The following is a 51,264-nucleotide window of genomic DNA, read 5'->3' on the forward strand; positions in this document are numbered from 1 at the left end:
ATATTGTCCGATTAACTGACAACCCTCGGGTGGTAAACTGCTGATATAATACTGCTTATCTATGCGAGTCTCTCCCTCTAAACTACTAATCTCACGCTCCACTTGAGAATTAAACTTCTCAAGCCTTGCCATTGACGATATTCCCCCTCCTCAAACACCTCTGAAGCCGGTAATGTGGTATAAGTCCTCTTTTCGATACGACCATGATCTTTCTGCAAGGTCTCATAACGATGACACCTGTATTGTCCTGTGAAGCCATCCTGAACATCCTCATACAAGTGTTTTTGGTTGCCTTTGAGGCTTAGAATGTAGTCGGCTTCCGATTGGATGATCTGCTCTGCAATGTTGGTTTGAGTCCCCATGGCATCTATGCTGACGACTGCTCCCGACAAATCAAGGCTATCCAAAACTTCCGGAATGGCTTGTAACTCATTGCGTTTCTCGGCAACAGTCTCTTGAGCAAGGCTTAAACCTACTTCATCAACCCAAGCTGAGAGAATATGCGTACTGCCGGTTTTCTTCTTCGAGCCTCTGAGGCGTTTGCCGTCAATGGCGATATGTTTACCTTCCAAGTCGCTAATCAGCTCTTTTCCATAAACTTCAAGACAAGCATAGAGAGACTGAGGCTCAATACGTTGGAGCACTCTTTCGAAAGTGTCTACGCTCGGACAACCATTAGGCAACTCAACCAGTGGATGAAGCGATTCTCCACGCTCTAAGCAAAGCTCATGCATGGACTCATAATCCTCGCCTCCACACAGATAACTCGCCAGTGCTATAACCAGAATATCGCTTAACTTATGCTTGCAACGACCCACTACACGTGGATCTTCTACCTTAGAAAAATAGCCTTGTACATCCATAACCCGAAGATAGCTCTATTTTGATGCGGGTGCCCTGTATCTCAGAGTGGAACGCTCATGAGCAATTTCGATTCCCTGAGAATGAATGATCTTGTTATATTTGCCACCGGTAAAGCTCAGGGCAGAAAGCCGAATGCATTTCCCGACTGTCTTTACCCGCTTAATACGAATACATTGGATAAACTGCTAATTGCTGCCCGACATGTACACCGAGTTCTCGCATCCCTTTCATCTGCCGATACGGCTGCTACAGTCGCACCCTCTTTGTCTATATCCCATCAACGCCATAGAAAATAAAGAGCATATATTCTACTTTTCCTAGGGGCGAAATACCTTTTCGGTAATCCTCGCAAGAGACCGGGCACCCACTGAGTTTGCTATTAAACTCGGTGGGTGCCTTTGTTTTATCACCTCCCAAATCGGCCTTTTTCAGTCTGCGATTTATATATAAATCATTTACGATCTATATATTTATTGAAATCGTTTTATATATAAATAGAAAACGATCTGTATATAAATTGAAAATGCTTTATATATAAATCGTTATACGAACACATCAAAATCGAAAATCGACCTGTGAAAGTCCGTTTTCTCATCTTTTTTGCCTCGCTTGCCTTTCTTTTTCGGGTGCTTATTTAGAATCATTCCAAACTCCGCTTCGTTGTTGAAAACTTTTTTGGGTGCATATTTTCCCGTGGCATGAATCTCTTTTCATCATACTCCGCATTCACGTTATGGAGCGTTTTTCGTTCTTATCCATCATACTTTCCAAGTATTCAGCCGATTGTCATGTATCACACCCTCAGAGCAATTCTCCGAAAAAGATGCCTCTCCGGTAAAAAATGACTAACTTGCCGCCCATTAGAACATAACAGGAAAAACTAACTTCAAAATCACAGTTACAATCCTATGGAATTACCTTTTTCAGAATCCTACCGCATTAAAATGGTAGAGCCTATCCGTAAGAGTACGCGTGAAGAGCGTGAACAATGGATCAAGGACGCTCATTACAATCTCTTCCTGCTCAAGAGCGACTATGTGTTTATCGATTTGCTTACCGACTCAGGTACAGGTGCTATGAGCGACCGCCAATGGTCTGCTATGATGCTCGGGGATGAGAGTTATGCCGGTGCACGTTCATACTATAATATGAAGAATGCCATTCACGACATTCTGGGCTTTAACTACTTTCTCCCCACGCACCAAGGTCGTGCTGCCGAAAATGTGCTTTTCTCCACCATCGTGAAAGAAGGTGATGTACTGCCCGGCAACTCTCACTTCGACACGACTAAAGGGCATATCGAATACCGTCGCGCTTTTGCCCCTGACTGCACCATCGACGAGGCTGCCGATACGCAGATCGAACTTCCCTTCAAGGGCAATATGGATCTGAACAAGTTAGAGAAAATACTGAAAGAGACTCCTAAGGAAAAGATCCCCTGCGTAGTGCTTACGATTACGAACAACACAGCCGGAGGACAGCCCGTTTCTATGAAGAATATCCGCGAAGTAAGCGAGCTGACGCACCGCTATGGTCTCCGTTTGCTGATCGACTCTGCACGCTTTGCTGAAAACGCCTACTTCATCAAGACGCGCGAAGCCGGTTATGAAAATAAGAGTATCAAGGAGATCGTGAAGGAAATCTACTCGTATGCCGATATGATGACCATGTCCAGCAAGAAAGACGCTATCGTAAATATGGGTGGTTTCGTGGCATTCAAGGATGAAGAGCTCTTCAAGCGTTGCCAGATGTTCTGTATCATGAACGAGGGCTTTATCACATACGGTGGCATGAGTGGTCGTGATATGAATGCTCTGGCACAAGGTCTGGACGAAGGTACCGACTTCGATACACTTGAGACCCGCATCAAACAGGTGGAATATCTGGGCAAAAAGTTGGATGAATATGGTATTCCCTATCAGCGTCCTGCCGGTGGCCATGCCATTTTCCTCGATGCTAAGAAGATCCTTACGAATGTGCCGAAAGAAGAGTTCATCGCTCAGACTCTGGGTATTGAGCTGTATCTGGAGGCCGGTATTCGTGGGGTTGAGATCGGTTCTATCCTTGCAGACCGTGATCCTGTGACAAAGGAGAACCGCTATCCGCGTCTCGAACTCCTGCGTCTGGCTATTCCGCGTCGTACCTACACGAACAACCACATGGACGTTATCGCTGCTGCGGTAAAGAATGTGTACGACCGTCGCGAGAGCATTACACGCGGCTATGTGATTACGTATGAAAATCCGATCATGCGTCACTTCACCGTTGAGCTGGAAAAAGCCAAGTAAGCGGTAAGGACTATACGTAGAAATCAACAAATAATTAAGAGGTGTGTCAAAATGAAAAGATTTGACACATCTCTTTTTCATACCAACAGTGAGCTTTAAGTCTCATGATAATGGAGGTTGGTTTTATCTTTTTATCTCAATAGATGATTTGTAATGCGTTAATTAATACATTTGTGGTATAGTATTCATTTTATAAAAAAACGAAATCGTATGGAAGACAAAGAGAGACAAGATCAAATAACCAAAATTGTATTGAGTAGAAGTGACAATGCGGCAGATTTCAGACGCGAAGGGCTGATACATTGGCGAAATATTGAAACTGTTTTAGAGTGGATTGATGCTGATCTGAAGCAAAAATCTGATAAGGAAAGGACGAGATTCAACCATGCTATATCTATAATTGGGGATAGAGGTAGTGGTAAGACTACTTTCCTTAGAACATTAAAAGGAGAGATATACAGAAAGAGAGAGAATCTTTATCCACTTGAAATAATCGACCCTACTCTCATAGAAGAGAAAGCTCATCCTTTTCTACTCGTTCTTTCCTTGATTAAGGATGCTTTTTACAATAGGGAGGAAAGTAGAGAATGTATAGATAGGTATAATTATATGAGGCAGCACTGGGAATCTCTTTTGGAAGAACTTGCTGCCGGACTTCCTTCGATAGAAAATCTATCGAATACTTTCCGAGAGGACCCCAGCTGGCAAGATCCCAATTTCATTATGAGAAAGGGCCTTAATGCTGTTAAGTCAGCCTGCTCTATTCAACAGAAATTCAGGGAATTGGTCAAGTGTACCTTGACGGTGTTAGAAAAAGATGCCTTTGTAATTTTTTTGGATGATATAGATATTGATTTCAAAAAAGGTTGGCCGGTACTCGAGATGATTCGGAAATATTTGGATATACCTGAGATTTTTACAATTATTAGTGGGGAGCTGCATTTATTCTCAAAAGCGGTTAGAAAGCAACAGTGGATGAACTTCGGAAAAGCTCTTCTAAAGAATGAAGTAGATAGATGGGATAAATCGGATCGCAGATCCGAACAAGAATATGAACGGCTTGTAACTAATATGGAGCAGCAATATATGAGGAAGGTTTTGCGTCCTGACCGGATGATTATATTGCCCTATCTTAGCGAATGGAATGATTGGAGTATCAATAAGTTGAATACTATACATGTTCAATTTGTAGAGCAAGATCTTCCTAAGCCAATCCTTGACTGCTATAATGAAATACTCGATCATTACGGGATATTTGATTTTCAACAAAAGAAAGTTTTTATTTCTAGTGTTTTATCCCTTACAATAAGGACTCAAATGCAATTTTTAAAAGGATATTATGAGACAAAAGATAAGTCTACAGCAAAGTTTATATTGGAAACATTTATGAACGAGTTTCTAAGTTCCGAGGTTGACGTTTTTTTTATGCGAAATCGATCTGATTATTTTGTTCCTGCTATCCTCGAATTTTTACTTAGAGAAGATATACTAAAAGATTTTTATCAATTGCGACCAATTACTGGAAGGAAAGAAATTGATATAATCTTATTCGCTTTTACACTCTCTTTCTCAAGAAGAGTCCCTAAAAAAAGAGAGATGATTTTTGATTATTGGATAAGGATCTGCTATCTTAGAAATCTTTTTCCATTAAAAAATTTCCCTAAGAGTAAAGATTGGAATGGGCTTACTTCAAATGCTTCAATGCATGCCATTGTGGGCTCAATAATTTCAAGAAATAGCTCTTCTCAAAAACTGGCTTTAGCATCTCTTAGAGTAAATGATGTAAGTTCTATGAAAGGATCGATTGATTTAAATCCTCGTTTGGCTGCTATTCCTTTTTCTCGAATTGTTTTTCAAGGGAAAGGTGCTTCTGTATACGTATGCTCTATTATGTTTATTATAGCAGTGATTTACGATGTCCTATTGAGTCGAAAAAAAGTAGATAGTGGGGATTATAATCAAGACGTTAAAAAAGAAAATGAAAATATAATAGCAAAAAAAATAAAGGACTATATAAAAATAAGGGAGTATGTAGATGATATGCCTATTGGGCAGGGGCAGCCTGATCAAACGGAACAATATGATGAAGAAGATGATTTTGATGAAGAGTTTTCTCTATTCAAAAGTGAACAACCTTCTTCGAATTTAGATGAAATATCCTTGATCGCCTGTCTATTAGAAGATTGGTGTGAGTCATCCTTTTTTAAACATATACCTCCTTATTTGCTGGGGAGGATGTTTACAAACTTCTCGTTTTCTGCAAAAAAAATAGTATCTCAATATCCTAAAAGTAATGTGGGGGATTTTTTACATAAAAAAATAATTGCTTTTATGAATTCCGTTTTATATGAAGAAGTCCGAGAAAGACTTGAAAATGTAAGTTTGTCTGAAAAACAGCCCTTGAGAGATTCTGCTGCTTTTAGAGATAATATTGTCGAATTAAAAAAATGTATTGTTTATGAAAATGAAAGCAATTTGCTCTTTTCAAAATGGATTTTATCTTGTCCCTTATTCCTTTGCTTCTTAAACATGAAAGATCCGTATTTGAAAAATGATTTGGATTATTTTAAGGGTTGTTTGGGTTTTGATGAAGACAAAATAAATGCACTTGAAAAAGTGAATCAATATGATTTTTTGAATAAGATCCAAGTGCTCCCACCACTTAATGCTAACGATAAAACATTTCGCAGAATAAAAAATATGAGAATTACTCCTGAATTATTTAAATATGCAATTTCCTATGATAAATCTAACGTAGGAGAAAAAAGACTTCATAATTCTGTTATGAAAAAATTGACTCGTAATTTCGGCAAAGATTCTTTGTCAGAATTGAAATTAAAAGATTTTCATGTTTATTATTCTGTTTTTTGCGATAAAATTGAAGGTTAAATGGAGATTATAAGAGGACTTTTTCAAGATATAGAATCTTTGCATGATTACCTTTTGGGCCTATCAGAAGAAATTGCAATTGATGTTTTGGAAAGGAGGCTCAGATTAATTGAGAGAGAAAGAAGGAAGGAATTGTCAGATCATTATTATATATTTCAAACAAAAAGAGAAATAGAACAAATAAAAAATGAGAGTCGAAATATAGGAGAATTTATTTTGAAAAGTGTTTCTGCGCTGGCAATGGAATATTTAGAAGAACGAAGAGGTGTTATATTTGTACGGCAGGAAAAATTTCTTGAATGGCAAGAATTAGTTTGCTATTTTTCTCCTTTGTTCCTTATGGCTACTTTTATATACAAAAAATATGGCCCTTGTATAGATTCAAATCTGGAGTCCTATATAGCGAGATATATTGCTCCTAATGTGATTTTTTCAGCTCTCCCTTCTGCTTATATACCAGAACTAAATCACCTTTTGAAAGAAAAGGAAGGATTTTATGATCTGCATATTCACTTGAATGGAACCATGGAGAGTGACTGGGTGTGGGCTGATATGATTACTAACCCCTCTGATTCTCTGAAAGAAGTACATAGGAATTTTACCAGCGATGAGTTAGTAAAGGAACATTTTGCTCAGATTGACCCCAGAATGAATCCTACAGAGCTTTATTCTGTATTAGAAAAGGCACAGAAATATCGAAAAGAATTTATTTCTCATTTTATGATGGACGATTTCGATAAATTGCCTTTGGATTTGAGGAAAATAATATTAGAAGAAAAACCTAGTTTGGTGTTGGAAATGTTGATCTATATAAAATTCTTCAGCTATATTGGAAGTGATTCTTCTCCAATGCCTCTAAGTTCTCTTAGTGTTGGAAAATTTCATTTCTATCTTTTGGCGAAGGGGTTGGTGAATATGCTTCTTGTCCACCAACCTTCCCAGTTTGGATTTCGTCAATTCCAAAAAATCACAAGTAATGATCTTAGATGGTATAGTGAAAAATCATTCAATCGTCGTTTTTTTCAGCTTTCAGGTAATTCTTTGCAGAATATATCTGTTCTTGAAGGAAGATTTTCTCCTAAAAAGACAGAAGCGGATACTATTCGTCTTATTCAAAACATTAATAAGGGATGGAAGGGTTTTATAGAAGAGTGGAGCAGAAAAAATAAGGACTCAAATAAAAAGCCCAAATTGTACTTAGTGGCACATTTTATTAAGAAACAAGAGAAAATAAAAGAAGATCGATATCGTTATGAAACACTGAGGTCCGAATTGTCTACTATTGCCGATTCTCTTTGTAGAATGAAGAAAAATCAAAATCCATGCATAAACGATGTCGTTGGAATAGATGCAGCTGCCAGTGAATTTGATACTCCACCGGAAGTGTTTGCTCCAATATATCATCAGTTAAGAGGTAATGGATTCAATCATTTTACCTATCATGCAGGAGAGGATTTTATTCATATAGTATCTGGTTTGAGAGCTATATTCGAAGCTATCTATTTTTTGGGATTGGAACGTGGAGATAGGATCGGACACTGTGCCGCTTCCGGTTCTGATGCTGCCTTATGGCTTAAAAGATTGAGGGGAGAGATTTATATTTCCCAGGGTGATTATCTAAGCGATTGCCTTTTCGTTTATTACTTGATTACTCAGCAGAAAGATCCTATTAAGGAATTATATTATTTAATACCAAATTTGACTCTTCGTATTGAGGAACTTTCGGAGAATATATATAATGAAATTTATACAGTCGATAGTCTTGTAAAAGCATGGATTTGTCGTAGATGGTGTCCGAAAATTGTTAATAAGATTGTCTGTGAAAATAAAGACCTTTTCGATGATGAGACTCAAGGAATAAAAAAAGAATTGGATAAGTTACCTGTAAGTGTTCGCAAAATACTAAATTTATACAATGCAAATAATCAAAATAGTATACCTCATTATAATGATATAATTTCTATTGATCCTGCTGAATTATTTGATGATAAAGTTATAACAGCACTGCAAAAAGAAATTTTAAGATATATGCATAGAAAAGAAATTGTCATAGAGACATTACCGACAAGTAATTTAAGAATAGGATTTTATGATGATTTTTCTTCTTCACATCTATGGAATTGGCTAAAATGGAAATCGGAGGGATGTCCAATCCCTCCGATTGTAGTTGGCACTGATGATGCCGGTATTTTTGCGACCAACATTTATAACGAATATGCTAGTATTTATTGTTATTTAGTACATAAGAAAAGTGTATCTCATAAGGATGCCATGAGGTTGCTCCGAGAATTTGATGAGAATGCAGCTATTTATCATTTCCACTGATAATATCCGAACGATATAGCCAATCTCCGATCTACCGCCAGGGCAACCGCATCAAACTGTAAGTGCCTGATTATCAACCATAGTTTTGAATGCATTCTTTATCTTTGAGTATAATCTCCAAAATGCAATCACTTGAAAATTAGCAACTTGTATTTTCTCGAAATTTTTGATGCGGTTGCCCTGATCTACCGCAACTATCTGTCGGAAAAACCACTACCTTTGTAACCATTCCTATTTAACTACGTAGTAATACAAGCAGCAAATCGCGTGTGATGGAAAAGGTTATCCGTAGAGCTCTCATATCGGTCTATCATAAAGATGGTTTGGCCGAAATATTGGCCGAATTGAACAGACAAGGAGTGGAGTTCGTATCCACAGGAGGCACTCATGAATTTATCACTTCACTCGGTTATCCGTGTCGGGCTGTAGATGACCTGACGCACTATCCTTCGATGCTTGGTGGACGGGTGAAGACATTGCATCCGATGATTTTTGGCGGTATTTTGGCACGTCGTGGTCATGAAACCGATCTGCGCGAAGTAGGAGAATACGGATTGTCCCTTATCGACCTGGTGATTGTGGATCTATATCCATTCGAGGCCACCGTGGCATCGGGAGCATCGGAAGCAGATATCATAGAGAAGATAGATATAGGCGGTATCTCTCTCATTCGAGGAGCAGCCAAGAACTTCGAAGATGTCGTTATCATCTCGTCACGGGCTCAGTATGGCGGATTTTACAGACTGCTGAAAGAGCGGGGAGCCAAAACTACCATAGCCGAGCGCAGGCACTATGCCCGTGAGGCTTTTGCAGTGAGTTCGGCATACGACAGTGCTATCTTCCGTTACTTCGATGATGGAGAGCAGACGGCTTTCCGTATGTCGGCAGATAGCCCGAAAGTGCTTCGCTATGGGGAGAATCCTCATCAGCGAGGATTCTTTTTCGGCAACTTCGACCGCTATTTCGATAAGCTCCAAGGGAAAGAAATCTCCTACAACAATTTGCAGGACATCGAAGCTGCGGTATCGCTTATCAGTGAGTTTTCCGCCCCCACCTTTGCAATCCTCAAGCATACGAATGCCTGCGGCATAGCTTCGCGCGGTACGCTGATCGAAGCATGGCAGGCTGCTCTGGCAGGTGACCCCGTATCGGCTTTTGGCGGCATACTGGTGACGAATACTCCTATTGATAAGGAAACGGCTCAAGAGATCGACAAGATTTTCTTCGAGGTGATCATTGCTCCCGATTATGACAATGCCGCCATGGAATATCTGACACGAAAGACGAACAGGATCATCCTCTTACAGAAAGAACCTGTACGTGAGCAGTGGCAGTTCCGTTCCATGTTTGGCGGTGTGCTCATGCAGCAAACGGATAGTGTGACAGCGAAGGCTACGGACTTTAAGCCTGTAACACCGGTGGTGCCTACGGCAGACGAAACGGACGACCTCATCTTTGCCAATAAGGTGGTAAAGCATAGCAAGAGCAATGCTATTACTTTGGTAAAGGATAGCCAACTTTGTGCCAGTGGAGTGGGGCAAACTTCCAGAGTCGATGCTCTACGACAGGCCATAGAGAAAGCGCGGAGCTTCGGCTTCGACCTGAATGGGGCTGTCATGGCCAGCGATGCTTTCTTCCCCTTTGCCGATTGTGTGGAGATAGCTGCCGAAGCAGGTATTCGCGCTATCATCCAGCCCGGAGGTTCCATCAAGGACAACCTGAGCATCGAAGAGGCTACCAAGAGGGGCATTGCCATGGTGATGACGGGAGTAAGACATTTCAAACATTAACAAAAACATAGAAAATAGGCCTGTAGCAAAAGAATGGTCGGATATAGCACTCCCGTACCGTCACCAGCACAGGAAATACTTTTCTACAGATACAGAACAAGATGGGATTATTTTCTTTTCGACAGGAATTGGCCATTGACTTAGGTACGGCTAATACGATAATAATCAAAGATGGTAAGGTCGTCTTGGATGAGCCTTCCGTGGTAGCATTCGATCGCCGCACAGATGAAGTGATAGCGGTAGGGACAGCTGCTCGTGAGATGTACGAGAAAGGACACCAGCATATCAGGACGGTACGCCCTTTGCGAGACGGTGTGATAGCCGACTTCAAAGCTGCCGAGCAGATGATAAGCGGTATGATCCGTATGATCGGTAAGAAGCATCGTTGGATCCATCCATCGCTCCGCATGGTGATCGGCATCCCTTCGGGCAGTACGGAAGTCGAGATGCGTGCCGTACGCGACTCCAGCGAGCATGCCGGTGGGCGTGATGTATATATGATATACGAGCCTATGGCTGCTGCCGTTGGTATCGGTATCGATGTGCTGGCTCCGGAGGGGAATATGATCGTAGATATAGGTGGTGGTACCACAGAGATCGCCGTCATTTCACTCGGCGGTATCGTCATGGACCAGTCCATCCGTGTAGCCGGCGATGAACTGACCAATGATATTATGGACTATATGCGCCGCGAACACAATGTGAAGATCGGGGAGCGTACAGCCGAGCAGATCAAAATCAATGTAGGTGCTGCTTCGGAAGACTTGGCTTCACCGCCTGAGACCTACCTCGTCTGCGGTGCCGACCAGATGGATACCCTGCCGCGGAAGATACCCGTAAGTTATAAGGAGGTGGCACACTGTCTGGAGAAGTCCATCGTGAAGATCGAAGCTGCCATCCTCAAAGCATTGGAGGAAACTCCTCCCGAACTCTATGCCGACATCGTGAGGAACGGTGTATTCCTGACCGGTGGAGGAGCTATGCTGCGCGGCTTGGATAAGCGTCTGACCGATCGTTTCGGTATCACTTTCCAGGTAGCCGATGAACCTCTGTTGGCCGTAGCCAAGGGTACGGGGATTGCACTCAAATATGTGGACACATTCAATTTCCTGATCCGATAGAGATAATCCGAAAAACCTTCTTCCTGCATGCTCTAACATGCGTAAGCTCATTGAGTTTATAGTACGTCATCGGCATTGGCTACTGTTTCTTTTTCTGGAGACAGTAGCCTTTGTCGTACTCTTTAACGACAGCATCTACCATCGGGCACAAGGAATGGCGATAGCCAATGCCCTGACGGGGCGTATCAATAGCCTGACGGGCGAAGTGCGCAGTTATATGAATCTGCGCGAGAAAAACCGCATGCTTCTCGATGCCAATGCACGATTGGAGTTGGAGTATATTTCGCTCAAGAGAGCCGTTGATGCTGCGATAGCCGATTCTGTACACCCCCTGCTTTTTCGGCCGGATTCCCTCAATCCCCAACCGGTGGAGATGGACTACCTGAGAGCACAGGTGGTCAATGCCTCCTATAACAGGGTGGAGAATTTCATGACGATAGATAAGGGACGAGCCGATGGTGTACTGCCGGAGATGGGGGTCGTGTCAGCTACGGGGGTAGTCGGTGCCGTAACGGCTGCTTCAGACCATTATGCTATTGTGATCCCGATCATCAACCCGAAGTTCAAACTCAGTTGCCGACTCAAGGGAAGCGAATACGTAGGTTCCATTTTATGGGAGAAGCCCGGGAGCAATGTAGCCCAGCTGACTGATCTGCCCCGTCATGTGCAGCTAGCACAGGGCGATACGGTAGTAACGAGCGGGTATTCGTCCATCTTCCCTGCCAACCTGATGGTCGGGCGTGTAGGCAAGATAAAGGGCAAGGATACGCCTTTGGCCGAGAGGAACTCGTTCAGTGCCGTGCCGGTGATCCTGTCTGCCGACTTCGGCAGGCTGACGGATGTGTATGTGATCCTGAATAAGATCGACATAGAGAGACAGAAACTGGAGGAGGAAAACGACATACCCAAAACGGAGGCTTACTGATGATTCGCGAGATAAGGTTTTTCTCGGCAGCCGTGCTGCTCGTTCTGCTACAGGTATGGGTGTTCAACTACATATTTCTGTTCAAAGTAGCCACCCCTTTCGTCTATATATATGCTCTGCTGCTGCTGCCGCTGAACATGTCGGTTTCCGCTCTTCTGTGGCGAGCATTCATAATAGGTATGCTCCTTGATATTCTTAGCGGAGTACCCGGGCTGCATGCCGCATCATTGACGGCTACGGCTTTCGCCCGCAACGGACTGGCACGTCCTTTCTTGGACAAGGATTCGGACTTGGGGTATCCACCGTCGGCACGGAATCTGAAAGTCGGTGTATATGTGTTCGTGCTGGAGCTTACCGTCATACATCATCTGCTCCTTTTCATTCTGGATTCGTGGAGCCTGCTGAGTGTGCCGTATATGCTGCTTCGTACAGGGGCAAGCATCCTGCTGACTTATTTGCTATTGCTTATTATGAATTCGCTTTTTGGCAAGAGACTCAAAATGCCAGAAAATGAGTAAACGGCGGAAAGATCCCAACGAAAAACATCGTTTCCTACTGGTGATAACCACGATCTGTGTGGTGTTCATTTATGCGATACGCCTGTTCTATCTGCAGATCCTGAGTCCGAACTATAAGGCTCGCGCGGATAGCAATGCTTTCTATCAGAAGCCTGTATATCCTTCGCGAGGGGTGATATACGACCGCAACGGAGAGCTGCTCGTTTATAACGAACCGGCCTACGACCTCGTAGCCGTGACGAAAGAGGTGGGCGAATTCGATACCCTTGCTCTGTGTCAGACCTTGAATGTGGAGCCGGAGTATGTGCACAAGCGTTTTCAGGACATAAGGGATCGTCGTATCAATCCCGGCTACTCGCCTTATGTGCCCCAACTCCTGCTGGCTCAACTGAACCCTCGCGAAGCAGGACGTTTTCAGGAGCAGTTGTTCAAATTCCCGGGCTTTTCCATTCGTCCCCGTGCCATCCGTCAATATAAGTATCATGGAGCCGCACATGTGCTGGGCTATCTATCCGAAGCGAACACGCGGGACTTGGAGCGCGACAGCTCGCTTATTGCCGGCGACTATGTGGGCAGAAGCGGTGTGGAGCGTCAGTACGAGAAAACGCTCCGAGGAGAAAAAGGGATAGAAGTCCTGCTTCGTGATGCTCGCGGTCGTATCAAAGGACACTATTCCGATGGCAAATACGATTCGCCGGCCATCCCCGGGCGCGATCTGACCCTCTCGATCGACAGCAAGCTACAGACGCTGGGCGAACAGCTGATGCAGGGGAAGCGTGGGGCTATAGTGATGATCGAGCCGGAGACGGGGGAAGTACTCTGTCTCGTCTCTTCACCCTCTTACGACCCCTCGCTTCTTGCCGGTAAGGACAGGGGGAAAAATCATTTGGAGATGGAGCATGACCGGAACAAGCCCCTGTATGCCCGAGCCATTCAGGCCACCTATCCCCCGGGATCCACCTTCAAGCCGGCACAAGGGGCTATCTTCCTGCAGGAAGGGGTGATCAGGCCTACGGATGCCTTTAGCTGTTATCATGGCTTCCCTCCCTTGAACAACAGGCCGGCCTGTCATAGCCACGGCTCTCCACTCAGTCTGGTGCCGGCACTGGCTACCAGCTGCAATGCTTTCTTCTGCTGGGGGCTTCGTGCCATGCTGGACAGCAGGCGATTCTATCCTTCCGTTCAGGAGGCATTCGAGCATTGGAAGAACAGAATCGTCGGACTGGGGTTCGGCTACAGGCTTGGACTGGATCTGCCCGGGGAGAGGCGAGGCTATATCCCCAACAGCAAGGTGTACGACAAGGCTTATAGGGGGCGATGGAATTCCTCCACCATTATTTCCATCTCGATCGGTCAGGGTGAAATCTTGGCCACTCCGCTCCAAATAGCCAATCTGGGTGCCATCATTGCCAACAGAGGACGCTATCGCCGTCCGCATGTGGTGAAAGCCATTCAGGGGATCCCTCTCGATACGGCTTATACGAACTGGCAGAACAGCGGCATCAGTGCGGCGAATATGGAGTATATAGTAGAGGGAATGGCAAGAGCCGTAACGGGCGGAACCTGCCATGCGGCCAACTTCGCCCCAGGGGAAATAGAGGTATGCGGCAAGACGGGTACGGCCGAGAATCCTCATGGTAAAGACCATTCGGCTTTCCTTGGCTTTGCCCCTCGCAATAATCCGAAGGTGGTCGTATCCGTCTATGTAGAGAACGGCGGTTTCGGGGCCATGTACGGAGTTCCCATTGGACGGGTAATGATGGAGTATTATCTCCGCGAGGGCAATCTGTCTCCGGAGGGCGAAGCCGTAGCCACGAAGATGTCCAACACTGCAATTCACTACAGCAATGTCTTTTAAGAGAGACCGAGGCAATTATAAGGAACGGATCGATTGGTTTACCATCATTCTGTATCTGCTGCTCGTCGTGGCCGGTTGGTTTGCCGTCTGCGGAGCCAGCTACGACTTCGACATATCCCATCTTTTCGCCATGGGCGGTCGTCCGATGATGCAGCTCCTGTGGATCGGTCTTGCAGTGGTCATAGGCTTTATGGTTCTGCTCATGGAGACGGATATTTTCGAGTCGTTGGCTCCCGTCTTCTATGCCGCTATGCTGGGGCTTTTGGCTCTGACCATACTGATAGCACCGGATATAAAAGGCTCGCATTCGTGGCTGGTGATAGGGCCGTTGCGACTCCAACCGGCCGAATTTGCCAAGGTGACCACAGCCCTCTTCCTGGCGTGGAAGCTGAATCAGAACGACTTCGTCCTGCGAGGGATGAAAGCCTATGCCTACACTTTTGCCATTATCCTCATCCCCGTACTGCTTATCCTGATGCAGAACGAAACGGGGTCTGCCCTCGTCTATATAGCTTTTTTCCTTGCCCTCTATCGTGAGGGAATGTCCGGCGTATTCATCGGTATTGCCTTCTGTGCCGTCCTCTTTTTCGTCACGGCTTTGAAGCTGCAGGGCGATGTATGGTGGGGACATACGGATGCCGCCGAATGGTCTGTGGTCTCGATGGCTTTTGTGATAGGAGTCTTCCTCGTGCGGATCTATACCAAGGAGCGAGGACGCTTCTATGCCGTGGCGGCAGGGCTTACTGCTGCCACCTATGTCGTAGCCATAGTGCTGTCGTACTTCGTGTCGGTGGATTTTGTCCTCGTGGCATACGGCCTTTTGGCTGCATTGGTCGTATGGGCTTTGGCAATGGCCATCAAGCGGTATGTGCTGTCGTATGCGCTGATAGCCGTTTTCGCCCTGTGTTCGGTGGGCTACTTCTATTCGGTGGACTATGTGTTCAACAAAGTGATGCAGCCCCACCAGCAGATGCGTATCAGGGTTGCCTTGGGAATAGAGGACGATTTGCGGGGAGGAGGATACAATGTAGACCAGTCCAAGATCGCCATCGGCTCGGGCGGATTTATGGGCAAGGGGTTCCTGAAAGGGACGCAGACCAAACTGAAATATGTGCCCGAGCAGGATACCGACTTTATCTTTTGTACCGTGGGCGAGGAGCAGGGCTTCTTAGGCTCCGTGCTGCTGCTGATCGGCTATGCCACGCTGATCATACGGATCGTTGTACTGGCGGAGCGTCAGACCAAAGTCTTCTCGCGAGTCTATGGCCATAGTGTGGCGGCCATATTGCTCTTCCACCTCTCTATCAATGTCGGGATGGTGATCGGCCTCGTGCCCGTTATCGGTATTCCCCTTCCCTTTTTCAGCTATGGGGGGTCTTCTCTTTGGGGCTTTACCCTGCTGATCTTTATCTTTCTCCGGCTCGATGCCGACCGGGACTGCCGGTAGGAGGAGCCTAACCTCTCCGGTCGCCGTCAGAGATGCAGGCGCAGCAGAATGACCGAGAGGTTGTGTACTGTCTGCACGGCCGCAAGCAGGAAAACCGCCATATCCATCGGGCGGGAGGCTTTCCGAGGGATCGACCGGTAAATCCATCCCAACAACATAGGCCAGAGAAAGACCCAATGTCCTCCGAATATCACCGCTTCGTTCATCCCATATCCTCCGATCACATTGACCCCTACATCCACCGATAGATACAGGAGCAGCAGCCAAACGAGCTTTTCCCTCCGCTTCAGCAGGGGGGTGGCGACAACCGTCGTGAGGAAAAGCAGCGGCACGATATAGGACCAAGGCCGGCGATAGGGTGTAGGGCGCAGGGTGGTCTCTTCGTATCGGCGTGCCGGGGCCAGATCGCTGATCAGGAGCGGATGGCCGAAGTATTCGGCTACCGATTCGTCGGCTCCCTGCCGAAAGTCGAACATGCGGATGGCCAGCGCGCGCGGATCGTTCTCGGGTTGTCCCTGTTGGGCCGCCCGATAGGTGAAGAGCAGGCCGACCAGCAGGACGCAGAGCGAGAATGCTCCTGCCAAGGCAGCTCCTTTCCTGATTCGCGAGCCTATCGTCCCTTTTTCCAAAAGGAAAGCCAAGGCCGGTTTGGCCACGTTGGTCAGGGTGATTCCTCCCAGTAGAAAGGCAAACCAACGAATGGTGCCTCCGCCGAAGCTCCCACGCATCTTGTACCGAACTGACAGTACGGTGATGGAAAGGGGAAGGAGGAAGAACGAGATCGGATAGCTCTCGATGGTGAATGGCAGGGTAAGGGCTGTGAAGCTACCGGCCAAGAGGAGGGTGACGAGCAGGCTCCTCGTTCGTCCCTGATCCGCCACACGGCGGAGATAGGCGTAGGTGGCCGTTACGCCTGCTGCCGTGCACAACGTCATCAAGGCCAGACAAATGCCGAGGGCGAAGCTCTCTCCTCCGATCGTGACGAATCCGAACCGATTGAGGGCATAGAAGAGGTTCAGGAAGGGATGGCTTACGTCGAAGACACCTCCTGCCGTTTCGAAGCGATAGTAGTTGTCATAGCCCAGATAGGCTCCGATGAGTCCGTCGTGCGGCGTCAGCAGTCCGGTAGATGCTATGTACGTTGTCAGTGCTCCGTAGAGCAGGCTGAGTATGCAGCATAGAATGGCTTCCTCTCGGTACCGACCGAACAATCTTCCGATAGCTCCCTTTCGTATCATTTCAGGCGTTTCAATACTTTGTGTTGCAAATGTAGATATTATATAATGATAATAGGATACTATGGTCTCATACGAGAGAATACTATGGTCTCCTATGAGAGGATACTATGGTCTCGCATGAGAGGATACTATGGTCTCATATGAGAGGATACTATGGTCTCATACGAGAGGATACTATGGTCTCATATGAGAGGATACTATGGTCTCATATGAGAGGATACTATAGTCTCATGTGAGAGGATACTATGGTCTCATATAAGAGAATACTATGGTCTCATATGAGGGGATACTATTCTTTTATGGAAGATCCTATTTATAATGCCTATATTTGGAGCCTGATGAGCCGGTCGGGAGGCTCTTAGGAAGTTTTCACGGAAGTAAGACAGAACAAATGATACAGTACACAGTGAAGGAACGCCGAATGAAAGTCGGCAAGCATGCAGGCAAAACGATGTATTATGCCGAAGCTCAGAAATCGAAGGTAATCGACTTTGAAGAGGTAATTCGGGACGTTGCCGAGATGAGTTCGCTCACGACCGGCGATGTGCGCAATGCCGTGGATCGACTGGCCTATTACCTCAAGCGCGAGTTGGCAGAGGGCAATACCGTCAGGCTCGGACAGATCGGGACTTTTCGGCTTTATGCCCCCGGGCGGTTTATGGAGCATCCCGAAGAGGTCAATGCTACGACGATCAAGGGCGCGAAGATTCAGTTCATACAGAACAGGCATCTGCGCGAAGCCTCCTCTTTGATCAGGATAGCGGTGGACAATCCCTATCTGACCAAGAAGAAAGATCTTACCACCGGCGGTACGGAGTCTGCCGAGGGCGATGCTTCCGCAGGCTTGTAGTCCTTGGGGCCGATTCGGGTGCTATTTGGTGCTTTTTGTGTGCCCGATTATCTTTGCAAGCATAATGAAGAAGGAATTTATCAGTCGGACAGCCAAGTCGCTGAGTCTGGCTCTCGCCATTTTTTCGGGATGCATATTCGGTAATGTGCTGCCTGCAAGGTCGCAGGAGATAGTGGCGAGCGAACTGGAGCGTTGCTTCTTGGCCATGCCCGAATCCGTCCTGCCGATCGTAACCATGGAGGAGCGGAACGATTTGTGCCGGAGGGCAGGCCATCTCACCGGCTTTACCCATACGGCATCTCTGGAGTCTTCTCTGGGAGGTACCGTTACGTTCTTCCTCAATCGGAACTTTATCAGGATTCAGACCAGTACCGTCGGAGAAGTATTTATGCGCGTCCTACCCTTTTCGGACAGCAGCTCCGTCATCTGCGTGGTCACCACCGTCTCGCACCCCGTGGCGGATAGCCGGATCGATTTCTATACCACCGAATGGAAGCCGCTCGAGGCCGACCGCTTCTGGCAGCAACCTCGGATAGACGACTTTTTCCTCCCCGATACGGACAGGCAGTCGTATGCCTATCAGGCCATACATGCAAGTCTCAGTCCGTCCTACATGCAGGTGTCGCTCTCGGAAGAGTCGGACACCCTGTCGGTCCGTCAAACCGTGACAGAGACCTTGGCAGAGGAGGAGAAACCGCTTGCGGCAATTTTTCTTTCACCCGAACCGTTAGTCTACCGTTGGCAGTCCGGACGATTCGTTCGGCAGGTTCGATAAAGCAATACATATTATTAAGGTAATAGCAAGGAAACGATGGAAGTATCGAAGAAGAGGCTCGTCCTGATGGGGGCTGCCGTACTCGTTCTTATTGTGTCCATGGGGTTTTTCTTCAACTGGCGTGTGGCTCGCGAACGTGCTGCCCTGGAACAGGATCGTGAGAACTTTGCCAAGCTCGAAAAGGAGGCCATGCAGGACGAACTGGATCGTATATCCGAGGACTATACGCAGCAGTACAATAAGCTCTCCGGCTCTGCGGGAGAAATGAATATCCAATTGGCCAACGATTCCCTTCTGGCGCAGCTCTCCGCCGAGCGTGCCCGCGTCAATCGTTTGCAGGACGAATTGAAAACCGTCAAGACGACCAATGCACGCCGCATAAACGAGCTGAGAGGAGAGGTCAAGACCCTTCGTGCCATACTGAAGTCGTATGTCGTGCAGATCGACTCCCTCAATGCAGCCAATGCCCGCCTCCGAACGGAGAATCAGGAGGTGAAGCGCAACCTCTCCGAGGCCGTGGGCGAGGCCAGTCGTCTGAAAGTGGAGAAAGCCGAGCTGACCGGGAAGGTGGAGCTGGCATCGAAACTGGAGGCTACCGGCATATCGGTGGCTCTGCTCGACAAGAAAGGCCGTTCGACCAAGAAGGTGACGAAGATCAAGGACATTCAGATGAGCTTCATCATTCCCAAGAACATTACGGCTCCCGTCGGAGAGAAAGCCATCTACGCCCGTATCCTCACACCCAGTGACGACGTGCTCCAAAAATCCTCTGCTGACGTTTTCGCCTTCGAGGGCAAGCAGATCAGCTACTCCTGTCGCAAACAAATAGAATACACCGGAGAGCAGACCGATGTGATCCTCTACTGGAATGTGGGAGAAACCCTGATGCCCGGAGCTTATCGGGTCGATTTCTTTGCCGATGGGCATCTGATCGGACGCAAAGGCTTCAGCTTGGGCGAGTAAGTTTTTTGATTGCGAACGTATTCCCTTTGCCCGAAAATAGTAATTTAGTGCCTTGTTTGGACGGGACTTGTATCCCATTTGCCAACGGGAAACAATTAGGAAACAGGAATAATATAATGGTGGAAATATCCGCCTTCGGTTAATTGACCGGCCCGGCACTTTCACCATAGCATAATATAAGAAAATGACTGATCGAGAAGACAGAATTATTAACATCAGCATCGAGGAGGAAATGAAGACCGCCTACATCGACTATTCGATGTCGGTGATCGTCTCCAGAGCTTTGCCTGATGTCCGCGACGGATTCAAGCCGGTTCATCGCCGTGTGCTCTATGCCATGAACGAAACCGGCAATGTGTACACCAATCCTACTCGCAAATGCGCCAATGCCGTCGGCGAAGTGCTGGGACACTATCACCCGCATGGCGACTCTTCCGTTTATATGGCCTTGGTGCGTATGGCACAGCCGTGGAGTCTGCGCTATCCGTTGGTGGACGGTCAGGGCAACTTCGGTTCGGTGGATGGCGATTCGCCTGCCGCTATGCGTTATACCGAGTCGCGTCTCAGCCGGATTGCCGGTGAGATGCTTCAGGACATAGATAAGGAAACGGTAGATTTCCAGAACAATTTCGATGATACACGTCAGGAGCCTACGGTTCTGCCCACACGCATCCCCAATCTCCTCATCAACGGGGCTTCCGGTATTGCTGTCGGTATGGCTACCAACATGCCTCCCCACAATTTGTCCGAAGCCATTGACGGATGTGTGGCGTATATAGAAGCGGATGGCGACATAGACGTGGAGGGCTTGATGCAGTATGTCAAGGCTCCGGATTTCCCCACAGGAGGGTTCATATACGGTTATTCCGGAGTGAAGGAAGCCTTCGAGACGGGACGAGGCCGAGTCGTTATCAGAAGTCGTGCCGAGATCGAGCAGCACAATAACCATGAGCGGATCATCATCACGGAGATTCCCTATCTGGTCAATAAGGCCGAGCTTGTCTCCAACATTGCACAGCTGATCAACGAGAAGCGTCTGGATGGTATTTCCAATATATCGGACGAGTCGAACCGTAAGGGAATGCGGATCGTCGTAGAGATCAAGCGCGATGCCAATGCTTCGGTCGTGCTCAATAAGCTCTACAAGATGACGGCCTTGCAAAGCTCTTTCAGCGTAAACAATATCGCATTGGTCAAGGGACGTCCCCGCCTCCTCAATCTGAAAGATCTCATTGGAGAGTTCGTGGATCATCGTCAGGAGGTAGTGACGCGCCGTTGTCGTTTCGAATTGCGTAAGGCACGGGAGCGCGCTCATATCCTCGAAGGCTTGCTTATAGCCGTAGACAATATCGACGAAGTTATCTCTATCATCCGCTCCTCCAAAGATGCCGCAGAGGCAATGAGCCGCTTGATAGAGCGTTTCAACTTGTCGGATATTCAGGCACGTTCCATCGTCGATATGCGCCTGCGTGCCCTGACAGGACTGGAGCGCGACAAGCTGCGTGCAGAGTTCGAAGAGATCATGGCCTCCATCAATCATTTGGAGGCTCTTTTGGCTGATAGAGCATTGCTGATGGAGCTGGTCAAAAGCGAGCTGCTGGAGATAAAAGAGAAATATGGTGATACTCGCAAGAGCGAGATCATATATGCTTCGGAAGAATTCAACCCCGAAGATTTCTATGCCGACGATGATATGATCATCACCCTTTCGCACATGGGCTACATCAAGCGTACCCCTCTGAGCGAATTCAGAACGCAAGCTCGTGGCGGAGTCGGAGCCAAGGGATCGGATACTCGCGAAGAGGATTTCGTGGAGTATATCTACTCGGCCTCCATGCACGCCACCATTATGCTGTTCACGGCCAAAGGGCGCTGCTATTGGCTGAAGGTGTATGAGATCCCCGAAGGTGCCAAGAATGCCAAAGGACGAGCTATTCAGAATCTCCTTAATATCGATCCCGACGATAAGGTCAATGCCTTTATCCGTATCAAGAACCTGACGACGGACAAGGAGTTTGTCAATAGTCACTATCTCCTCTTCTGTACCAAGAAAGGAATCATCAAAAAGACATTGCTCGAAGCCTTCTCCCGTCCACGTGCCAATGGCGTGATCGCTATCGACCTGCGAGACAACGACGGCTTGGTAAGTGTCCGATTGACCAATGGTAAATGCGACATGGTTATTGCCAATCGCGGTGGACGTGCCATTCGTTTCCATGAATCCGTGGTTCGTCCCTCGGGTCGTACAGCCATGGGAGTAAAGGGAATGACGCTCGAGGATGACGGTCAGGATGAAGTAGTAGGAATGATCTCTATCAAGCATCCGGAAGAAGAGACCATCTTGGTCGTAAGCGAAAAAGGATACGGCAAACGTTCGAATATAGACGACTACCGTATTACCAATCGCGGTGGTAAAGGGGTGAAGACACTGAATATCACCGAAAAGACCGGAAAGCTGGTTGATATTCGTGCCGTTACCGATGCCAACGACCTTATGATCATCAATAAGAGCGGTGTCGCCATTCGGGTGAAAGTGGCCGATCTGAGCATTATCGGCCGAGCTACACAGGGTGTAAAGCTCATTGATCTATCCAAGCGTGGAGATGAGATTGCTTCCGTTTGTAGTGTAGTCTCCGAGGAAGAAGAGAACAAGGCGGAAGAGCATGCCGATCATACCCACGAAGTTTTGCCGCAAGACGACTCTTCCGCATCTGTAGAAAATGGTGATGTCAGTGATCTGACTGATACTAACGAACCAGAATAATTTTAGACGTTTAACTATTAACGCACAATCAGTATGAACAAGAAAAGTTTATTGGCAGCTGTCCTGTTTGCAGCAGTTATGCCGGTTTCCTTTGCACAAAAAGCCAATGTGAAAGGAGCAGAAAGCCTTTCCAGCGGTTCCAAACCGAACTTTGCCGAAGCTCGTACGCTGATCGGTGAAGCTATGAAGAACCCCGAAACGATGAACGATGCCAAGACTTGGTTTGTGGCCGGTCAGGTGGAAGAGAGACTCTTTACATCAGAGAATCTCAAGCAAACTGTCAATCAGGAGCCGGATCGTGCTGCAATGAACGATGCTTTGCTGCGCGTTTTGCCGTTTTACTTGAAAGCCGATCAGCTGGACAATACACCGGACGAAAAAGGTAAGGTAAAGCCCAAGTTCACCAAGAAGATCATGGAATCTCTCAAAGGGAATCATCTCTACTATATCAATGCCGGTGGTTATTACATGGAGAAGAAAGACTTTAAGAAAGCTCTTGAAGCTTTCGATCAGTTCATGCAAATCAAGGAACTGCCCATGTTTGCCGCTGTTCCTGAAATCTCTGCACAGGATTCCAACTCTATGATGGTAGGATTCTTTTCGGCTATCTGTGCCTATCAGGCCAACGACTTGGACAAAACGCTCGAAATCTGCAATAAGATCAAGGATGTTCCCTATCGTCAGAATGATGTATACCAGCTGATCGCCACAGTATATCAGGACAAAAAAGATACAGAGGGTTATATCCGCATGCTCGAAGAAGGTGTACAGAAGTTCCCGAAGGAAGCGTATTATCTGCTTAACCTCATCAACAAATACATCGAAACGGGTCGTACGGCAGAGGCTATTTCTTCGTTGGAAAGAGCTATCGCAGATGATCCTCAGAACGTACAGCTTTATGACGTGATGGCCAAGTTGTATGAGAATACGCAAGACTATGACAAAGCCGAGGAGTGGCTGAAGAAAGGTTTGGCTCTCGATCCGAACAATGCTTCCGTATGCTACGATTTGGGTCGCGTGTATTACAATCGAGCTGCCGATTTGAAGGGTGCCGATCAGGTAAATGCCGAGACAGAAGCCAAAGCCAAGGAATACTTGCAGAAGGCATTGCCCTTGCTCGAAAAGGCTTATTCGATCAATCCGGACGAATCATGGTATGTACTGCGTAATGTGTACTACAACTTGAAGATGAACGATAAGTACAAAGAACTGACAGAGCGTCACGAAGGAAAATAATTCACAATTCCCCTTTCAAACTTCAACTCATAAAAAAGCCGTGTCACACCTGAGGACACGGCTTTTTTATATCCTTTCAGAGGAAGAAGGGGGAAGTTACTTGCTTCCGTTAGCAGCAATGGCCGTATTGAGAGCGGAGCAAAAAGCATCAGCCTCTTGGAATGCAATGAATGAAACCCCTGTATTAGTCTTGAGCTCTACATTGTACTTACTGTTTCGGCCGAGTTCGGCACTCAAGTAATCCGATAGAGGTCGCCCTTTTGTCGTGTAGAATCCATATGCAATAACCTTGCGCAGGGTTTTCGTCTCTTCATCGATAAGGTAGGCTTCCGGCTGCAACCCCATAAAGATCGAGTATAATAAGAAGTATGTACCCAAGTAATAAACAGACAGGCTGGCAAGAGAGAAAATCCACAGGATAAGTGTAATGACCGTTACAACGATGTAAAATATCGAGATCCAAAATCTGGCTCCTCGCTTTTCGGAGAACCCTCGCACGTAGAATTTTTTCCGGTTTGTCATTTTTCAGTCTTGTTTATTGTTTTCGATAGCCCGATTCATTTCCTCACAGAAAACCTCCGGCTGGTAAAGCTCGACAAAAGTATGAGTTTTCTTGGTGAGTAGTTTTACTTTTCGTGTGTGGGTGTCATCGCATTCGGCTCGGACATACTCCGTCAGAGGTCTTCCTCCGGTGAGTATTCGTCCAAAGCCGACTATCCAACGCAGTCGCCCGTTTTCTTCATCAATGACTACTGCCACCGGCATACAAGCCCACAGGAGGAATGCAGGAATGTAAAAAGCAAATGCCTGTATCACGGGTTCTTCGTTGCGGATATAGGACGCTATGAGTGAAGCCACAAATAGCAAACCATAGAACAGGAGCACCCAATATGCCCATCCTTTGCGCCCTGCTATGCCATAGAGCGGAAATCTTTTCATATTCATCAGGGAAGAATATCAATCAGTTTATCAATACTTGCTGTGTCGAGTGCTGCCGTCAGTGAGAAGCGCAGGCGAGCCGTATGGAGCGGTACGGTCGGATGTCGTATCGGGAGAACGAAGAAACCATTGTCCTGAAGATGTTCGGCTAATGCAATGCAAGGAGTATTTTCGCCTACCATATAGGGAATGATATGGCTCGATGATGGCATTTCTATGCCTTTTGCCTTGATAGCATTACGCAAAAGCGTAGCAGATTCCTCCAGCCGCTTTCTCTCCATCACAAACTCAGGTAGCCGACGGAATACCAGTTCAGTCCATGCTATCGTAGCAGGTGGTAAAGCTGTGGAGAATATAAGCGAACGACTTCGATTGATCAGGTATTCTCGTACGGCATGGTCACACACTATATAGGCACCCATAGAGGCCATAGCTTTTCCGAATGTGCCCACCAGATAGTCTATTTTCTCGATGGTAGCAGTCTCTTCTGCCAGGCCTAAACCGGTCTTTCCCCTTACTCCTATGGCATGAGCTTCGTCCACGTATAATTCGACAGTCGGGTACAGCTCTTTGAGACGAACCAAGGAAGGAAGATTGGCCAAATCACCGTCCATGCTGTAAATGCTTTCCACTGCTACGATGATCCGGCTATATAGATCCTTGTTCTTGTGGAGGATCCGCTCCAAATGCTCCAAATCATTGTGCCGAAATCGCTCGAAAGGAGTTCCACAGAGTCGGATGCCGTCTATGATACTGGCATGAACCAATCTGTCTGCTACGATCAAGGTGCGTCCGTCCACAATGGCAGGTAGAACACCTGTGTTAAGGTGGTAGCCACTGTTGAATATCAGAGAAGACTCGCGTCCGAATCGTTCTGCTATCTGCCACTCCAATCTGTCATATACCGCACTATTGCCCGTAAGCAGACGGGAAGAACAGCTACCCGGCAGGCGATCCTCTCCGGAGATAGATGTGTAAAATTCATCTATGAGATCTTTTCGGGCTGTCAGCCCAAGATAATCGTTCGAGGAGAGGTTGAGAATTCGTCTTTCCCCCTCGATGATGTAACTGCCATCGTGTGTCAGATTCCGAACCTGCCTGAGATTCCCGCTTTCTTCCAGCTCTCGCAGTTCTGCCTTATATCTTTCGTTCATTCAGGTTTTTTGATTGTCTGTTCCGAGTTCTTTGAGTATTGTATCGGAACGATTATGCTGTGAGGAGATAATAAGATACAAATATAAACAAACGGGAAAGACCCGATTCATAGATTTATCGAGGATAAATCAGCCGGAAGCAAATTTTTCGAAAGGTATTGTTCGGAAAGTAATCGCATTGATGGATCCTGCTAACTCTTAAACGACATTGACAGGATGACCGGAAATGAATGCCCTAAGATTCTCCTTGATTGTCCGAGAAAGGCGCAATCGCGCTGCATCCGTATTCCAACCCATATGTGGCGTGATGTGACAATTACGTGCCTTGAGCAAAGGGTGATCCATGCGCGGAGGTTCTTCCGCAAGGACATCCAATCCTGCAGCATAGAGCCGTCCTTCATTTAGGGCAGAGGCTAATGCTTCTTCATCGATCAAACCTCCTCGGGACATATTCAGCAGGATAGCTGTCGGCTTCATCAGTGCGAGCCGATCAGCCGACACTATCTTATGGGTTTGCTGTGTCAGGGGGCAGTGCAAACTCAGCACATCAGCCCGCGAGAAAAGCTCCTCCATACTATCGGCCTTTTCTATATAAGAAGGCAACTCCATTGGGGATTTGGATGTATGTGCCAATATCTTCATGCCGAATCCACGTGCCATTTCCGCTACACGCGTACCTATTGCCCCAAGTCCCACGATAGCCATCGTCAGCCCGTTCAGTTCTATCTGATAAGTATCGCGAGCGATTTGTTCGTAATCGTTCTGCCAGCGACCATCTTTCACCTGTCGGGATAGTCCTCCGATCGGCATGGCTATGTGCAGCAGATGCGAGATCGCCATCTGGGCTACTGATTCTGTGCTATAGCGGGGGATGTTCGTTATGGTGATACCACGCCGGCGAGCAGCATCCATATCTATAAGATTAAGGCCTGTAATCATCAGTCCGATGCAACGTAGGTGGGGCATCCTTTCCATGTCGGTCGCAGTTACAGGTGTCTTGTTGGTCAGCAGTATTTCAGCATCGGCAGCACGCAGAGCCAAATCCTCCGGACGGGTGTATTCGTAAAACACGCATTCGCCCATTTCTTCGATACCGCTCCAATCCAAATCTCCGGGTAGGGCTGCATAGCTGTCTGCTATCACTATCTTCATCGGTATATCCTTTTAAGAATGAAACAGCATAGTGCTTTCGGTTGTTTGTGCTATCTAGTCATCCCTTAAATAGATTTTTAATCTCTGATATTCAGCAAATTAGTTTGCGAATATCTTTGCTAAATCCGCAAGTTTTCGTATCTTCATCGTACGAAACTTGCAGATTTTATGATTACAAAGCCTCATAGCACCCCATCATTCTTCAGCAGTCTCTCCGACATGCTGAACCCATCGCACCCGCTCTACAAACTAGCCGACAAAATAGATTGGGCAAAATTCGACACAGCCTTCGCTCCTCTGTATTGTCAGAATAATGGTCGTCCTGCCAAACCCATTCGCTTGATGTGTGGCTTGTTGATTCTCAAACACCTGCGTAATCTTTCAGACGAATCCGTTGTAGAGCAATGGAGTGAAAATGCTTATTACCAATACTTTTGTGGCATGCAAGAGTTCATCCCTAATGCCCCCTGTGCCTCTTCTGAATTGGTGCACTTTCGNTTCCAAGAAAGCATTCGTGTCAATAACGAAGATGATGACGAGCATCATCATGACACGGCTTTTATTGATTCGACCGTTCAAGAGAAGAATATCACCTACCCTACAGATGCCAAGTTGCATAAAAAGATTGTCCGCAAGGTTCTAGACATCGTCCATAAGCTGCAGCTACCGCTTCGCCAAAGCTATACCTTTGTTCTCAAGCGGATTTATCGCGACCAACGTTTTCGCCATCATCCCAAGAATCGCCAAAAGGCAGTCAGAGCGGATAGGAAATTGCGAACCATAGCCGGCCGATTAGTCCGAGAGCTCAAGCGTAATCCGGGAGAGCATTCTGCCTATAAGGAGTTGATAGAGNCGATTAGTCCGAGAGCTCAAGCGTAATCCGGGAGAGCATTCTGCCTATAAGGAGTTGATAGAGAGATTTGAGGCGATTCTTGCTCAACGACGTCATAGTCCGCAAAAGATTTATTCTATTCACGAGCCAGATGTGCAATGCATCAGCAAGGGCAAAGAGCATAAGAAGTACGAATTCGGCAATAAGGTCTCCATCATCCGCTCAGCTACGGGGCTTATTCTTGGCGCACAATCATTTCGTAATGAGTATGATGGACACACGATAGAAGCCTCGTTGGCACAAGTGGAACGCCTGACACAGAGAAAGATCAAGATACTGGCAGGAGATAGGGGTTATCGGGGTAAGAAAGAGGTTAATGGCACTCAGATTTTAATACCGGATGTTCCCAAGCCCTCAGATAGCAGGTATCAGAAGCGGAAGAAACACAAACTATTCTGCAAGCGAGCAGGCATAGAACCCACCATCGGACACTTGAAATCAGATTATCGTTTAGGCCGTAACTTTTACAAGGGATTGGCTGGGGATGCTGTGAACATACTACTGGCAGCAGCTGCTTACAACTTCAAAAGAGCCATGAGAGCTNTAGGCCGTAACTTTTACAAGGGATTGGCTGGGGATGCTGTGAACATACTACTGGCAGCAGCTGCTTACAACTTCAAAAGAGCCATGAGAGCTCTTTTGCACCTGCTCAAAATGATAAGCGAAAAGCTAAGCGAGAGACCATCGATGAATGACTTCTCACTTGCAAATGCTTTTTAAGGGATGACTATCTAATATATAATGCCCGGTGTGTAGTAGAGTAAGTCCTATTCCAAAAGAGAAAATTTGTCGCCCATTACAAAACTGAATATTAGATTGTACATTTTGCACATTCCTGTGTCAAGTGCTTACGGGGGAGACAATATTCATCGTTATCTCAATGTCAAATTCACGCTGAAATACCTTATAGAGGACTTTTCCAACCTTATTATTGTCGGCATTTTTCATGACGATCGCGTATCTCCAGTCTTGTATTCACAAGTGACTGAAAAAATTCACATTAAGCATTTTCACGAGCTTTTCATACAAATTTCTATTTCCTCGCTCTGAAAAACGTGGCGCGTAAACTTTTTCACTACGGCGCGGGAAGTAAAAATTTTACGCGCCGGAACGAAAAAAATCTCGCGCCACTATTGCAGGAAACACAGACCGGAATTGGAGCATTTTCGGTTCGTATTGCCATGAGCGCATAATGTAGAGATTGATTTTTGAGATTAGGAAAAGGCTAACCAAGAACATTCAACGACAAGAAAACCCCAAAACGCCCCCACTTTTACTCCGTCCAAATCAAAACACAAGCAGCAGCATACAAGGAAAGAAAGCAAACATACTCGTAGTTCACAGTGAAGGTCAAGCTCTAAGCATTACCCCCTTCTTTCCGAACAGGTTCCATTCCACAAATAATCTCTTCCCAACCTGTAACTTGGCCTAAAACAGGAAGAAAAACAGACCCTTACGGTGTGCATGAAAGAGACCCTCCATGAAATCCATATTTTTTTCTTCAATTTTCCGCACAAGTATAGATATAATGAATATCTTTGCCGTGTCAATGGTTTTCTAGGCCGGTCTTTCTGGTCTAGGATGAAAAGGGAATCCAGTGAAAATCTGGAGCTGTGCCCTCAGCTGTAAGTTCAGATATAAGGGTTTTGCGATGGGAAAGCCACTATACAAGATCGTATGGGAAGGCAGCAAAACCTTGAATAAGTCAGAAGACCTGCCATTGCAAGCGTTCTCTTTGGATCTCAGGGATTAGAGATAAAGAAGGGTCTGTGTTACATTTGATTGTTGTATTCACGTGAATTGTCGAAGGATATTGATTCTTTTCGACTTTTTTCGTGTTTTTTCGGCATATCAAAGTCTATTCAAGCACCGGACGTATCCTCTTTTAACCGCTCTATCACCTGTAAACCACCAAAAGAACCCAGCTCATGGCTATACAAGGAATCCAAAACTTTTCCTCGAGGAGCCTGAAACGCATTAGAATCGACTAAAACAGAAATAAAGCGAAAGTTTTATCACTTAAAGAGCAAAGAAACTATGATGACTAGCGAACAGTACGTAGAAAGTCTTCGGAAACTTAATCTGAAGGTCTATTTCATGGGTGAAAAGATCGATAATCCTGTAGATCACCCCATGATTCGTCCCTCAATGAATTCAGTAGCTATGACTTATAAGCTTGCTGAGATGGACGAATACAAGCATTTAATGACAGCAACTTCAAACTTGACTGGTAAGCAAGTGAATCGTTTCTGCCATCTACATCAGAACACAGAGGATCTGAAAAACAAAGTGAAAATGCAGCGTCTCTTGGGGCAAAAGACAGCGTCATGCTTCCAGCGCTGCGTAGGAATGGATGCTTTCAATGCCATCTATTCTACTACTTATGAAATGGACCAAGCTCTTGGCACCACTTATCACAAGCGTTTCATCGAGTACATGAAATATGTACAAGACAACGACTTGGTTGTAGACGGAGCCATGACAGACCCCAAAGGGGATCGCGGTCTATCGCCCTCGGAACAAGCCGATCCGGATCTTTATCTGCACATTGTTGAAGTTCGTGAAGATGGGATCGTCGTTTCGGGTGCAAAAGCACACCAGACCGGAGCAGTCAATTCGCACGAGCACCTCATTATGCCGACGATTGCTATGCGTGAAGCTGATGCTGATTATGCCGTTTCTTTTGCCGTTCCCAGTGATGCAGAAGGCGTTATCATGATCTACGGTCGCCAGTCATGTGACACTCGTAAAATGGAAGAAGGAGCCGACATCGACCTCGGTAACCCTGAATTCGGTGGTCACGAAGCTCTTGTTGTATTCGACCGCGTATTCGTACCCAACGACCGCGTATTCATGTGCAAAGAATACCAGTTTGCAGGTATGATGGTAGAACGTTTCGCAGGATACCACCGTCAGTCTTATGGAGGATGTAAAGTAGGTGTTGGTGACGTACTTATCGGTGCAGCCGCTCTTGCAGCTGACTACAACGGAGTACCCAAGGCATCTCACATTAAGGATAAACTCATTGAGATGATCCACCTGAATGAAACCCTGTATGCTTGCGGTATCGCATGCTCTTCAGAAGGAACTCAAATGAAAGCCGGCAACTATATGATCGATTTGTTGCTAGCCAATGTTTGTAAGCAAAATATCACCCGTCTTCCTTACGAAATAGCTCGTCTGGCAGAGGATATTGCAGGAGGTTTGATGGTAACCATGCCTTCCGAACAAGACTTCCGCCATCCGGAAATAGGCCCGATCGTAAAGAAATATCTTGCAGGTGCAACGGGCAAATCGACAGAAAACCGCATGCGTGTTCTGCGTTTGATTGAGAATATCACGTTGGGAACAGCTGCCGTCGGTTATCGAACCGAGTCTATGCACGGAGCCGGATCACCTCAAGCTCAGAGGATTATGATCGCTCGTCAGGGAGACCTCGAGGGCAAGAAAAAACTTGCACGAGCAATTGCTCATATCGACGAATCACTCGACAAGTAATCGGCTCTCGTTTACTTATCTGTTTGATGTATTTAGAAGACGGATTATAACGCAGCCGTGAAACCGGATACAATGACAGAAGAAATAGTCGAACTCGTACTGCGCGAGCGGATCAGTCCGCTACTGCGCAGTCACGGGGGCGACTTATCTTTATCTCAAATCAAGGACAATACCGTTTTCATACGGTTTTCCGGAGCATGCCGATTCTGTCCGGCAGCAAATGAGACAGTAGAAAAAATCGTTCAAGCCATGATACGCGAATACTTCAAGGATGACAACATCGATGTCATTCTCGAAAATAGTGTCAGCGATGATTTGCTGGAACAAGCCAAGAATATTTTGAGAAAACCCAAATAGCTTTTATGAAAGACGTATTGGCGGAATATGCCTCCCGAATTGTTTCGGCCGAAGAAGCCGTTAAACATATTAAAAATGGAGAACGGGTAGCTTTGTCACATGCTGCCGGAGTTCCTCAGAGTTGTGTAAATGCACTGGTACAACAGGCTGACCATTTCCGGAATGTCGAGATTTATCACATGCTTTGTCTCGGCGAAGGAAAATATATGGCACCTGAAATGGCCCCTCACTTCCGACACATAACCAATTTTGTGGGTGGCAACTCTCGTAAGGCAGTAGAGGAAAACCGAGCCGACTTCATTCCGGCATTCTTTTATGAAGTGCCATCGATGATTCGCAAAGACATCCTCCACATAGATGTCGCCATCGTTCAGCTTTCCATGCCTGACGAGAATGGTTACTGCAGCTTCGGAGTATCCTGCGATTATACCAAACCGGCAGCAGAAAGCGCTCATTTAGTTATAGGGGAAATCAACCGTCAAATGCCATATGTACACGGCGACAACTTGATTCATGTATCGAAGTTGGATTACATCGTGATGGCAGACTACCCGATCTATCCTCTGGCAAAGCCGAAAATCGGAGAAGTGGAAGAAGCCATCGGTCGCAATTGCGCCAAGCTCATCGAAGATGGTGCCACACTCCAACTCGGCATCGGAGCCATTCCCGATGCAGCTTTGTTGTTTCTCAAGGACAAAAAAGATCTGGGCATCCATACTGAGATGTTCTCGGATGGTGTTGTCGAATTGGTACGCAGTGGTGTTATTACAGGCAAGAAAAAGACACTCCACCCCGGAAAGATGGTCGCAACCTTCTTAATGGGAAGTGAAGATGTGTATCATTTCATCGACAAGAATCCCGACGTAGAACTTTATCCCGTAGATTACGTCAACGACCCCCGAGTAATTGCCCAAAACGACAATATGGTTAGTATCAATAGCTGTATTGAAATCGATCTTATGGGACAAGTCGTGTCCGAATGCATAGGAAGCAAGCAATTCAGCGGAACGGGAGGTCAAGTAGACTATGTTCGTGGAGCAGCATGGTCTAAAAACGGAAAAAGCATCATTGCAATTCCCTCAACGGCCAAAAACGGTACCGCTTCTCGAATTGTACCACTGATTACTGAGGGTGCTGCGGTAACCACTCTCCGTAATGAAGTCGATTATGTTGTAACCGAATACGGTATAGCACAACTCAAAGGACGGAGTTTGCGCCAGCGAGCAGAAGCTCTTATCTCCGTGGCTCATCCGGACTTCAGGGAAGAGCTGATGGAACATTTCCACAAACGTTTCGGATAAGACGAGAGGAAAAAGCTTAGGATTATTACAAAAACTCAATAATACTATTATGCAACTTTTCAAACTCAAGAGTGTAACACATCACTTTGACACTTTTGCAGAATTTGCCAAGGAATTCAACCTTGGAGAACGCGACTTGGTAATTACCAACGAGTTCATCTATGAACCGTATATGAAGGCATGCCAGCTCCCCTGCCATTTCGTTATGCAGGAGAAATACGGGCAAGGCGAGCCTTCTGACGAAATGATGAACAACATCTTGGCAGACATCCGTGATATCCAGTTCGACCGTGTAATCGGTATCGGAGGGGGTACGGTTATTGACATCTCTAAACTTTTCGTTCTGAAAGGATTAAATGATGTACTCGATGCATTCGACCGCAAAATACCTCTTATCAAAGAGAAAGAACTGATCATTGTACCCACGACATGCGGAACAGGTAGCGAGGTGACGAACATTTCTATCGCAGAAATCAAAAGCCGTCACACCAAAATGGGATTGGCAGACGATGCCATTGTTGCAGACCATGCCATCATCATACCTGAACTACTGAAGAGCTTGCCTTTCCACTTCTATGCATGCAGTGCAATCGATGCTCTTATCCATGCCATCGAGTCATATGTATCTCCTAAAGCCGGTCCATATTCACGCCTTTTCAGTGAGGCTGCTTGGGATATTATCTTGGAAGTATTCAAGAAAATCGCCGAACACGGCCCTGAATACCGCTTCGAAAAGCTGGGAGAAATGATCATGGCCAGCAACTATGCCGGTGTAGCCTTCGGCAATGCAGGAGTAGGAGCCGTCCACGCACTATCCTACCCGTTGGGAGGCAACTATCACGTACCGCATGGAGAAGCTAACTATCAGTTCTTCACGGAAGTATTCAAAGTGTACCAAAAGAAGAATCCTTTCGGCCATATAGTCGAACTCAACTGGAAGCTCTCCAAGATACTGAACTGCCAGCCCGAATACGTGTATCCGAAGTTGGACGAACTTCTCGGATGCCTTCTTTCCAAGAAACCTTTGCGCGAATACGGCATGAAGGATGAAGAGGTAAGAGGCTTTGCCGAATCAGTGCTTCAGACACAGCAAAGATTGCTCGCCAACAACTATGTAGAGCTTACTGTAGACGAGATCGAAGGTATCTACAGAAGACTGTACTAAACACATAAAGGTTCTTTTTTCGAATAAAGACAAAAACCGAGAAAAAGCCGCAAATCGAGGGTGATAGCAAGACCGGCCGATACAGGTCTGCTATCACCCCAAAATCTGCCTGAAGCCAAAAGATATACGGCTATTATATTCTTGGCCAAGGGCTACAGAAGACTAATCAAAAACCACATCAATAAAAATTTTTCCAATGGAAATCAAAGAAATGGTGAGCCTTGCCCGTAAGGCTCAGAAGGAGTATCAAGCTACTCATAACCAAGAAGCAGTTGACAATATTTGCCGAGCTGCAGCAAAAGTTATCTATGAAAATGCAGCTATTCTGGCTCGCGAAGCAGTAGACGAAACCGGTATGGGCGTTTACGAACACAAAGTAGCCAAGAATCAAGGCAAGTCCAAAGGTGTTTGGTACAACCTCCACAATAAAAAATCGGTTGGTATCCTCAATATAGACGAGCGTACCGGAATGATCGAAATCGCAAAGCCTATCGGAGTTGTAGGAGCCGTAACGCCGACGACCAACCCGATCGTTACCCCGATGAGTAACATCATCTTTGCTCTCAAGACTTGCAATGCCATCATTATTGCTCCCCACCCCAGATCTAAAAAATGCTCTGCACACACAGTTCGTCTGATCAAAGAAGCTATCGCTCCGTTCAACGTACCGGAAGGCATGGTTCAGATCATCGAAGAACCCAGCATCGAGAAGACGCAGGAACTCATGGGTGCCGTAGACGTAGTAGTTGCTACGGGTGGTATGGGCATGGTAAAGTCCGCATATTCTTCAGGAAAGCCTTCTTTCGGCGTTGGAGCCGGTAACGTCCAGGTGATCGTGGATAGCAACATCGATTTCGAAGTTGCTGCAGAAAAAATCATCACCGGTCGTGCTTTCGACAACGGTATCATCTGCTCAGGCGAACAGAGCATCATCTACAACGAAGCGGACAAGGAAGCTGTTTTCACCGCATTCCGCAACCACGGTGCATATTTCTGTGACGAAGCCGAAGGAGATCGAGTTCGTACGGCTATCTTCGAAAATGGATCCATCGCGAAAGATGTAGTAGGTCAGAGCGTTGACTTCATTGCCAAGAAAGCAAACATCAATATCCCCGAAGGTACCCGTATTCTCGTCGTTGAAGCTCGCGGTGTAGGAGCAGAAGACGTTATCTGTAAGGAAAAGATGTGTCCCGTAATGTGCGCTCTCAGCTACAAGCACTTCGAAGAAGGTGTAGAAATCGCACGTACGAACCTCGCCAACGAAGGTAACGGCCACACCTGCGCTATCCACTCCAACAATCAGGCACACATCATCCTCGCAGGATCGGAGCTGACGGTATCTCGTATCGTAGTAAATGCTCCGAGTGCCACTACAGCAGGTGGTCACATCCAAAACGGTCTTGCCGTAACCAATACGCTCGGATGCGGATCATGGGGTAACAACTCTATCTCTGAGAACTTCACCTACAAGCACCTTCTCAACATTTCACGCATCGCACCGTTGAATTCAAGCATTCACATCCCCGATGACAAAGAAATCTGGGAACTCTAATTAAATTTCCTTCTTTCGAGGCTTAATAACCCGATAGAGAAGGAATCTTAATCTTCTCTTTTCGAGGGACAGTGCCAAATTCGTGCACTGTCCCTCTTTTTTTGCACCATATTCACTTCCGATTCAGCCATAGGATGTATCATCCCTATCCGATTGGGTTCACACGCCTAAATTTTCGGGTTTATGACACCTAAAAGTGTGGCACGTGAACTTTTTGCTTTTGGCGTGGGAAAAGAAAAAAAGTGAAACCAAAACGAAAAAAATCTCGCGCCTGTTTTTCACAAAACACAAACCACAATCGGAGCATTTCAGGCTCGTATCCTGCTTGAGGCGTAATGAGCATATGCACTTTTTTCCTCGATGAAAAACCAGAACAAATATATATTCTGAGATTGTTATATTTACGAAAGTGGATATGCCTCCACAATAAGCTTTTGATAAGCTGCGAGGAGGTTGTTATTCATCACTAATTGCTCAAAAAACATGCAGGTCATAAAAACAAATGAAACTTTTGACAGCCTCGACAAAAGTAAGTTGGAGCGTATGCTCGACATCAAAGAGGCTCATCGCGAAGGTCATCTGACACTTGAAGAGGCCAAGGAGCGTATGAAAAAAGAAGTGGGTTCCATCTCGCCCGAAGAGTTTGCCGCAGCAGAGCAACTCTTCAAAGAACGTGATCAGGACGAATGCCAAAACGAAGACGTACGGACAATGCTACAGCTGTTCGAAGGCCTGATAAATCCCATTCGTCCCGACTTACCTTTCGGACACCCCATCGATGCCTATCTGCGCGAAAACGATAAGGCCAAAGAACTACTCGATCAGGCGGATGCCCTACTGGAGCGCACTTTTATCCCCAATCCATGGATAGAACTGATGGAGACGCTTATGGGATATAAGCTACACTTTGCTCGCAAACAAAACCAACTCTATTCGACACTGGAGCAGAAAGGATTCGACCGCCCCTCCACTACGATGTGGACTTATGACGATCATATCCGCGACGAGATGAACAAAGCCATGAGCCTACTGCGCGAAAAAGACTACGACTCCTTCCCTGCAGCATACAAAAAGATGGCTATCGTTCTGCGTGACCTGATGGAAAAAGAAGAGCTTATCCTTTATCCAACCTCTCTGAAGCTCATTTCCGACAAAGAGTTCGAAGCAATGAAACATGGCGATCGGGAAATAGGCTTCTTCCTTATCGACATGCCGGAATTAGATGCACCGGCCAAGCAATCAAAAGAAGCCCACGGCCAATCATTTATGGCAGAACTGGGAGCCTTACTTGCCAAACATGGTATGGGGACAGGCGGACAAGACGACAAGGCGATACTGGATGTAGCCGAAGGAAAGCTGACTTTGGAGCAGATCAATCTGCTTTTCCGTCATCTCCCTGTGGATATTTCGTTCGTGGACGAAAACGAGCTGGTTTGTTTCTATACGGACACAAAGCACAGAGTATTCCCCAGAAGCAAGGGCGTGATCGGCCGAGAAGTACGCAACTGCCATCCGCCCAAGAGCGTTCATATCGTAGAGGAGATAATCGATAAGTTCCGACGTGGCGAACAGGATCGCGCAGAATTCTGGATCAATAAGCCCGGAGTCTTCATCTACATTGTCTATGTGGCCATCAGAGACGCCGACGGGCGTTTCCGCGGTGTGATGGAAATGATGCAAGACTGCACACGGATCCGTAGTCTTGAAGGCTCGCGTACACTTCTTACTTGGGACGAAGAGCAAAGTCCGGCACAAGGATCGAAAGAAAGCGAATCCGATACTGTCGGAGAAGATGGCATTCGGCCGGACACGAAGCTGAAGAGTCTCTTGCAGCGGTATCCGCGACTGATGGATGATTTGCCAACGATCAGTTCCAAGTTCACCCTCCTTCGTTCTCCGATGGCCAAAGTAATTCTTCCTGTTGCCACCATTAAAATGATGAGCGAACGCGCCGACATTCCGTCGGATATGCTCATCGGCAAACTGGAATCGCTCATCGCTTCGTACAATAAACCGGATCGATCGGAAGAGAAATAGCATGAAGAAGGAGGTGTGTCAATAATCATGGCACACCTCCTTTGCATTAATATGGGACGGTCGGGTACACCGCTATTCCGAGACTCCTAAGGAGTCCCTACCAAGAACCCTAAGGAGTCCCTACCAAGACCCCTAAGGGATCCCAACCAAGACCCCTAAGGGGTCCCAACAGAGACTCCTTAGGGGTTCCTCTATGCTCCTCTTCAGGAGGGGTTCGTACGGTCTTATAATCGATTCGAATGGAGACATCGGGAGCCGTGACCGACGAAAGGGAGCCGAGGCTTAGCGAATCTTACCGTCGAATAGATTGATGATGCGGCCGGCACTGCGTGCATCGTGCTCGGAGTGCGTCACCATGACGATGGTGGCACCTTCGCGATTGAGACCTCTGAGCAGTTCCATGACATCGGCTCCGTTTTTGGAGTCGAGGTTACCGGTAGGTTCGTCGGCGAGGATGAGCTTCGGATTGGCCACTACGGCACGGGCGATAGCCACGCGCTGCTGCTGTCCTCCGGAGAGCTGATTGGGGAAGTGGCCGGCTCGGTGGCTGATGCTCATCTTGCGCAGTGCCTCCTCCACTCGCTCTTTCCGCTCGGAGGCTTTCACGCCCAGATAGACGAGCGGCAGCTCCACATTCTCGCTTACGGTCATCTCCTCGATGAGGTTGAAGCTCTGGAATACGAAGCCGATATTGCCCTTACGGACAGCAGTTCGGTCTTTCTCCCGGAGGTTGCCCACTTCTGCCCCGTCGAGCTTGTAGATGCCGGAGGTGGGATTGTCGAGAAGGCCGAGGATATTGAGCAGGGTGGACTTACCACATCCCGAAGGCCCCATGATGGCGATAAATTCGCCTTTATCCACTTTGAGCGATACGCCATCGAGGGCTACCGTCTCTATTTCTTCTGTTCTGAAAACCTTGGTGAGGTTGCTGATTTCGATCATTGTTTTTACTTGTTTTTATTTGGTGAAAGGAAAAGCGACAAGCCGGACAAGGCCTTGGACACGAATCCGCCATTTGCCGGATTGCCACCGTATTTATTCGTATCGGAGTTCATTGACAGGGTTGCGGCGAGCTATGCGCCGGAGGTTGATGACTACGGCCAATGCAATAATCAGGAGGACGAGCAGACCTACAAGGAGGAAAATCCATCCGTTCAATTCGATTCGATAGCTGAACTTCTCCAGCCAGTTCCGGCCGAAGAGATAAGCGACGAAAAGTCCGGCAAGCACACTCGGCACACTGAGTCGGGAAATGGAGCGGAGGAAGAGACGCAAGATGTCGCCCTCTCCGGCTCCATTGATCTTGCGGATGGCCAGCTCCTTGCGGCGGCGATTGACCTCCGTATTCACATAGCCGACCAGTCCGATCAGAGCGATCAGGATAGCCACAATACTGCCGAAGAGGATCGTATTGCGGAAGGTCTTGGCCGCCTCGAAGCGACTGAGAAGCTCCATCTCCACACTGAGGAAAGAAGTCTCCTTGTAGGGATCGGCTTCGGAGAGGATGCCATTCACGCGATGGAGGAGCTCGGCATCGTCATGACGAAGGCGGATCGTCAGATAATGCAGCCAAGCGTCCCCATAGACGATGGCGGAAGGCAGCTTCTCGGGGTAAGGGCTCAGGTGCTGACGGCGGAGCATGAGATCGTCGTACACACCGCGAATCACCACTCGCCCGAATGATGTCAGGATGATATTCTTGCCGATGACACCGTCTTTCCAATTCATCAGCCGGGCCAATTCCGCAGCCGCTTTCTTACTGAGCATGATCTCTCTGTCCTTTTCGGTGGCAGAGTCGAAGTTTTTCCCTTCGAGCAGCCGGATGCCGTAGACATTCAGATAGTGTTCGTCTACGTAGAAGAGGTCGGCCACATTGATCAGCTCACGTTCCGTAGCGGGGTCGATCAGGTTATCGCCACTCTGGCCGGAAGAAGCCGGCAAGGCGGTCGTCAGCGTATAGCCCTCCACTTCGGGCAGTGCCTTGAGCTTTTCGATCACGACGGGGAGTTGCTGCTGATCCAGCGACTCGATGGGGACATAATACAGGCCGGAGGCTTTGTATCCGGCATCCTGCCCTACCATGTGCCGGTATTGCAGACCGGTGACAGCCAAAAGGCCGAAGAGGAAAGTGGCTGCCACGAATTCCACAGCCAACAGCCCCAGCTTCCAGAGCCGATTGTGCACTACCGACTTGCGAAAGATATTCATCACCGGAGTACGGGACAGGGAGTAGCCGGGGATCCATCCCATGAAGAAAGTGGCCACGGCCAATACTCCGGCCAAGGCTGCGGCTACGCGCCACGAGATCAGATGCAGCAGCGGAGTCTCGATCAGAGCCTCCATCGGTTTGCGGAAGAGTACAAGGGTCAGGACGGCCAGCACGAGAGAGAGGAGGAGATAGAGGAAGGTCTCCCAGATCATCGTGCCCTGTATCTGCACGGGCATGGCTCCGTAACACTTGCGAATGGCAGCTGCGCGCCGGCGATTGACCATGGAGGCAAGGGTCATGAGCACGTAGTTCAGCAGCGAAATAAGCAGCACTGCTATGGCCACGATCTGCTGTATTTGCAGCATATTGACCAAGGTGGGATCTTCCAGACGCAAGCGGTTGAAGGGCGTGAGGGAATAGTGCAATTCCACTCCTGCTTTGCGGAAGACTTCCATATCCTGATGCCGCTTTTGCATCTCCAGGAGAGCCCCGTCGAGGCTCTCGGGCGACACGCCGGGACGCAGACGGACATAGGCTATGTAGCGGTCGTTGCCGATCCAGTTGTTCAGGCTCTCGGCCGGCATCCACGTAATGGGCAGGAGCATATCGGCTTGGATGCTGCTGTTGTGGGGCAGATCCTCGAATACTCCTCCGATCGTGATGGCTCGGCCCGATTTGCTTTCTGCCGGTCGCAACCGTTTGCCCAAGACATCGCCCCCCATCTTCCGGGCCAAACTTTCGGAGATCAGACAGGTCATATTGTCGCGCAAGGCACTATCCCGGACGCCGGCGATGAGTTCCACCCCGAACATGTCGAGGAAAGCCGGTTCGGCGAGCAGCGTCTTGGTCTCGTAGGTTTTGTTGTCTTCGAGTACCATCTTCGAGGTGCCATACAGAGTCGTTCGGGTAGCCAGTTCCACACCCGGTATTTCCTCCTGAATGGCAGGGGCAACACCTCCGCTGACCTGAGGGAAGTCGAGTTCTTCCGGCTTACCCCCCTCCTGACTTTGGCGCGTGCCATGCGTCTTGACGATGCAGATGCGGTCATGGTGGGGGAAATCCCGTTCGTAGCTTCGCTGATAGATGACGATAGAGAGCAGGAGCACGCTGACGGAAAGTCCGAGCGTAAGCGTCAGGAGTTTGCTGATGCTGTGTTCGCCCTGTCGGAAGAGGCGGCGAGCAGCAAGTCTGAGAGGTAACATGATGTGCTATATATCGTTTAAGGTTGTTATTCGTTTTTGAGGTAGTCCACGGGGTTGGCGCAGGCTGCCCGCCAGCTCTGAAGCGATGTGCTCACGAGCGATAGCAGCAAGACGATGAGGGCTGCAACGACAAATACCCACCAGTCCAGCCTGATGTGGAAAGCGAATGTCTGGAGCCAGCGATCCATGGCCCACCACGATACAGGCAGAGCTATGAGCAGAGCTATACCGAAACGGCGGAGCGACTGGATGTTGAGCATGGCCAGTATGGTAGCTACCGTGGCACCATTGACCTTTCTAAGGGCGATCTCTTTCTCTTTCTGCTTGATCATATAGAGGCTCATGGCGAAGACGCCCATCACCATAATGAGGACGGTGAGCAGGGCAAAGGCAGAAATGAGCTGCGACAGATTGGTCTGCGACTTGTACCGGTCCAGAATGATGTCTTCCGCCCAGAGGGGTTCTATGTCCTCGGCTCCGGTCACTCGCTTATAAGTGTCGCTCACGGCAGCAAGGACGGCAGATTTGTCGGCCTCGTCCGAGGCCCTTACGAGCGTTACCCACGGTTGTTCCCTGACATAGAGAGGACGTATCTGCAGGGGAGACTGTTCCATGTTGAGGGGTTTGTATTTCAGGTCGGGGATACGTCCCACCATACGATACTTCACCTCGTCGTTATCGTCATCGCCTTGGGTAAATATGCCGGTCTCGGGATCGGGTTGGACGGCGTTGAACATCTTCATATTGCCCCATTCGGGAATAATTCGGGCGGCACGCATCTTTTCCCTGTCGAAAAAGGTCTCCACCGGCTCGTCCGTCAGCGGTATCGGACTGATCTCGAAGAAATCGAAGAAGACGGAGTCCACCACCATTTCCCAAGTGCTCACGTTCACTCCGTTTTTGGTGAACGACATATTATTGACATACCGGATAGGATTGCCGCATGCATACGATACTTTCTCCACGCCGGGGATCTTCTCCAATTCGGCACGAAGCATTCCCTTCGGAACGGAATCCGCCGTATTGGACATCCAGAGCACGCCACGCGTGCGGAATCCCAAGTCGGAATGAATGAGGTAATGCGTCTGACGGATCATGAACAAGCTGCATACCAGCAGAGCGACGGCAATGGTATATTGGAAGATGATCAGCACCTTGGAGTAAGTGCTTTTGATGCGATAGCGGAGCGTGCCTTTGACCACTTCTATCGGTTTGAAACGGGAGATGATCCAAGCCGGCAGAATACCCGACAGGAAGGATAGCAGCACGACAAAGAGGGCTATGGCAATGACGGTGGAGGGGGTAAACTGATGTTTGAGGTCGAGGGTCGTCTCCAGCACGCGGTTGAAAAACGGCTCGAAGGCAAAGGCCAACAGCAGACCTGTGATGAATGTGAGCAGGGTCATGACCAGAGACTCCAACAGGAGCTTGCGGATGACTCCCGAACGGCTTCCGCCGAGCAGACGGCGAATGGCGGATTCCTTGCCCCTGAAACCGGCCTGTGCGACAGTCATATTGACATAATTGAGCACGGCGATAACGAGGATGAGCAGGACGATACCCGTCAGCACTTTCACTTTGGTCATATTGTTGGCGCGATTCTCCAGATTGGCTTCCACGACCCTGCTATCAAAGTAGCAATCCGGCAGAGAGACGAAGTGGACTTCTTTGTGGAAACCCTGATGATAGAGCCACATAAACGCCTCCTTCTTGAATGTTTCTTCGAGGATTCGGGCTTTGCTCTCAAGGTCGGTTCCGGCTTTGAGGAGGTAGTAGGCCATGAAGCTGCAATTGCCCCAGCGGAAGGCATTCTCGCCGCTCAAATCGGACAGAAAATGGTAATTGACCACAATATCCACCTTTTTGAACTGGCTGTTGGACGGGATTCCCTCCATTACGCCCGTGATCGTACAGGGGAAATTGTAGATAAATACGGATTGACCCACGGGATCCTTATCGGCGAAGAGCTTGCGGGCAAAATCCCGAGAGATGACGGCTGACTTCCGGTCGTTGAGCACTTGGGAGGGGATGCCGTTCGTGAGACGGAAATCAAAGAGGGAGAAAAAGGTGCTGTCTGCCAACAGAATGGGCGTTTTCAGTCTCTCTCCGGAGGGCGTTTGGATGTATACATCCCTGTTTGCCACACGACTATAAGATTCGATGTCGGGCAGGATGCTCTGTATATACGGGGGAGCCAGATTAGACCAGTTGGCACCCTCCTCCGAACAGAGCATGTAGATGCGGTCGGCCTTCGAGTGGAAGCGATCCACGGACATTTCGTTCCGGACGTATATGCCCAATATGATGACAAACATCAGGGATACGGAAAAACCGAATACGGTGACGAAGGTGTAGAGTTTGTTGCGGCTGAGGAATTTGAAGTAAGTACGCATAGTGACGACAATCGTTTTTGATGCTGCTGTTTTTATTCGTTTTTGAGGTAGTCCACGGGGTTGCTCGATGCAGCGTTCATGGCCATGCTGAGCATGGAGAGCATGGCTACTGCGGAGACGAAGAGAAGCGATGCGGGGAATACCCACCAAGGCATATCGGCATGATAGGTATAGCCTTGCAGCCAGCGGTTCATGACCAGATAGATGACGGGAGTGGCCACGGCGAAGGCGATGAGCAGATTCCACAGGCTGCGGCGGCCGATAATCTGCAATATCTGCACTTCGCGCGCTCCGACCACCTTGCGGATGGCTATTTCTTTTTGCTTGTGACGGATGCGCAGGGCTGCCATGGCAAAGACGCTCATCACCGTGCCGACCAGTGCCAGAATGCTGAAGAGGAGAAGAAAACCGCTGAGCGAACGTTCCTCCTTACTGTGCGAGGCTATGATGTCTTCCGAACGCAGGATTTCGGTATAGGGCTGCCCCGTAACACGGGAGTAAACGGCCTGTATGCTTCTGATCAACTGCTCGGGATCGGCCCCCTCCGAATAGCCGACCAGTACGGACCACGACCAGGCGGATGTCTTGGGATAAGGGATGAAGAGATAGCTCGGTTGTGGTTCTTTGAATCCTCCGAAATGAAGTTCAGGAGCATCGCCGCAATAGTGGAACTCGCCGGCTTTGCCCCAATGAATGACACCGTCCGGCAGATTGGCCACATCGAAGTCGTTGTAGGCGGATCGGCTGAGATAGAGGGTGCTATAGGGCTTGTCGGTCTTGCGGCCGTTGGGCTTCATCTTCAGGTCGAACAGGCTCAGTGCCACGGAGTCCATGGAGAAAATCTGCATGGAGAGAGGCTTGCCACGGTATTCGGAGGTGTTGTTGTTGCCTTCGTTCAGCGGAGTGCCATGGGTGAGACCTATGCCCGTTATGCCGGGGATTTTGGCCATTTCGGTTTTCATCGTATTGACGATCTGCGGATCCAGTCTGAAAACGTCTACGATCAGTTTGTTCCTGTAATCGTAGCCCATGTCGGAGTTGGTCATATAGTCGATCTGCACGGCCATCACCATGGTACAGCCCAGCAGGATCATCGTAATGGCATACTGGGAAATGACCATAATCTGCGAGAAGCTGCTCTTGACCACACGGCGAAACTTGCCGCTGACCACCTCGATCGGACGAAACCGCGATATGAACCATGCGGGCAGGGCTGCGCACACGATGCTCAGCAGGAGCATGAAGCCGATCAGCAGCAGGATGAGCGCGGGCGAAATATGCCGTGCCAGATAGAGATGCGTATCGAACAGGCGATCGAATACGGGTTCGAGTGCGAACATGCCGAATACGGCCAGCAGCGTGCTCAGGAAGATGAGCAGAAGCGACTCGAACCAGAGGCGGCGTACGATGGCGAGACGGCTACTCCCCCAGAGCCTTCTGAGGGCGACCTCATTGCCACGGCTGCCTGCCTGTGCGAGGGTCAGATTGATATAGCTGATGATGGCAATGATCAGGACCAAAAAGGTGATGGCAATGAGTATGCGCGTGCGGGCGGGATTTCCTTTTTGCACCATTAGGGCGTATTCCTTGGGGAATAGCGGCTCCGGATAGCATTTTTCCAGCGGATGGAGCTTCACCTCGGCCTTCTCGTCGAAAGCGAATATGACATCTTTGCCTTGGACGGCTTTCTGCACGGCAGGCAGTTGTGCCGTGAGGTCGGCTCCTTCGCGAGCTTTGAGATAGAGGATATAGTTGCCGTTGTTGTAGTTGCTTTCTTTGGGCTCCTGATAGAAAAGGAGTTCGGCCGGTCTGATATGGCAGTTATCCGGCATCGGCTCCATGATGCCCGTGATCCGAAAGGTCTGCTTGTCTTTGGAAAAATCGAAAAAAGAAATCTCCTGCCCGATGGGAGACATGTTGCCGAAGATACGGGCCGCCAACGCGGAGGAGATAACGGCACTGTTCTGCTCGGAAAGGACGGTTTTGGGATCACCTTCAAGGAGTTTGTAGCCGTCGAAGAAAGTAAAGAAGTTGGATTCGACCGAAAGATGGGAGGCAATCAACCCGTTTTGCTTGTCGGCACCGATAAAGATGTATTCCTTGTCGTTGTATTCGCTGATGCGGCATATCTCTTCCACATCGGGTACCTGCTCGCGAATGAGCGTTCCGGCAGGATAGCAACAGATAAATCCGCTCCAGCTATCCTTGCTCTCGACATTGTACTGATAGATACGTTTGTAATCGGTATGAATACGATCGGCTTGCTGTTCGCGCTGCACATAGAAGCTAAGTAGCAAGACGAACATGAGCGAGAGGGCAAAGCCTACGATAGTAACGAAGGTGTAGAGTTTGTTTCTGCTAAGGAATTTGAAGTAAGTACGCATGATAATGATGACGAATGATGGAATGATGGTTGTATTCTCGAAGGAAAAATTAACCTTATGACTAATATCCTTTTGATTCAAGTTTGTAAATAGCGATTTTTGTAGCAGAAAATGCTGATACATGCTTGCAGCGACAAATTTTGCTTCCGAAATTTATAGTCGCAAGCTTGCAGTGAGTAATTTTTCGACCGAAAAATCTTTCTGCAACTTGCAGCAAGTAATTTTTCCCCCAAAATTTCATGTTGTGAGCTTGCAACAAGCGATTTTTCCGACGAAATTGTATGCTGCAAGCTTGCAACCATGAATTTCGGCTTGGAAATTCTTCTTTACAATCCTGCAAAAATGAATTTATAAGACAGATTTGCATGATTCGATTCTTTAATAGAGGAAAAGGAATAAGAGTCATATCGTTTCTCTTTTACACGGAGTCTGTACATAGGTCAATTTAGGATAATTTCTTCCGCATCGCCGAACATATCATACGAAGAGGTGATAACCATCTCGCCGGCATGCAGACCGGATGTAACTTCATAATACTGCGGATTCTGACGGGCGATCGTGATGTCCCGGCGAACGGCTCGCTTGCCGTCGGGCGTAACGACGAATATCCATCGGCCACCGGTATTCTGATAGAAGGCTCCGCGTGGGATCATGATGGCTTCGGACGGCTGTCCGAGACGCAGATTGATGTAGTAGGTCTGGCCTGTGCGGATATTGTCGGGTCGCTCTCCGTCGAATACGAAGTCGGTACGGAACTGCTTGTCCCGAACCTCGGGGTACACCTTCCGGACACGAAGGGAGAAGTCCCTACCCTGCCGTTCGAACGAAGCGGCCAGACCGGCTTTGACCCGATCGATATAGTGCTCGTCTATCATAGCCTCCACCTTGTAGTCGGACAGGACGTTGATCTGTCCGATGCGGCTGCCGGCTCCTACCGTCTGCCCGATCTCCACGTCCAGAAGTCCCAGCTGACCGTCGGCCGGTGCCTTCACGTTCAGATCTTCCACACGGGCACGCACCATCTCCAGATTGCGGCGCATATTGTGCAGGCTCTCCTCCATCTGACGCACCTGTATCCCCCTGTAGAGCGAGTCCTGTCGCTGCCGTTCCATGACGAGCTTGCTGCCTTCCACGGCATATTGGTAGTCCTCGCCGGCTTGCAGATACTCCTCGCGCGAACAGAGTTTTTCCTTATAGAGCCGGGCGTACTGCTCGGCTTTCCGCTTTTTGCGCTCTATATCCAATCGGAGGTTGAGGCTCTCGCGTTTCAGGTTGAGCCTGTCCTGCTCCATGGTCACCTGCGTATTGCGCAGGAAGTTCTGCTTCTCGGCAAGCTGCGCTTCGCTGTCGAGGATATTCAGGTTCAGCATCGGATTGGTCAGCCTCACGATGATGTCCCCCTTGTGCACCATGGCACCCTCCTCCACGGCTTTCTCCGCCACCATTCCGCCCTCTACGGCACTGATCTGAATGGAGTTGATGGGCTGCACCTGACCGTTGATGCGGACATAGTCGTTGAACTCGCCCCGGCGCACGCTGTCGATGCTGATCCGAGCGCGTTCGGCTCTGAACTTGGTGCTGTGATTGCCGAATACGGCCCATGCCGCCAAGGCGAGTATTACTATCGCTCCCCCTGCATAGGGATAATATTTACGGGGGATGAGCGTCTTCTTTTTTTCTATTTTTCTATCCATGATGATGGTATGATTTGATACGAACGGGAGAAAAGAAAGGTTTTAGTCCGAAAGGCAGCCGTAGTAGGCTATGAGCCTGCATTTGAGCCGGTAGGTCATGGCCGCTCTCAGTCGCTGCACACGGGCATCGAGGAGCCGATTGGCCTGAGTGGTCAGGTCGATGGCCGTATTCAGCCCCTCCTCATAACGCTGTAAGACGGCTTCGTAAGCAGCTTGCATGGCATCGGTATGCTCCTCTGCCTGACGGTAGGAAGCCAGAGCGGCATCCCGGTCGGCCATGGCCTCGGCGATCTCGCTGTAGAGTTTGCGCTCCGCTTCGCCCCGTCGGACGATTGCCGCCCTGCGCTCGGCACGCGCCTGACGCAGATGGCTCACAAGGCTGAAGCCCGAAAAGATGGGGATACTCAGATTCAGACTGACGTATTCCCCCCGACGATTGCGAAACTGCTCGCTGAAGGGCGTATAGTCCGATCCGTTCAAAAAGCGTGAGAATCCCGTGTTCCATCCTCCGGATACCGACACACTCGGCAGGAATGCACCTCGCGCGGCTCGCAAACGGTCAGTGGCAGCCTGCTCGTCGAGTCTGGCACGGAGGAGGACGGGATGATGATGGGCAGCACGGGCGAAGACGCCGGCCGAGCTGTCCGATTGGGCCATGTCGGCAGAGAGGCTGTCAGCCGGCATATCGTCTACGATGAGTTCGTCTTCGATGGGGAAGTTCATTTTCTCTTTGAGTCGGATCAGAGCGATGATGCACTGATTGTCCGCCCGGGTCAGAGCCAAACGGTCGCCGGCCATTCGCGACTGCATCTCGAGGACATCGGGACGGCTTTTCATCCCCAGCTCTTCCATCCGAGCCGTCTGCCGGTGGAGGCGGCTGCTCTCCTCGTACTTCTGCATGGCCAGCTCCTGCATTCGGCGCGCATAGACGAGGTCGTAGTAGGCCTCCGTGGTTCCGAGGGCTGCCAGCTCCTGCTGCTCGCGAACGGAGAGGCGCGAAGACTCCCGGCGTGCACGCGCCATCCGCAACCGATAGACACTCTGCAAACCGTCGAAGAGGGTCATCGTGGCATGTATGCTGTACGAATTGTTGAAGCTGTTGATGTCGGTGTAGGTATTCGTCTCGGCATCCAATCCGCGTCCGAAGTTCCACGAAGCAGCGGTTCCGGCCGATACACGGGGCAGAAAACTGCCGGCGGCCTGAAGATAATCGGCCTTGGACTGCTCCAGCTCTGCAACGGACAGAGCCACGGCCGAACTGTGCCGGCGTGCATAGTCTACGCACTCTTCGAGGGTCATGTTCGATTGGCCCGTAAGGGAATTCGTCGCCAAAGCCGCTACGGCAGCCGTACAAATGAGATAATGTTGGAAACGCATATTATTCCGGTATGATGTTTTCTATACAAGAATAGTTTCAAACGCCGTGCCAAACTTCATACAGCACTGTAAACAAACGCTTTACGCCATTACCCCTAAAAAGGAACTGTCCAATAATTAGACATCGGCGTCTAATTATTGGACAGTATATCCTGAAAGGAAAGGCTTCCTCCGCGAGGGAGAAAGAGCGGGAAAGCGTTTTACGGCCGGTTCTCCTCTTCGGCTATATAGGCGATTCCCTCCTTGAGAAGTTCGATCCGCTCACCGAGACCATGACGCTCCAGATCGAGCACGCTCTGACGCACGCAGTAATCGCCCGCTATTCCGGCCACGACTATGCGTTCGGCCGAGCGCAACGAATCGGGCACTTCCATCTCGAAGGCACTGTAAGCATCGCGCTCTTGCGTAGTAGCCTTCTCTATCATTTCGACAGGGATACCCTCTGCCGAACAAGCAGCCAGAGCCTCCGCAATGCATGGTTCGATAGCGGCACCCACCGTATAACGGACACAATGCGGCGGCCACTGTCCGCCCTGTGCCACGAAGCTGCAATGATCGGCCGGATGCTGATCCATCGTCACGACGATGGACTTTATCTCCTTCCGATGTGCAGCCATATATTCGGCCAAAGCCTTCATGGCTTTCGGTGCGCCTTTGACGGCCAACGAACCGCTTACGAAATCCACCTGCGGATCCACGATCAAGAGTACCATAGCGCTATGTCTTTCTTCTTCCTTACGGGGGGTTAGAGTTCCAAGTCGATGTCGTGCTTCTCGTGCCAAGGGAGTCCCTGCTTGGCCACCTCTTCGAGGAACGGATCGGGATCGAACTCCTCCACGTTGAAGACACCGGGCTTGCGCCAGATACCCTTCATGAACATCATGGCTCCCACCGTGGCAGGAACGCCCGTCGTATAGCTTACGCCCTGCGTTCCCGTTTCTTTGTAGGCGGCTTCGTGGCTACAGTTGTTCCAGATATAATAGGTACGCTCCTTGCCATCGCGGATACCGCGGATGCGGCAGCCGATACTCGTCTCGCCCGTATAGTTCTCGCCGAGGTCTCCGGGGTTGGGCAGCACGGCTTTGAGGAATTGGATGGGGACGATCTCCACGCCGTTGTACATGATCGGGTCGATGCGCGTCATACCGATATTCTGCATCACGCGAAGATGAGTCAGATATTCCTGTCCGAACGTCATCCAGAAACGGGCGCGCTTGATCGTCGGGAAATTCTTCACGAGTGATTCCAGCTCCTCATGATAGAGCAGATAGGACTCGCGCTCACCGATATTCGGATAGGTTAGCGTCTTGTGTATTTCCTGCGGTTCGGTCTCTATCCAACGGCCGTTCTCCCAGTACTTACCCTTCTGAGTGATCTCGCGAATGTTGATTTCGGGATTGAAGTTCGTAGCAAAAGCCTTGTGGTGGTCGCCACCGTTGCAGTCCACAATATCGAGATAATGAATCTCATCGAAATGATGCTTGGCCGCATAAGCCGTAAATACGCTCGTCACACCCGGATCGAAGCCGCAACCGAGGATAGCAGTCAGGCCGGCCTCGCGAAAACGATCCTGATAAGCCCACTGCCAGCTGTATTCATACTTGGCTTCGTCGAGAGGCTCGTAGTTGGCCGTATCGAGATAGTTCACCCCACAGCGCAGGCAGGCATCCATGATCGTCAGATCCTGATAGGGAAGTGCTACGTTGATCACCAATTCCGGTTTGAAACTCTCGAATAGAGCCACCAGTTCTTCCACATTGTCGGCATCGACCTGAGCGGTTTGGATCCGGACGTTTTTGATTTCGGACGCAATCTTGTCGCACTTGCTTTTCGTGCGGCTGGCTAACATGATCTCCGTGAATACATCGGTGTTCATAGCCACCTTCTTGGCCACAACGGTACCTACACCGCCGGCCCCGATAATGAGGACTTTACCCATTTTTCTATGATTCTTTGTATGATTATTATTCGCCTGTAGCGCAAAGATAAAGAGAACAGACCAACAAATCGGCAAAAAAATCCCACCCCGACTCTCCAAACGCACTAAAAAGCAGTATTCACTTGGTCTTTTGCCCTTCCTCCTTAGTTTCATGCTTCCTTGGCGGGG

36 protein-coding genes, 3 pseudogenes and 1 riboswitch are annotated in these 51,264 nt (G+C 48.5%); of the genes and pseudogenes, 23 read left to right on the forward strand and 16 right to left on the reverse strand.

Going from position 1 to position 51,264, the window contains the following annotated elements; all coding sequences use genetic code 11:
• A pseudogene (locus HQ50_RS04780) lies at positions 1 to 863 on the reverse strand (ISAs1 family transposase); the annotation flags it as partial.
• Between the two features lie 909 nt (positions 864 to 1,772).
• Between HQ50_RS04780 and HQ50_RS04785 the strand changes: the two are divergent.
• The 9 genes from HQ50_RS04785 to rodA all read left to right on the forward strand — a co-directional run bounded on the left by HQ50_RS04785 (position 1,773) and on the right by rodA (position 16,025).
• On the forward strand, positions 1,773 to 3,152 hold the full coding sequence (locus tag HQ50_RS04785; RefSeq protein ID WP_026292286.1) for a tryptophanase: 1,380 nt from the start codon (positions 1,773 to 1,775) through the stop codon (positions 3,150 to 3,152).
• Positions 3,153 to 3,362: 210 nt separating this feature from the next.
• On the forward strand, positions 3,363 to 6,041 hold the full coding sequence (locus tag HQ50_RS04790; protein ID WP_039428726.1) for a hypothetical protein: 2,679 nt from the start codon (positions 3,363 to 3,365) through the stop codon (positions 6,039 to 6,041).
• A complete protein-coding gene (locus HQ50_RS04795) occupies positions 6,042 to 8,366 on the forward strand; it encodes a hypothetical protein (protein ID WP_039428729.1) in 2,325 nt (774 codons plus the stop codon).
• A 272-nt stretch (positions 8,367 to 8,638) separates the two neighbouring features.
• Positions 8,639 to 10,156, forward strand: a complete 1,518-nt coding sequence (gene purH, locus HQ50_RS04800) for a bifunctional phosphoribosylaminoimidazolecarboxamide formyltransferase/IMP cyclohydrolase (RefSeq protein ID WP_039428732.1) — start codon at positions 8,639 to 8,641, stop codon at positions 10,154 to 10,156.
• Between the two features lie 101 nt (positions 10,157 to 10,257).
• Entirely contained in the window at positions 10,258 to 11,277 is a 1,020-nt protein-coding gene (locus HQ50_RS04805) for a rod shape-determining protein (RefSeq protein WP_018965535.1), read from the forward strand.
• A gap of 37 nt (positions 11,278 to 11,314) precedes the next feature.
• Entirely contained in the window at positions 11,315 to 12,202 is an 888-nt protein-coding gene (mreC, locus tag HQ50_RS04810) for a rod shape-determining protein MreC (protein ID WP_039418571.1), read from the forward strand.
• Positions 12,202 to 12,720 carry a rod shape-determining protein MreD gene (mreD, locus tag HQ50_RS04815; protein WP_039428734.1) on the forward strand — a complete coding sequence of 173 codons (519 nt, stop codon included), beginning with the start codon at positions 12,202 to 12,204 and terminating at the stop codon, positions 12,718 to 12,720. Before mreC ends, mreD begins: the two co-directional genes overlap by 1 nt.
• The gene (gene mrdA / locus HQ50_RS04820) at positions 12,713 to 14,578 is read left to right on the forward strand and encodes a penicillin-binding protein 2 (RefSeq protein ID WP_018965538.1); all 1,866 of its coding nucleotides are present in this window, start codon (positions 12,713 to 12,715) and stop codon (positions 14,576 to 14,578) included. Before mreD ends, mrdA begins: the two co-directional genes overlap by 8 nt.
• Positions 14,568 to 16,025 (forward strand): rod shape-determining protein RodA, encoded by a 1,458-nt coding sequence (rodA, locus tag HQ50_RS04825; RefSeq protein WP_039428737.1) that lies wholly within the window; start codon positions 14,568 to 14,570, stop codon positions 16,023 to 16,025. Before mrdA ends, rodA begins: the two co-directional genes overlap by 11 nt.
• 26 nt (positions 16,026 to 16,051) lie before the next feature.
• On the opposite strand, the gene HQ50_RS04830 is transcribed toward rodA, so the two are convergent.
• Positions 16,052 to 17,263 carry a DUF6080 domain-containing protein gene (locus tag HQ50_RS04830; RefSeq protein WP_039428739.1) on the reverse strand — a complete coding sequence of 404 codons (1,212 nt, stop codon included), beginning with the start codon at positions 17,261 to 17,263 and terminating at the stop codon, positions 16,052 to 16,054.
• Positions 17,264 to 17,654: 391 nt separating this feature from the next.
• On the opposite strand from HQ50_RS04830, the gene HQ50_RS04835 reads away from it, so the two are divergent.
• The 5 genes from HQ50_RS04835 (at position 17,655) to HQ50_RS04855 (ending at position 23,851) form a co-directional block, all read left to right on the forward strand.
• Positions 17,655 to 18,113 carry an HU family DNA-binding protein gene (locus tag HQ50_RS04835; protein ID WP_039428743.1) on the forward strand — a complete coding sequence of 153 codons (459 nt, stop codon included), beginning with the start codon at positions 17,655 to 17,657 and terminating at the stop codon, positions 18,111 to 18,113.
• A gap of 64 nt (positions 18,114 to 18,177) precedes the next feature.
• Positions 18,178 to 18,888, forward strand: a complete 711-nt coding sequence (locus tag HQ50_RS04840) for a DUF3256 family protein (protein WP_039428746.1) — start codon at positions 18,178 to 18,180, stop codon at positions 18,886 to 18,888.
• Positions 18,889 to 18,924: 36 nt separating this feature from the next.
• Positions 18,925 to 19,851 carry a hypothetical protein gene (locus tag HQ50_RS04845; protein WP_039428748.1) on the forward strand — a complete coding sequence of 309 codons (927 nt, stop codon included), beginning with the start codon at positions 18,925 to 18,927 and terminating at the stop codon, positions 19,849 to 19,851.
• Between the two features lie 184 nt (positions 19,852 to 20,035).
• Positions 20,036 to 22,615, forward strand: a complete 2,580-nt coding sequence (gyrA, locus tag HQ50_RS04850) for a DNA gyrase subunit A (RefSeq protein ID WP_039428753.1) — start codon at positions 20,036 to 20,038, stop codon at positions 22,613 to 22,615.
• 33 nt (positions 22,616 to 22,648) lie between these two features.
• The gene (locus tag HQ50_RS04855; protein ID WP_039421777.1) at positions 22,649 to 23,851 is read left to right on the forward strand and encodes a lipopolysaccharide assembly protein LapB; all 1,203 of its coding nucleotides are present in this window, start codon (positions 22,649 to 22,651) and stop codon (positions 23,849 to 23,851) included.
• A 96-nt stretch (positions 23,852 to 23,947) separates the two neighbouring features.
• Here the strand turns inward: HQ50_RS04855 and HQ50_RS04860 are convergent, their stop codons facing one another.
• The 4 genes from HQ50_RS04860 to HQ50_RS04875 form a co-directional block, all read right to left on the reverse strand.
• The gene (locus HQ50_RS04860) at positions 23,948 to 24,373 is read right to left on the reverse strand and encodes a hypothetical protein (protein ID WP_039418578.1); all 426 of its coding nucleotides are present in this window, start codon (positions 24,371 to 24,373) and stop codon (positions 23,948 to 23,950) included.
• 3 nt (positions 24,374 to 24,376) lie between these two features.
• Entirely contained in the window at positions 24,377 to 24,790 is a 414-nt protein-coding gene (locus HQ50_RS04865; protein WP_235317934.1) for a hypothetical protein, read from the reverse strand.
• A 5-nt stretch (positions 24,791 to 24,795) separates the two neighbouring features.
• Complete coding sequence (locus tag HQ50_RS04870; protein ID WP_039428759.1) at positions 24,796 to 25,944, reverse strand: 8-amino-7-oxononanoate synthase; 1,149 nt, start codon at positions 25,942 to 25,944, stop codon at positions 24,796 to 24,798.
• A gap of 198 nt (positions 25,945 to 26,142) precedes the next feature.
• Complete coding sequence (locus tag HQ50_RS04875) at positions 26,143 to 27,096, reverse strand: D-2-hydroxyacid dehydrogenase (protein WP_039428762.1); 954 nt, start codon at positions 27,094 to 27,096, stop codon at positions 26,143 to 26,145.
• A 168-nt stretch (positions 27,097 to 27,264) separates the two neighbouring features.
• Between HQ50_RS04875 and HQ50_RS04880 the strand changes: the two are divergent.
• A pseudogene (locus HQ50_RS04880) lies at positions 27,265 to 28,528 on the forward strand (IS5 family transposase); the annotation flags it as partial.
• 470 nt (positions 28,529 to 28,998) lie between these two features.
• Here the strand turns inward: HQ50_RS04880 and HQ50_RS12535 are convergent.
• A complete protein-coding gene (locus HQ50_RS12535; RefSeq protein ID WP_369794169.1) occupies positions 28,999 to 29,064 on the reverse strand; it encodes a hypothetical protein in 66 nt (21 codons plus the stop codon).
• Between the two features lie 16 nt (positions 29,065 to 29,080).
• On the opposite strand from HQ50_RS12535, the pseudogene HQ50_RS12100 reads away from it, so the two are divergent.
• From HQ50_RS12100 to HQ50_RS04910, 8 genes and pseudogenes are all read left to right on the forward strand, one after another.
• A pseudogene (locus tag HQ50_RS12100) lies at positions 29,081 to 29,173 on the forward strand (DUF1661 domain-containing protein); the annotation flags it as partial.
• Between the two features lie 348 nt (positions 29,174 to 29,521).
• Positions 29,522 to 29,725, forward strand: a riboswitch (cobalamin riboswitch).
• A gap of 300 nt (positions 29,726 to 30,025) precedes the next feature.
• On the forward strand, positions 30,026 to 31,486 hold the full coding sequence (locus HQ50_RS04885) for a 4-hydroxyphenylacetate 3-hydroxylase family protein (RefSeq protein WP_039418584.1): 1,461 nt from the start codon (positions 30,026 to 30,028) through the stop codon (positions 31,484 to 31,486).
• 72 nt (positions 31,487 to 31,558) lie between these two features.
• Positions 31,559 to 31,843 (forward strand): NifU family protein, encoded by a 285-nt coding sequence (locus HQ50_RS04890; RefSeq protein WP_026292287.1) that lies wholly within the window; start codon positions 31,559 to 31,561, stop codon positions 31,841 to 31,843.
• A 5-nt stretch (positions 31,844 to 31,848) separates the two neighbouring features.
• The gene (locus HQ50_RS04895; RefSeq protein WP_039428764.1) at positions 31,849 to 33,144 is read left to right on the forward strand and encodes an acetyl-CoA hydrolase/transferase family protein; all 1,296 of its coding nucleotides are present in this window, start codon (positions 31,849 to 31,851) and stop codon (positions 33,142 to 33,144) included.
• A gap of 49 nt (positions 33,145 to 33,193) precedes the next feature.
• The gene (locus HQ50_RS04900) at positions 33,194 to 34,309 is read left to right on the forward strand and encodes a 4-hydroxybutyrate dehydrogenase (RefSeq protein WP_018965553.1); all 1,116 of its coding nucleotides are present in this window, start codon (positions 33,194 to 33,196) and stop codon (positions 34,307 to 34,309) included.
• Between the two features lie 196 nt (positions 34,310 to 34,505).
• Positions 34,506 to 35,861 carry an aldehyde dehydrogenase family protein gene (locus HQ50_RS04905; RefSeq protein ID WP_039428767.1) on the forward strand — a complete coding sequence of 452 codons (1,356 nt, stop codon included), beginning with the start codon at positions 34,506 to 34,508 and terminating at the stop codon, positions 35,859 to 35,861.
• 205 nt (positions 35,862 to 36,066) lie between these two features.
• Positions 36,067 to 36,225: a DUF1661 domain-containing protein gene (locus HQ50_RS11220; protein ID WP_234231716.1), complete on the forward strand. Its 159-nt coding sequence runs from the start codon at positions 36,067 to 36,069 to the stop codon at positions 36,223 to 36,225.
• Between the two features lie 119 nt (positions 36,226 to 36,344).
• Positions 36,345 to 37,898, forward strand: a complete 1,554-nt coding sequence (locus HQ50_RS04910) for a PAS domain-containing protein (RefSeq protein WP_039424952.1) — start codon at positions 36,345 to 36,347, stop codon at positions 37,896 to 37,898.
• A 282-nt stretch (positions 37,899 to 38,180) separates the two neighbouring features.
• Here HQ50_RS04910 and HQ50_RS04915 read toward each other — a convergent pair whose 3' ends face one another.
• The 9 genes from HQ50_RS04915 to HQ50_RS04955 all read right to left on the reverse strand — a co-directional run bounded on the left by HQ50_RS04915 (position 38,181) and on the right by HQ50_RS04955 (position 51,096).
• The gene (locus HQ50_RS04915; protein WP_004585231.1) at positions 38,181 to 38,840 is read right to left on the reverse strand and encodes an ABC transporter ATP-binding protein; all 660 of its coding nucleotides are present in this window, start codon (positions 38,838 to 38,840) and stop codon (positions 38,181 to 38,183) included.
• A 93-nt stretch (positions 38,841 to 38,933) separates the two neighbouring features.
• Positions 38,934 to 41,309: an ABC transporter permease gene (locus HQ50_RS04920; RefSeq protein WP_039428769.1), complete on the reverse strand. Its 2,376-nt coding sequence runs from the start codon at positions 41,307 to 41,309 to the stop codon at positions 38,934 to 38,936.
• 26 nt (positions 41,310 to 41,335) lie between these two features.
• On the reverse strand, positions 41,336 to 43,702 hold the full coding sequence (locus HQ50_RS04925) for an ABC transporter permease (protein ID WP_039428771.1): 2,367 nt from the start codon (positions 43,700 to 43,702) through the stop codon (positions 41,336 to 41,338).
• A 32-nt stretch (positions 43,703 to 43,734) separates the two neighbouring features.
• On the reverse strand, positions 43,735 to 46,086 hold the full coding sequence (locus HQ50_RS04930; RefSeq protein WP_039428774.1) for an ABC transporter permease: 2,352 nt from the start codon (positions 46,084 to 46,086) through the stop codon (positions 43,735 to 43,737).
• A 61-nt stretch (positions 46,087 to 46,147) separates the two neighbouring features.
• A complete protein-coding gene (locus HQ50_RS11225) occupies positions 46,148 to 46,492 on the reverse strand; it encodes a hypothetical protein (RefSeq protein ID WP_152566872.1) in 345 nt (114 codons plus the stop codon).
• 34 nt (positions 46,493 to 46,526) lie between these two features.
• A complete protein-coding gene (locus HQ50_RS04940) occupies positions 46,527 to 47,780 on the reverse strand; it encodes an efflux RND transporter periplasmic adaptor subunit (RefSeq protein WP_018965564.1) in 1,254 nt (417 codons plus the stop codon).
• A 42-nt stretch (positions 47,781 to 47,822) separates the two neighbouring features.
• On the reverse strand, positions 47,823 to 49,157 hold the full coding sequence (locus HQ50_RS04945) for a TolC family protein (protein ID WP_039428780.1): 1,335 nt from the start codon (positions 49,155 to 49,157) through the stop codon (positions 47,823 to 47,825).
• Between the two features lie 200 nt (positions 49,158 to 49,357).
• A complete protein-coding gene (locus HQ50_RS04950) occupies positions 49,358 to 49,870 on the reverse strand; it encodes an isochorismatase family protein (protein ID WP_039428782.1) in 513 nt (170 codons plus the stop codon).
• A 32-nt stretch (positions 49,871 to 49,902) separates the two neighbouring features.
• Complete coding sequence (locus tag HQ50_RS04955; protein ID WP_039424970.1) at positions 49,903 to 51,096, reverse strand: saccharopine dehydrogenase family protein; 1,194 nt, start codon at positions 51,094 to 51,096, stop codon at positions 49,903 to 49,905.
• Between the last annotated feature and the right edge of the window lie 168 nt (positions 51,097 to 51,264).

The organism is Porphyromonas sp. COT-052 OH4946 (assembly GCF_000765965.1).
GTDB lineage: Bacteria > Bacteroidota > Bacteroidia > Bacteroidales > Porphyromonadaceae > Porphyromonas > Porphyromonas gulae.

Coding starts and splice junctions, on each gene's coding strand:
- HQ50_RS04785 (WP_026292286.1), top strand. CDS start 1,773: ATGGAATTACCTTTTTCAGAATCCTACCGCATTAAAATGGTAGAGCCT.
- HQ50_RS04790 (WP_039428726.1), top strand. CDS start 3,363: ATGGAAGACAAAGAGAGACAAGATCAAATAACCAAAATTGTATTGAGT.
- HQ50_RS04795 (WP_039428729.1), top strand. CDS start 6,042: ATGGAGATTATAAGAGGACTTTTTCAAGATATAGAATCTTTGCATGAT.
- purH (WP_039428732.1), top strand. CDS start 8,639: ATGGAAAAGGTTATCCGTAGAGCTCTCATATCGGTCTATCATAAAGAT.
- HQ50_RS04805 (WP_018965535.1), top strand. CDS start 10,258: ATGGGATTATTTTCTTTTCGACAGGAATTGGCCATTGACTTAGGTACG.
- mreC (WP_039418571.1), top strand. CDS start 11,315: ATGCGTAAGCTCATTGAGTTTATAGTACGTCATCGGCATTGGCTACTG.
- mreD (WP_039428734.1), top strand. CDS start 12,202: ATGATTCGCGAGATAAGGTTTTTCTCGGCAGCCGTGCTGCTCGTTCTG.
- mrdA (WP_018965538.1), top strand. CDS start 12,713: ATGAGTAAACGGCGGAAAGATCCCAACGAAAAACATCGTTTCCTACTG.
- rodA (WP_039428737.1), top strand. CDS start 14,568: ATGTCTTTTAAGAGAGACCGAGGCAATTATAAGGAACGGATCGATTGG.
- HQ50_RS04830 (WP_039428739.1), bottom strand. CDS start 17,263: ATGATACGAAAGGGAGCTATCGGAAGATTGTTCGGTCGGTACCGAGAG.
- HQ50_RS04835 (WP_039428743.1), top strand. CDS start 17,655: ATGATACAGTACACAGTGAAGGAACGCCGAATGAAAGTCGGCAAGCAT.
- HQ50_RS04840 (WP_039428746.1), top strand. CDS start 18,178: ATGAAGAAGGAATTTATCAGTCGGACAGCCAAGTCGCTGAGTCTGGCT.
- HQ50_RS04845 (WP_039428748.1), top strand. CDS start 18,925: ATGGAAGTATCGAAGAAGAGGCTCGTCCTGATGGGGGCTGCCGTACTC.
- gyrA (WP_039428753.1), top strand. CDS start 20,036: ATGACTGATCGAGAAGACAGAATTATTAACATCAGCATCGAGGAGGAA.
- HQ50_RS04855 (WP_039421777.1), top strand. CDS start 22,649: ATGAACAAGAAAAGTTTATTGGCAGCTGTCCTGTTTGCAGCAGTTATG.
- HQ50_RS04860 (WP_039418578.1), bottom strand. CDS start 24,373: ATGACAAACCGGAAAAAATTCTACGTGCGAGGGTTCTCCGAAAAGCGA.
- HQ50_RS04865 (WP_235317934.1), bottom strand. CDS start 24,790: ATGAAAAGATTTCCGCTCTATGGCATAGCAGGGCGCAAAGGATGGGCA.
- HQ50_RS04870 (WP_039428759.1), bottom strand. CDS start 25,944: ATGAACGAAAGATATAAGGCAGAACTGCGAGAGCTGGAAGAAAGCGGG.
- HQ50_RS04875 (WP_039428762.1), bottom strand. CDS start 27,096: ATGAAGATAGTGATAGCAGACAGCTATGCAGCCCTACCCGGAGATTTG.
- HQ50_RS04885 (WP_039418584.1), top strand. CDS start 30,026: ATGATGACTAGCGAACAGTACGTAGAAAGTCTTCGGAAACTTAATCTG.
- HQ50_RS04890 (WP_026292287.1), top strand. CDS start 31,559: ATGACAGAAGAAATAGTCGAACTCGTACTGCGCGAGCGGATCAGTCCG.
- HQ50_RS04895 (WP_039428764.1), top strand. CDS start 31,849: ATGAAAGACGTATTGGCGGAATATGCCTCCCGAATTGTTTCGGCCGAA.
- HQ50_RS04900 (WP_018965553.1), top strand. CDS start 33,194: ATGCAACTTTTCAAACTCAAGAGTGTAACACATCACTTTGACACTTTT.
- HQ50_RS04905 (WP_039428767.1), top strand. CDS start 34,506: ATGGAAATCAAAGAAATGGTGAGCCTTGCCCGTAAGGCTCAGAAGGAG.
- HQ50_RS04910 (WP_039424952.1), top strand. CDS start 36,345: ATGCAGGTCATAAAAACAAATGAAACTTTTGACAGCCTCGACAAAAGT.
- HQ50_RS04915 (WP_004585231.1), bottom strand. CDS start 38,840: ATGATCGAAATCAGCAACCTCACCAAGGTTTTCAGAACAGAAGAAATA.
- HQ50_RS04920 (WP_039428769.1), bottom strand. CDS start 41,309: ATGTTACCTCTCAGACTTGCTGCTCGCCGCCTCTTCCGACAGGGCGAA.
- HQ50_RS04925 (WP_039428771.1), bottom strand. CDS start 43,702: ATGCGTACTTACTTCAAATTCCTCAGCCGCAACAAACTCTACACCTTC.
- HQ50_RS04930 (WP_039428774.1), bottom strand. CDS start 46,086: ATGCGTACTTACTTCAAATTCCTTAGCAGAAACAAACTCTACACCTTC.
- HQ50_RS11225 (WP_152566872.1), bottom strand. CDS start 46,492: ATGACTCTTATTCCTTTTCCTCTATTAAAGAATCGAATCATGCAAATC.
- HQ50_RS04940 (WP_018965564.1), bottom strand. CDS start 47,780: ATGGATAGAAAAATAGAAAAAAAGAAGACGCTCATCCCCCGTAAATAT.
- HQ50_RS04945 (WP_039428780.1), bottom strand. CDS start 49,157: ATGCGTTTCCAACATTATCTCATTTGTACGGCTGCCGTAGCGGCTTTG.
- HQ50_RS04950 (WP_039428782.1), bottom strand. CDS start 49,870: ATGGTACTCTTGATCGTGGATCCGCAGGTGGATTTCGTAAGCGGTTCG.
- HQ50_RS04955 (WP_039424970.1), bottom strand. CDS start 51,096: ATGGGTAAAGTCCTCATTATCGGGGCCGGCGGTGTAGGTACCGTTGTG.